General features: G+C 46.8%; 49 protein-coding genes and 1 other annotated feature (2 of these 50 only partly in view). Of the genes, 40 read left to right on the forward strand and 9 right to left on the reverse strand.

Features of this window, described 5'->3' with window-relative positions:
- From dapB to HF638_RS24180, 23 genes are all read left to right on the forward strand, one after another.
- On the forward strand, positions 1 to 164 hold the 3' portion of the coding sequence (dapB, locus tag HF638_RS24070; RefSeq protein WP_169482479.1) for a 4-hydroxy-tetrahydrodipicolinate reductase. The gene continues 640 nt to the left of window position 1, outside the view; only the last 164 of its 804 coding nucleotides appear in the window; its start codon lies beyond the left edge, outside the window; the stop codon is at positions 162 to 164.
- 11 nt (positions 165 to 175) lie between these two features.
- The gene (gene mgsA / locus HF638_RS24075; RefSeq protein ID WP_017687735.1) at positions 176 to 616 is read left to right on the forward strand and encodes a methylglyoxal synthase; all 441 of its coding nucleotides are present in this window, start codon (positions 176 to 178) and stop codon (positions 614 to 616) included.
- Positions 613 to 1,311 (forward strand): bacillithiol biosynthesis deacetylase BshB1, encoded by a 699-nt coding sequence (gene bshB1, locus HF638_RS24080; protein ID WP_169482480.1) that lies wholly within the window; start codon positions 613 to 615, stop codon positions 1,309 to 1,311. Before mgsA ends, bshB1 begins: the two co-directional genes overlap by 4 nt.
- 112 nt (positions 1,312 to 1,423) lie before the next feature.
- Positions 1,424 to 2,584, forward strand: a complete 1,161-nt coding sequence (gene bshA / locus HF638_RS24085) for an N-acetyl-alpha-D-glucosaminyl L-malate synthase BshA (protein ID WP_169482482.1) — start codon at positions 1,424 to 1,426, stop codon at positions 2,582 to 2,584.
- Positions 2,585 to 2,647: 63 nt separating this feature from the next.
- A complete protein-coding gene (locus HF638_RS24090) occupies positions 2,648 to 3,946 on the forward strand; it encodes a CCA tRNA nucleotidyltransferase (RefSeq protein ID WP_348982126.1) in 1,299 nt (432 codons plus the stop codon).
- Positions 3,933 to 4,910, forward strand: coding sequence for a biotin--[acetyl-CoA-carboxylase] ligase (locus HF638_RS24095; protein ID WP_169482483.1), 978 nt, complete (start codon positions 3,933 to 3,935; stop codon positions 4,908 to 4,910). Before HF638_RS24090 ends, HF638_RS24095 begins: the two co-directional genes overlap by 14 nt.
- 347 nt (positions 4,911 to 5,257) lie before the next feature.
- Positions 5,258 to 6,136: a 3-methyl-2-oxobutanoate hydroxymethyltransferase gene (gene panB / locus HF638_RS24100; protein ID WP_169482484.1), complete on the forward strand. Its 879-nt coding sequence runs from the start codon at positions 5,258 to 5,260 to the stop codon at positions 6,134 to 6,136.
- On the forward strand, positions 6,133 to 7,029 hold the full coding sequence (gene panC / locus HF638_RS24105; RefSeq protein ID WP_169482485.1) for a pantoate--beta-alanine ligase: 897 nt from the start codon (positions 6,133 to 6,135) through the stop codon (positions 7,027 to 7,029). Before panB ends, panC begins: the two co-directional genes overlap by 4 nt.
- The gene (gene panD / locus HF638_RS24110) at positions 7,022 to 7,405 is read left to right on the forward strand and encodes an aspartate 1-decarboxylase (RefSeq protein ID WP_017687742.1); all 384 of its coding nucleotides are present in this window, start codon (positions 7,022 to 7,024) and stop codon (positions 7,403 to 7,405) included. The genes panC and panD overlap by 8 nt, the downstream gene beginning before the upstream one ends.
- Positions 7,406 to 7,498: 93 nt before the next feature.
- A complete protein-coding gene (locus HF638_RS24115; RefSeq protein ID WP_169482487.1) occupies positions 7,499 to 8,146 on the forward strand; it encodes a tetratricopeptide repeat protein in 648 nt (215 codons plus the stop codon).
- A 142-nt stretch (positions 8,147 to 8,288) separates the two neighbouring features.
- Entirely contained in the window at positions 8,289 to 11,150 is a 2,862-nt protein-coding gene (dinG, locus tag HF638_RS24120; RefSeq protein ID WP_169482488.1) for an ATP-dependent DNA helicase DinG, read from the forward strand.
- Positions 11,151 to 11,368: 218 nt separating this feature from the next.
- The gene (locus HF638_RS24125) at positions 11,369 to 12,022 is read left to right on the forward strand and encodes a redox-sensing transcriptional repressor Rex (RefSeq protein WP_062835163.1); all 654 of its coding nucleotides are present in this window, start codon (positions 11,369 to 11,371) and stop codon (positions 12,020 to 12,022) included.
- The gene (locus HF638_RS24130; protein ID WP_169482489.1) at positions 12,009 to 13,313 is read left to right on the forward strand and encodes an amidohydrolase; all 1,305 of its coding nucleotides are present in this window, start codon (positions 12,009 to 12,011) and stop codon (positions 13,311 to 13,313) included. Before HF638_RS24125 ends, HF638_RS24130 begins: the two co-directional genes overlap by 14 nt.
- A 39-nt stretch (positions 13,314 to 13,352) precedes the next feature.
- Complete coding sequence (locus tag HF638_RS24135) at positions 13,353 to 13,883, forward strand: DUF5590 domain-containing protein (RefSeq protein WP_169482490.1); 531 nt, start codon at positions 13,353 to 13,355, stop codon at positions 13,881 to 13,883.
- Between the two features lie 395 nt (positions 13,884 to 14,278).
- The gene (locus HF638_RS24140) at positions 14,279 to 14,806 is read left to right on the forward strand and encodes a hypothetical protein (protein ID WP_062835160.1); all 528 of its coding nucleotides are present in this window, start codon (positions 14,279 to 14,281) and stop codon (positions 14,804 to 14,806) included.
- Entirely contained in the window at positions 14,799 to 16,301 is a 1,503-nt protein-coding gene (locus HF638_RS24145; RefSeq protein ID WP_076331410.1) for an AAA family ATPase, read from the forward strand. The genes HF638_RS24140 and HF638_RS24145 overlap by 8 nt, the downstream gene beginning before the upstream one ends.
- A 133-nt stretch (positions 16,302 to 16,434) precedes the next feature.
- The gene (locus HF638_RS24150) at positions 16,435 to 17,307 is read left to right on the forward strand and encodes a 3-hydroxyacyl-CoA dehydrogenase family protein (RefSeq protein WP_145322417.1); all 873 of its coding nucleotides are present in this window, start codon (positions 16,435 to 16,437) and stop codon (positions 17,305 to 17,307) included.
- Entirely contained in the window at positions 17,304 to 18,509 is a 1,206-nt protein-coding gene (locus HF638_RS24155; RefSeq protein ID WP_169482491.1) for an acetate/propionate family kinase, read from the forward strand. The genes HF638_RS24150 and HF638_RS24155 overlap by 4 nt, the downstream gene beginning before the upstream one ends.
- A 101-nt stretch (positions 18,510 to 18,610) precedes the next feature.
- Complete coding sequence (gene asnS / locus HF638_RS24160; RefSeq protein WP_017687752.1) at positions 18,611 to 19,906, forward strand: asparagine--tRNA ligase; 1,296 nt, start codon at positions 18,611 to 18,613, stop codon at positions 19,904 to 19,906.
- 20 nt (positions 19,907 to 19,926) lie between these two features.
- Positions 19,927 to 20,631, forward strand: coding sequence for a DnaD domain-containing protein (locus HF638_RS24165; protein ID WP_082762797.1), 705 nt, complete (start codon positions 19,927 to 19,929; stop codon positions 20,629 to 20,631).
- 244 nt (positions 20,632 to 20,875) lie between these two features.
- Complete coding sequence (locus HF638_RS24170; protein ID WP_248278253.1) at positions 20,876 to 21,376, forward strand: RNA polymerase sigma factor; 501 nt, start codon at positions 20,876 to 20,878, stop codon at positions 21,374 to 21,376.
- On the forward strand, positions 21,369 to 21,821 hold the full coding sequence (locus HF638_RS24175; protein ID WP_169482493.1) for a hypothetical protein: 453 nt from the start codon (positions 21,369 to 21,371) through the stop codon (positions 21,819 to 21,821). Before HF638_RS24170 ends, HF638_RS24175 begins: the two co-directional genes overlap by 8 nt.
- A 28-nt stretch (positions 21,822 to 21,849) precedes the next feature.
- On the forward strand, positions 21,850 to 23,148 hold the full coding sequence (locus HF638_RS24180; RefSeq protein ID WP_169482495.1) for a multi-tm2 domain protein: 1,299 nt from the start codon (positions 21,850 to 21,852) through the stop codon (positions 23,146 to 23,148).
- A gap of 302 nt (positions 23,149 to 23,450) precedes the next feature.
- Here HF638_RS24180 and HF638_RS24185 read toward each other — a convergent pair whose 3' ends face one another.
- The 7 genes from HF638_RS24185 to HF638_RS24215 form a co-directional block, all read right to left on the reverse strand.
- Positions 23,451 to 24,104 (reverse strand): methylthioribulose 1-phosphate dehydratase, encoded by a 654-nt coding sequence (locus HF638_RS24185; RefSeq protein ID WP_076331415.1) that lies wholly within the window; start codon positions 24,102 to 24,104, stop codon positions 23,451 to 23,453.
- A 3-nt stretch (positions 24,105 to 24,107) separates the two neighbouring features.
- The gene (locus HF638_RS24190) at positions 24,108 to 24,785 is read right to left on the reverse strand and encodes a 2-hydroxy-3-keto-5-methylthiopentenyl-1-phosphate phosphatase (RefSeq protein WP_169482497.1); all 678 of its coding nucleotides are present in this window, start codon (positions 24,783 to 24,785) and stop codon (positions 24,108 to 24,110) included.
- Positions 24,782 to 26,005, reverse strand: coding sequence for a 2,3-diketo-5-methylthiopentyl-1-phosphate enolase (locus HF638_RS24195; protein WP_211175768.1), 1,224 nt, complete (start codon positions 26,003 to 26,005; stop codon positions 24,782 to 24,784). Before HF638_RS24195 ends, HF638_RS24190 begins: the two co-directional genes overlap by 4 nt.
- Positions 26,002 to 26,862, reverse strand: coding sequence for a pyrroline-5-carboxylate reductase (gene proC / locus HF638_RS24200; protein WP_169482499.1), 861 nt, complete (start codon positions 26,860 to 26,862; stop codon positions 26,002 to 26,004). The genes HF638_RS24195 and proC overlap by 4 nt, the downstream gene beginning before the upstream one ends.
- 36 nt (positions 26,863 to 26,898) lie before the next feature.
- Complete coding sequence (locus HF638_RS24205) at positions 26,899 to 28,146, reverse strand: glutamate-5-semialdehyde dehydrogenase (protein WP_169482500.1); 1,248 nt, start codon at positions 28,144 to 28,146, stop codon at positions 26,899 to 26,901.
- A gap of 58 nt (positions 28,147 to 28,204) precedes the next feature.
- Positions 28,205 to 29,308, reverse strand: coding sequence for a glutamate 5-kinase (proB, locus tag HF638_RS24210; protein WP_169482502.1), 1,104 nt, complete (start codon positions 29,306 to 29,308; stop codon positions 28,205 to 28,207).
- Positions 29,309 to 29,390: 82 nt separating this feature from the next.
- Positions 29,391 to 29,605, reverse strand: a binding site (T-box leader).
- A 64-nt stretch (positions 29,606 to 29,669) separates the two neighbouring features.
- Positions 29,670 to 30,878: a pyridoxal phosphate-dependent aminotransferase gene (locus HF638_RS24215; protein WP_169482504.1), complete on the reverse strand. Its 1,209-nt coding sequence runs from the start codon at positions 30,876 to 30,878 to the stop codon at positions 29,670 to 29,672.
- Positions 30,879 to 31,138: 260 nt separating this feature from the next.
- Between HF638_RS24215 and HF638_RS24220 the strand changes: the two genes are divergently transcribed.
- The 4 genes from HF638_RS24220 to HF638_RS24235 all read left to right on the forward strand — a co-directional run bounded on the left by HF638_RS24220 (position 31,139) and on the right by HF638_RS24235 (position 35,130).
- Complete coding sequence (locus HF638_RS24220; RefSeq protein ID WP_169482505.1) at positions 31,139 to 32,134, forward strand: ABC transporter substrate-binding protein; 996 nt, start codon at positions 31,139 to 31,141, stop codon at positions 32,132 to 32,134.
- 202 nt (positions 32,135 to 32,336) lie between these two features.
- Complete coding sequence (locus HF638_RS24225) at positions 32,337 to 33,959, forward strand: AraC family transcriptional regulator (RefSeq protein ID WP_169482507.1); 1,623 nt, start codon at positions 32,337 to 32,339, stop codon at positions 33,957 to 33,959.
- A gap of 73 nt (positions 33,960 to 34,032) precedes the next feature.
- A complete protein-coding gene (locus HF638_RS24230) occupies positions 34,033 to 34,854 on the forward strand; it encodes a carbon-nitrogen family hydrolase (protein WP_169482509.1) in 822 nt (273 codons plus the stop codon).
- A gap of 90 nt (positions 34,855 to 34,944) precedes the next feature.
- Positions 34,945 to 35,130: a hypothetical protein gene (locus HF638_RS24235; protein WP_017687767.1), complete on the forward strand. Its 186-nt coding sequence runs from the start codon at positions 34,945 to 34,947 to the stop codon at positions 35,128 to 35,130.
- A 246-nt stretch (positions 35,131 to 35,376) separates the two neighbouring features.
- On the opposite strand, the gene HF638_RS24240 is transcribed toward HF638_RS24235, so the two are convergent.
- Positions 35,377 to 36,297 (reverse strand): LysR family transcriptional regulator, encoded by a 921-nt coding sequence (locus HF638_RS24240; RefSeq protein ID WP_169482511.1) that lies wholly within the window; start codon positions 36,295 to 36,297, stop codon positions 35,377 to 35,379.
- A gap of 380 nt (positions 36,298 to 36,677) precedes the next feature.
- On the opposite strand from HF638_RS24240, the gene leuC reads away from it, so the two are divergent.
- Positions 36,678 to 38,099 carry a 3-isopropylmalate dehydratase large subunit gene (leuC, locus tag HF638_RS24245; RefSeq protein WP_169482513.1) on the forward strand — a complete coding sequence of 474 codons (1,422 nt, stop codon included), beginning with the start codon at positions 36,678 to 36,680 and terminating at the stop codon, positions 38,097 to 38,099.
- Between the two features lie 31 nt (positions 38,100 to 38,130).
- Positions 38,131 to 38,733 carry a 3-isopropylmalate dehydratase small subunit gene (gene leuD, locus HF638_RS24250; RefSeq protein WP_169482515.1) on the forward strand — a complete coding sequence of 201 codons (603 nt, stop codon included), beginning with the start codon at positions 38,131 to 38,133 and terminating at the stop codon, positions 38,731 to 38,733.
- Between the two features lie 114 nt (positions 38,734 to 38,847).
- Here the strand turns inward: leuD and HF638_RS28465 are convergent, their stop codons facing one another.
- Entirely contained in the window at positions 38,848 to 39,417 is a 570-nt protein-coding gene (locus HF638_RS28465; protein WP_211175769.1) for a hypothetical protein, read from the reverse strand.
- A 349-nt stretch (positions 39,418 to 39,766) separates the two neighbouring features.
- On the opposite strand from HF638_RS28465, the gene HF638_RS24260 reads away from it, so the two are divergent.
- The 11 genes from HF638_RS24260 to HF638_RS24310 all read left to right on the forward strand — a co-directional run.
- On the forward strand, positions 39,767 to 41,173 hold the full coding sequence (locus tag HF638_RS24260) for an N-acetylmuramoyl-L-alanine amidase family protein (protein ID WP_169482517.1): 1,407 nt from the start codon (positions 39,767 to 39,769) through the stop codon (positions 41,171 to 41,173).
- Positions 41,174 to 41,431: 258 nt separating this feature from the next.
- Positions 41,432 to 42,841 (forward strand): N-acetylmuramoyl-L-alanine amidase family protein, encoded by a 1,410-nt coding sequence (locus HF638_RS24265; RefSeq protein WP_169482519.1) that lies wholly within the window; start codon positions 41,432 to 41,434, stop codon positions 42,839 to 42,841.
- Between the two features lie 35 nt (positions 42,842 to 42,876).
- On the forward strand, positions 42,877 to 43,548 hold the full coding sequence (locus tag HF638_RS24270) for a GerMN domain-containing protein (RefSeq protein WP_169482521.1): 672 nt from the start codon (positions 42,877 to 42,879) through the stop codon (positions 43,546 to 43,548).
- A gap of 72 nt (positions 43,549 to 43,620) precedes the next feature.
- Positions 43,621 to 46,359 carry an S-layer homology domain-containing protein gene (locus tag HF638_RS24275; RefSeq protein ID WP_169482523.1) on the forward strand — a complete coding sequence of 913 codons (2,739 nt, stop codon included), beginning with the start codon at positions 43,621 to 43,623 and terminating at the stop codon, positions 46,357 to 46,359.
- A gap of 163 nt (positions 46,360 to 46,522) precedes the next feature.
- On the forward strand, positions 46,523 to 47,218 hold the full coding sequence (nth, locus tag HF638_RS24280) for an endonuclease III (RefSeq protein ID WP_169482525.1): 696 nt from the start codon (positions 46,523 to 46,525) through the stop codon (positions 47,216 to 47,218).
- Positions 47,219 to 47,241: 23 nt separating this feature from the next.
- Positions 47,242 to 47,514 carry a hypothetical protein gene (locus HF638_RS24285; protein ID WP_017687779.1) on the forward strand — a complete coding sequence of 91 codons (273 nt, stop codon included), beginning with the start codon at positions 47,242 to 47,244 and terminating at the stop codon, positions 47,512 to 47,514.
- 311 nt (positions 47,515 to 47,825) lie between these two features.
- Positions 47,826 to 51,509, forward strand: coding sequence for a dynamin family protein (locus tag HF638_RS24290; RefSeq protein ID WP_169482527.1), 3,684 nt, complete (start codon positions 47,826 to 47,828; stop codon positions 51,507 to 51,509).
- 324 nt (positions 51,510 to 51,833) lie between these two features.
- Entirely contained in the window at positions 51,834 to 53,606 is a 1,773-nt protein-coding gene (locus HF638_RS24295) for an ABC transporter ATP-binding protein (RefSeq protein ID WP_169482529.1), read from the forward strand.
- Positions 53,603 to 55,453 carry an ABC transporter ATP-binding protein gene (locus tag HF638_RS24300; protein ID WP_169482531.1) on the forward strand — a complete coding sequence of 617 codons (1,851 nt, stop codon included), beginning with the start codon at positions 53,603 to 53,605 and terminating at the stop codon, positions 55,451 to 55,453. The genes HF638_RS24295 and HF638_RS24300 overlap by 4 nt, the downstream gene beginning before the upstream one ends.
- 211 nt (positions 55,454 to 55,664) lie before the next feature.
- On the forward strand, positions 55,665 to 57,305 hold the full coding sequence (locus tag HF638_RS24305) for an AraC family transcriptional regulator (RefSeq protein ID WP_169482532.1): 1,641 nt from the start codon (positions 55,665 to 55,667) through the stop codon (positions 57,303 to 57,305).
- A gap of 129 nt (positions 57,306 to 57,434) precedes the next feature.
- Positions 57,435 to 57,671: the 5' portion of an ABC transporter substrate-binding protein gene (locus HF638_RS24310; protein WP_169482534.1), read on the forward strand. 753 nt of this gene lie beyond the right edge of the window; only the first 237 of its 990 coding nucleotides appear in the window; it begins with the start codon at positions 57,435 to 57,437; its stop codon lies off the right edge, out of view.

The following is a 57,671-nucleotide window of genomic DNA, read 5'->3' on the forward strand; positions in this document are numbered from 1 at the left end:
TATTCGCGCAGCAGGAAGTTGTTTTCGGAGACTATGGACAGTCGCTCAAAATTCGGCATGACTCCTATGAACGCGCAGGTTATATGCCTGGTGTTAAGATTGGCGTACAAAAGGTTATGGAATACACAGGACTCATCTACGGATTTGATCACTTTATCGACTAAAGGAGATTGTCATGTTGAAAATAGCATTTATCGCCCATGATCGCAAAAAAGAAGAGATGGTTAACTTTGTGACGGCATATGAGCCTGTATTTACGGACCATCAATTGTACTCGACCGGAACAACAGGGCTACGTATTATGGAAGGGACTTCTCTCAAGATTCATCGATTCGAATCAGGGCCATTGGGTGGAGATCAGCAGATCGGAGCTTTGGTTGCGCAAAATGAGATGGATCTGATTATTTTTCTACGCGATCCACTGATGGCACAACCTCACGAGCCGGATATTAATGCGTTGCTGCGTCTTTGTGATGTACAGGGAATTCCACTTGCCACGAATATCGCAACCGCTGAGATTCTGGTTAAGGCTCTGGATCGTGGTGATTTTGCCTGGAGAGAGCTGGTACATAAATACAAGCCGGAGGCTGGATTGAATTCAGGTGATTCCGAATGAGTCTGGATATTCTCATCTTTGGAGCACATGCGGACGATACGGAGATTGGTATGGCTGGAACGATCGCCAAACATACCGCTGCCGGCCTGAAAGTAGGCGTGTGCGATCTGACTCGTGCTGAGATGTCTTCCAACGGAACAGTAGAGCGCAGAACCGAGGAAGCGGAGCAAGCCTCCCGCGTCCTCGGTCTTTCGTGTCGAACGAATCTGGGTCTTCCTGACCGCGGGTTGTACCTTACTCCTGAACATGTACAGGCGGTAACGGCTGAGATACGGCGTCATGCTCCTCGGATGGTGTTTGCACCCTATTGGGAAGATCGTCATCCGGATCATGTCAATTGCAGTAAGCTGGTGCAGGAAGCTGTATTTAACGCCAAGCTTCGGAACTACATGCCGGATATGCCTGCTGTACAAGTGAAGGAACTTTATTTTTACTTTATTAATGACATTGGACCTACGGATTTGATTGTGGATATTTCGGAACACTATGAGCAAAAAGAAACTTCTTTACGCTGTTATCGTTCCCAATTCGAACTCGGGGAGGGCGTGGTCTCGACTCCATTGAATCAAGGGTATATTGAACGTGTAAGAGCCCGGGATTCCTTGCTCGGACAACGCAGTCTCATCCCGTTTGCAGAAGGTTTTGCTACAATTACACCTTTCGTGGTTCATCAATTTGGCTCGGGTGCCCAATAAACGATTTCAAATTTTTTACGTTTTTTTTACGTTTAATGAAACGAAGGGTTTCATTATTCCATTGTATTATATCAACCTGCATGAAGCGGGAGATCAAAGGAGCGTCCACAGGATGGATAAAAAGCTAAAAATCGGCATCACCTGTTATCCGTCCCTTGGCGGGTCTGGTGTTGTCGCAACGGAGTTGGGCAAATTGCTTGCCGAACAGGGACATCAGGTTCATTTTATTGCCAACAGTATCCCGTTCAGACTGGGTACGTTCCAGAAAAATATTTTTTATCACGAAGTTGAAGTAAATGATTATTATGTTTTCCGTTATCCTCCGTATGACCTGTCACTGGCAACGAAGATGGCGCAGGTGGCTAAGTCACAGCAGCTGGATCTGCTGCATGTTCACTACGCCGTGCCACACGCAGTATGTGCCTTTCTGGCGAAACAGATGGTAGGGGACGGCCTGAAAGTGGTTACCACGTTACATGGAACGGATATTACAGTTCTGGCTCAGGATGAATCTCTGAAGGATCTGATCCGTCTTGCCATTAATGAAAGTGACGCGGTTACGGCCGTATCACAAGATTTGATTCGTGAAACGGTTGAACTGCTGGATATTCAGCGTCCAATCGATCTAACCTATAATTTTATTGATAAACGAATATATTATCCGCGGGATGCTGCCAGTCTGCGAAGAGACTTTGCTGCGCCCGAAGAAAAAATATTAATGCACATTTCCAACTTCCGACCGGTGAAGAGAACTCAGGATGTGGTAGAGGTCTTCCGTCATGTACAGGAGCAGGTGCCAGCCAAACTGCTATTTGTTGGTGAAGGACCTGATTTGCCGAAGATGCAATGGAAAATTAATGATCTCGGCTTGAATGATAAGGTTCATTTCCTTGGCAAACAGGATGACATTGCTCAGGTCATCTCCATGGCTGACGTATTGATGCTTCCATCGGAGAAGGAAAGTTTCGGACTTGTGGCGCTCGAAGCAATGGCTTGTGGTGTACCTACGATTGGTTCACAAGCCGGCGGAATTCCGGAACTGGTCTTGCATGGTAAGACAGGTTTCTTATCCGCAATCGGGGATACACAATCCATGGCCGAGAACACGATCCGTTTGTTGACGGACGATCGTTTGGCTGCAGAGTTCAGGGAAGCATGTCTCCAGCGCGCACATCATGACTTTTGCAATGATGCCATTCGGCATGAATATGAACAGATTTATTACCGGGTGCTGGGAAGAGAAGTTCCGAATCTGAAGCCGGTTTGCGGATAATCGTTTTGCTTGGCGAAATCATACTGTGCATACCACAACAGGCAAGAGAAGAGGTGATATGTGGTGGTTCAATGGACACAGGTAGATCGTGAAATGGCAATTCAAAGTGAGAATGTACTCACAAAATTAAATGAACATGGCTACAAGGCATATTGGGTAGGCGGTTGTGTCCGTGATGAATTGCTGGAACGAGTTGTAGACGATATGGATATCACGACATCTGCTTCTCCTCAGCAAGTCATGGAACTGTTCGACGACTGCATTCCTACAGGCTTGCAACACGGGACGGTTACCGTGCGTTCAGGTGGTTATTACTTTGAAGTTACCACGTTTCGAACAGAATCCGAGTATCAGGATAATCGTAGACCCGCTGCAGTTCAATTTGTTCAGGATATCAAGGAAGACTTGCAGCGGCGTGACTTCACGATGAACGCTCTTGCCATGGACGTCACTGGGACAATCGTTGATCCGTTCGGTGGACAGGCAGATATTAAGGAAGAGCGCGTCAGATGTGTGGGCTCTGCGATGGAACGATTTGGTGAAGATGCACTGCGGATGCTCCGTTGTGTTCGATTTGCTTCGGTGTTTGATTTCAAAATCGCTCATAATACATGGAGGGGTCTTGTAAGGCAGAAAGACCTGCTTCAACATATAGCGATGGAACGGGTACGGACCGAGATGGTAAAAATGATGTCGGGACCGCATCCATTAAGAGGGTTGGAGCTGTTATACAGAAGTAATGCGCTTGCGCATATTAAAGCGCCGGTTAGCTCGGCTCGATTCAACAAGATGTTGTTATCCAATCTGGAACAATTGTCAGACGAGCATGTATTGCTTAGGTGGTCACTAATCCTGATCGCTGGTGGTTATAGCAAGGATGAAGCAGACGTTCTATTACGTCAGTGGACATTCTCCAATGAACATCGTTCCCGTATAACAGGGGTGCTTCAGGTAGAGCAGTTGATTCATACTTCCGTTCAGGAGCAGAAGGATACGCTAAGCCTGCGTTCCGATTGGATCGTTACAGTTCTGGCTTGTGGCGTTCAGGCTGCGGATGATTGGCTTCGGATACAGTCGCTGTTGCCAGCAGGCTGGCGGAATCAGCCTGACCAGGCAGAATTGCAGGTCGTTTTGGTACAAGAACTTGCATCCGAATGGAGTCACTCAATCCCTGTGCATGACTTGAAAGAGCTCGATATCACAGGCGAACAAGTGTTGCAGATGGTGCAGCGCAAAGGCGGACCTTGGCTGGGTCAACTGATGAAACATTTGTTAAAAGAGACGGCGATTGGAACGATAGCGAATCAGCATGAAGCGCTAAGTGCAGAAGTGAAGCGGGTGGTTACAGATGACCAAGCATGAAGATCTGTTACATATGTTATTGAATGCAGAAGGACGATTCGTATCGGGTGAAGAGATCAGCCGTAATCTGTCCATCAGTCGAACCGCTGTGTGGAAACATGTGAACAAATTGCGTGACATGGGTTATGAGTTTGAAGCTGTCTCTCGTAAAGGGTATCGTCTTGTAACGAAGCCGGACAGCATTGACGCTACTGCCCTTCAATTGGCGTTGGACACAACCGTATTTGGCCGTAAGGCGATTCTATTGACCTCGACCTTGTCTACCCAAGGGGATGTTCTGAAGTTAGCTGAGCAGGGGCAGGCCGAAGGTGCTGTAGTCATTGCGGAAGAGCAAACGGGTGGAAGAGGACGTTTCGGTCGAAAGTGGTTCTCTCCTCCGGGTAAAGGAATCTGGATGAGTGTTCTGTTGCGCCCTGATTTACCACTTCAGCACACGCCTCAGTTAACTCTGTTAGCAGGTGTGGCTGTATGTCGTGCCGTTCGAGCTTGCACAGGAGCTGATGCAGGCATCAAATGGCCAAATGATCTGTTGATTGATGGACGCAAGGTGTGCGGCATATTGCTTGAATCCACGGTAGAAGATCATGAAGTCAGATACTGCATTGCGGGTATAGGTGTGGACGTGAATTTTGATTCCGAGGATTATCCGGAAGATCTGACTACAATCGCTACTTCGCTCAAAATGGAGACCGGTAAACCTGTTGATCGCACCCAGCTAACGGCTGCCATTTTGACAGAGCTGGAACAGTTGTATTTTTTGTATCAAAAAGAAGGATTCGGTGTCATCTCAGCTCTTTGGGAGGCCCTGTCCGTATCGATGAATCGCGAGATTACAGTAACGAATCCTCATGGTGTCATTGAAGGGAATGCAATCGGTCTAGACCCTTCGGGAGCACTTATCGTAGAGAAACGCGATGGAGAGCGTGCACTAGTCATATCTGGTGAGATTTCCTGGAAATCGTAAACAATTTGTCGAATTTTCACTGGTAAAATGAACATAAGACGTGAAGTTTGAGCAGAACTTTGGTATACTGTGTTCGTGAGGCGATATCGGCTGATACAGACCGAATTGCACTCCGGAAAAAGTAACCTTTGTTCTGCTTTGACGTGTTTTACACAGGCAGACAGACAGCAGTAAAAGTATGAAACAAGTAAAGTGAGTTGTTGGATTCTGCTCTGAGCCGAAGAGGACCGAGACAGAAGGGACGATCGCAAGTGACTCTTTTTTGACTTTTCGGGACTTTTTAGTGGGAAACTAAAAGGTTTTTTTGTTGTGTTTATTTGAAAAGAAGAAAGGAGCCATGACAGAAAATGGCGAACAAACAACCGATGAATATTGTGAAAATGAAAAAATACAAGCAGGATGGCGTGCCGCTCAGTATGATTACGGCTTACGATTATCCAACAGCACTTCTTGCAGAGGAAGCAGGTATCGATCTAATCCTCGTTGGCGATTCACTTGGCAATGTAGTGCTCGGTTATAACTCGACGCTTCCGGTGACTATCGACGACATGGTGTACCATACACGTTCCGTAGTGCGCGGGGCAGAGAAGACATTTATTGTGGCTGACATGCCTTTTATGACGTATCATGGCAGCGTGGATGAGACGCTTAAGGGTGTACGTAGACTGATGCAAGAGGGGCATGCCCATGCGGTTAAAATGGAAGGCGGAGTCGAAATAGCAGACACCGTCAGAGCAGTCGTACAAGCAGGCGTGCCTGTTCTTGGACATATCGGACTGACACCTCAATCGGTTAATCAAATTGGCGGTTACCGTATTCAGGGCAAGGATGCAGCAGATGCGAAACGTCTGATGGACGAAGCCAAAGCCTTGGAAGCTGCAGGCGCGTTCGGCATTGTGCTTGAACTGGTTACGGAAGAAGTCGCGCGGGCGATTTCGGAGGAACTGTCTATCCCTACCATCGGGATTGGAGCAGGACGAGGCTGTGACGGTCAGGTACTGGTGTTCCACGATGTGGTTCAGTATGCTTCTCCGTATACGCCCAAACGTTTTGTCAAAACCTATGGAGATGTGGGTGCATTAATCAGAACCAGCATTGAAGCCTACGTGAAGGAAGTTAAAGATCGTTCTTTCCCCGCCCAAGAGCACGTGTTCAATGCTACGGATGCTGGCGTTCTGGATCAACTGTATGGACAACGCAAGGAAAAGGTGGGAAGTAATTCATGAAAGTATTACGGACAATCGCAGAGTTAAGACAGGAGCTAAGCTTGATGCGTCAAGCGATTCGGTCCGATGCGTCCGTTGTAGGTCTGGTACCGACAATGGGTTATCTTCATCAAGGTCATGCAAGCTTGATGCAAGCAGCTAAACAACAAAGCGATATCGTGGTTTTGAGCATATTCGTTAATCCGATTCAATTTGGACCCAATGAAGATTTTGACAGCTATCCACGGGATGAAGCCAGGGATGTGGAAACAGCACGCTCACAAGGGGTAGATATTGTATTTATTCCCTCTGTTGAAGAGATGTATCCACAGGCAACGCAAACGACAGTATCTGTCTCACAACTGACGGAGCGCTTATGTGGCGCTTCCCGTCCGGGCCATTTTGACGGAGTAACGACCGTAGTCTCCAAGCTGTTTAACATCGTACAGCCACAGCGTGCATTTTTTGGGATGAAAGACGCTCAGCAGGTTGCGGTCATTCAACAGATGGTGAATGATTTGAATATGCCTGTAGAGATTGTACCTTGTCCGATTGTTCGCGAAGAGGATGGCCTTGCCCTTAGTTCACGTAATGTCTATCTCAGCGCTGAACAGCGTACACAGGCGTTGGTTCTGTCGAAGGCGCTACGTGTAGCTCAAGAAGCCGCGGATACAGGTATAGTAATAACTGCCGCAGATATTCGTCGTATCTTGCGCGAGCAGATTACGATCTCACCGCTTGCAGTTATCGACTACGCCGAGATTCAGGCTTTTCCAAGTCTGGAGCCGCTCGCAGATCAGGAAGAAGTTCAAGGACGTGACGATCTGCTCATCGCACTTGCGGTGAAATTCGGAAAAACAAGATTGATTGACAATATAAGGTTGCAAAAATTGGAGGTGCTGTCCTATGTTTAGAACACTCATGAAATCCAAAATTCACCGGGCTACAGTAACGGAAGCCAACTTGAACTATGTGGGTAGCATTACCATAGATGAAGATCTAATGGAAACATCCGATCTGATGGAAAACGAGAAAGTACAAATTGTGAACAATAACAATGGTGCACGTCTGGAAACTTATGTGATTCCAGGACCGCGCGGTAGCGGGGTCATCTGCCTTAACGGCGCAGCTGCACGTCTGGTGCAGCCCGGAGATAACGTCATTATCATTTCTTACGCCATGATGTCTCAAGAAGAGGCAAATACTCACAAACCAACGGTTGTCTTTGTAGATGGACAGAATAAACCTGTACAAACGATGAAGCAGGAAGTCCACGCAACGATTATGTAATCGACTGGTAAGGAGAATGAAATCGGTCCTTGAAGCAAAAAATGAGTACAGGTCACTGCACTAATCCATTTTTTCAAGGGTGGGGATGCATCGATGTTCCAGCATGTTTTCGCAGAAATGAACGACATGTTAGATGAAATTATCAAGAGCTATCCTTCCGCTGAAGGCCTGAACAAACAGGAATTGCAGCAAAAGTGGAACTTGCTTAAGCGGATGAGTGACGGAATGCTGGATGAATGGCTGATGTTTGAAGAAAAGATGAGCCAAGTGCGGGAGCGGGAGATGGATAAGCCCGCTTCCCTTGAACCGGAACAGGAAGCTGTTACCGCTCTGCCTGAACTCCATCTGGAATATTTCAGTCGGGGTCAGGGTTATTTCAAATTACAGATGTATCCGCAGGCGATCATGCAGTTCTCCCAGGTTGTGACCGACCATCCGGAGAGTGCATTGACTCGTTTTTACCTGGCGCTCGCGTATCTGAATCTGGAACAAATGGCGGAAGCCGGGACACATTTGCAGCAGATCATGTACCTTAAGGGTTCACCTCGCTTAAAGGGGCTTGTATGTAACGCTCTGGGCTGTATTCAAGCCAAGCTTGCGAATCCGGAAGCTGCATGTTCACTCTTTGCACAGGCCCTTCAGTATGACCCGACATTGACCGAACCACTGTACAACATGGAAGCTTGCAGGTTGAACAGGGGAAAATTGCAATATGCAAATCAGCTGACGACCCTTCATTAAGCGGGAATTCGGCGACCAAAAAACGGTGTTCCCTCCTCTGGCATAGCGGCGGGAACACCGCTTTTTTGTCAGTTAATTTTCAAATCCCCTTTTTTTTGCTATGCTGTAACATAGACTGGAATGGAAGGGACCGTACATTGCAATGAAATTTGCCGTATTGGATTTCGAAACAACCGGCACGCAGTCCGACGGTGAGATTATACAGGCCGGACTTGCCATCATAGATCATGACTACAGCATAACTCAAATATATAGTTCTTATGTGAACCCTGGTGTCCCGATTCCCCCGTTTATTTCGGGGTTAACGGGTATTACCGATGAAGATGTGGCGGGCGCTCCTTCACTCGAAGAGATGATGATGGAGATGGTTCCGCTACTTAACGACGTCGTTCTTGTTGGACACAACGTTGCTTTTGATTTTCACTTTTTGCAGAATGCTCTGGACCGTTGCGGTTATTTACCGTTCACTGGCCGTATTCTGGACACGATTGATTTTCTGAAGATTACGTTCCCATCACTTGGTTCTTATCAACTTGGTTATGTGTCTTCGGAATTTGGCTTTCAGCATGATCGCCCTCATCAGGCAGACAGTGATGCACTCGCGACAGCCTATGTGCTGCTCAAATGTCTGGATGAGTTAAAGGAATTACCGCTCATAACGATTCAGCGGCTCAGTGACCTGTTTGCACCAGAAGACAGTGATTTGGGTTGGTTCTTGGACGGGATGCGCAGTGAGAAGGAAGCAGAGCCGATTCAGGATCTGGACGGACATACCTATTATCGTCAGCTTGCTCTTAATGTGAGTGATTGGACCGATATTGGTGCACCACGTGATGAGCGGGAGGGTAATCCCCTTGACGGTGTAAGCTTCGAACAGTTTATGGATCAGGTTCGGGAGAACCTGAAGGATACGCTGGATCATTATGAAGAGCGCGAAGCGCAGACTCAGATGTTCAGCAGTGTAAGGCAGGCTTTGGATGAAGAGAAACACCTCTTGATCGAGGCTGGAACAGGCACAGGGAAATCTCTGGGTTATCTGTTGCCTGCTATTTACGAAAGTGTGAAGCAAGAACAGAAAGTCATGGTCAGCACGCATACGATCAACCTGCAGGAACAATTGAGAGAGCGGGACATTCCGATGCTGACCCAAGTGGTTCCGTTTCCGTTTAAGGCTGCTGTATTCAAAGGACGTGGACATTACTTGTGCCTGCGCAAATTTGAACACAAAATCAATAAACGTGAATTCGCCACACCGAAAGAGGATTATTTCACAGCCGCTCAGATGATCGTCTGGCTTACGCAGACTGAAACCGGAGATGATGAGGAACTTAACCTTAGCGGGCGCGGTGGGGACTTCTGGGAGACCGTACAGAGCGAATCCGAGTCTTGTCTGGGAAGATCCTGCCCATGGTTCCGCAAATGTTTCTACCATCGCGCCAAACATGAGGCAGGGTTGTCTGACATCGTAATTACGAATCACTCCAAATTATTTACGGATGTCAAAGCAGCACATCAGTTGCTACCAGCCTATGAGAGTCTTGTGATCGATGAGGCACATCATCTTGAAGACGTGGCTGGTAAGCATCTAGGAATGCATATGAAATATTTCACCTTGGTTCATACACTGACCCGTCTGTTTAAAGACAGTCGTAATGGTCAGCTACCTATGCTTCGTTCGCAATTATCCGGGCATGAAAATTCGGTGCAATGGGGCTCCATGGTGGATCAGATGTTCCCGCTCGCTCTTGAGGTCAAGGAGCTATGGGATCGCATGAGTGATGCCCTGTTCGGTCTGTTGCCTGAACGAAGTGATGCTTCACCAGGAGAAACAGGACAATTTTCCCTGCGTCTGAAGGCATCTCAGAAACCGGCCAAATGGCAGGAGTTGCAGGATTTGGAGAACCAAATTCATGTGACACTGGGCGATTTGGTTCGCAAAGGGGACAAATTGCTGCTTGAGGTGAAAGAAGATCAGGATGATTATCAATCGGATAGCCTGATCACGGATATTACAGGATTGCTGAAAGATCTGACCACGTTGAAGGAGAATCTACGTTTCTTCATGCGTATGGATGATGCCAAAACGGTGTACTGGATGGAAGCCAGCGGCCAGTTCCGCAGCAAATCTCTCCAGCTGTATGCCGTACCTGTAGATGTCAGTGCACAACTTAAGGATTTGTTTTTTGATAAAAAGAAAAGTGTTGTGCTTACATCGGCTACGCTCTCTGTGGATAAGTCATTCCAGTTCATGATCGAGCAGCTTGGATTGCAGGAAGCCGCCGAGAATAATCGGCTATTAACGTCGATGCTGCCATCACCTTTCAACTATCGCGATCAGGCACTTCTGGTGATTCCACGTGATTTCCCGAGTGTGAAGGGCAGTGTGGGTGATGCGCACTTTGTCAATATGCTGGTGCAATCACTGGCAGAGACCGCAATTGCCACGCGTGGACGCATGATGGTTCTGTTTACTTCATACAAGATGTTGCGACAGGTCTATGATCCGCTAAAAGAAGCTCTGTCTGGTAACGACATCTCGTTGCTAGGGCAAGGTGTGGACAGTGGAAGCCGCTCCAAGTTGACTCGCAGGTTCCAGGACGCCAAAGCTACGGTGCTTCTGGGCACAAGCAGCTTCTGGGAGGGTGTAGATATCCCTGGTGATGCGCTGACGTGTCTAGCTATTGTGCGATTGCCTTTCCAGCCGCCGAATCATCCGTTGGTGGAAGCCAAGAGTGAGTTGCTCCAGGAGCAGAAGAAAAATCCATTCCTGAAGCTGTCTGTGCCGCAAGCGGTCATTCGTTTCAAGCAAGGATTTGGCCGATTGGTGCGTACCGCGAAGGACAGAGGAATTGTGATTGTCTATGATACACGTGTGATTGAAGCGTACTATGGCAAATTCTTTTTATATTCATTACCTGGTCCCAAAATGGAGCACATGCTCACAGAGCAAATGGTTCCACGAATTACCGAATGGTTGGAAAAACCTGCTAAAGAACAAGAATAATCGTTGTTTGGTTCGTTATATCATTGCATGACGCTACAGTTTGGCGTTAAACTTTATGAGATCTTTCCGTTTGCGAATAAAGAAGTTGCACGTAAGAACTTATAACCTAAATTACAAGGAGCATTCTGTATAAAAAGTCACTTCTATCTTTGAATTTATACAGAATGCTCATCTTTTCATCTATTATTTTATCGTGGGCTTGGTAAGGGGGAGCAAGAATGAAATCGGATAAAATTTCGGAAGCGGTGGTACGACGTCTGCCTGTATACTTGCGTTATTTGAGCGAGTTGCATCAGCGTGAGGTGGCTACGGTGTCTTCTCAAGAGCTTGGACAGAGGCTGGATCTGAATCCGGCCCAAATTCGTAAAGACCTGGCTTACTTCGGTGATTTTGGTCGTAAAGGGATCGGGTATGATGTATCCTATTTGATCGAGAAAATTCGTCACATTCTCAAAATCGATCAGCAAATTAATGTAGCTCTGGTAGGCGCGGGTAACCTCGGACAGGCCTTGTCCAACTACAACGCATATCTGAAAGACAACATGAAGATTGTTGCTGTATTTGATGCATATGGACCGAAGATTGGTAGTCAAATCAACAGTTTGACGGTAAAACCAATGAATGAATTGACGGAAGCAGTGAAAACGGATAACATCCGCATCGGCATTATCACGGTTCCGGATACGGAAGCCCAAAATGTAGCCGATCAACTTATCGAATCGGGAATTGAAGCGATCCTCAATTTTGCACCAACAATTCTAAAAACACCGCCGCATATCCGCATTCATCATGCTGACTTTACGACGGATCTGCTTAGTTTGGCCTATTACTTGGAGACTGGAAAGGACGACGAGGAAGATGACAACAAATAGATGGGTAATTCACAATGGGAAATTTGCCGTTAATGAAGGTGCAACATGGAATGTGGTTCAAGGTTACATGGTTGTTGAGAATGACAAGATTGTGCATATTGGTGAGACATTGCCGGATGGAGACGAAAATTGTACCAAAGTGGATGGAAAAGGACTGTTCTTCCTGCCGGGTCTGATCAATACGCATGGTCATGCAGCGATGTCGCTGCTCAGAGGTCATGGAGACGATCTTGCGCTGCAAGTATGGTTACAGGAAAAAATGTGGCCAATGGAAGCGAAAATGACTTCACAAGATGTATATTGGGGAACTTCGCTATCGGTGCTTGAAATGTTGAAAGGCGGAACCACCGCTTTCCTGGACATGTATGATCACATGGATCAGGTTGCCAAAGTGGTGGAACAATCCGGCGTTAGAGCAGCACTGGCACGTGGTGTAATCGGGCTGTGCTCGGAAGAAGAGCAATTGCGGAAGCTGGAGGAGTCGGCTGCATTTGCGCGTGAGTGGAATGGACAGGCAGATGGTCGCATTACAACCGTAATCTCGCCACACGCACCATATACATGCCCTCCAGACTACATAGAGAAGCTTGTACAGGTCGCGAACGACCTAAACCTTCCCCTTCACACACATATGTCGGAAACGCTTCGTGAAGTCGAGCAGAACGTGGCTGATTATGGACTGCGTCCTGTGGCACATCTGGAGAAACTGGGCTTTTTCTCCCGTCCATCTCTGGTTGCACATGCGGTGCATCTGAATGACGAAGAGATCGAGATTCTGGCCCGTCATGATGTGGCTGTGTCCCATAACCCGGGAAGTAACCTGAAACTGGCTTCCGGTGTTGCTCGTGTACCCGCTTTGCTGAAAGCAGGAGTTACCGTGTCACTCGGAACAGACGGACCGGCAAGCAACAACAATCTGGATATGTTCGAGGAAATGAGACTCGCTGCATTGATCCACAAAGGCGTGTCTGGTGACCCGACGGCAGTACCAGCAGGCGAAGCGTTATTACTTGGAACTTCATATGGCGCCAAATCCATCTTCTTGAACAATACGGGAGTGCTTCAGGTTGGCATGAAGGCTGACTTTATCGCCCTGGACATTGAACAGGCACATTTCTATCCACATACAGACCTGATCTCACATACGATCTACTCGGCTTCTGCCAAAGATGTGGAGCATGTATGGGTGGATGGAAAACAAGTGGTGAAAAATGGCGAATGTCTGACGCTGGATGAAGAGCGCATTTTGCGTGAGTCTCAATTGGCATTTGATGGTCTGCTTGCTCGTTAATTGCAGGACAGCGCATCATAGGGAAAGGAAGTTCGGCTTTTGAAGAAAAAAAAGAAGTGGATATGGATTTCGCTCCTTGCACTGGTTCTGATTCTGTTTGGACTTCAGCGTTATTACGTCTATGTCACGCAGGACCAGCGCAAAGAAGAAGCGCTTGCCATACTGGCAGCACAGGAGCAACTGGGCATTACATCCTATGATGAATTGCGAAAGTACATCTGGGGAGATAAAGAAGGCTCTGACAACATCTACTGGACCCTGATCGGCAAAAATAAGGATAACCAGGATGTCATGGTCTGGGTTAAATTCGATGCAAACAATCAACCTGCCACAGGGGCAAATGCTATACACAGCGAACTGCTGCAGAATGGTATGACCGAAGCGCAGATCCGCAATCGTTTCAGTTCTGAAGTTCCTGCGGGTGAGATTAAGCGAATCATGCCCGGAGTTGTGAATGGGATATATGTGTGGCAAGTGTATTATAAGGACGGCACTCATAACCACTATCGCTTTTATCGTTTTAGCAACGGAGAACAGGTGGACCTGGTCTACACTCTCCCGAACAGCTAGAAACAATTACAAAGAACCGGCAGACGGATATCCGACTGAACCGGTTCTTTGTGTTGTCTGTAAACATATTTGATTTAAATAAATCAATTTCATAATACCTTTAGCTGCTTCAATCAAGGGTAGATATAGATCAAAACGATTCAATTTGTCTATATCTAGTTACAAAAATCTATTTTTAGTGAGTTATGAAAATGATTTAAATAGTTAAAATTAATAATTTATTCATATTTTCGCCTTCGAAATTGTATATACGATGTGATATACTCAGATATGTACTCAAAGTTACATTGCAAACAAATAATCCTGTCAAAATTTTCGCAGGAGTCTATGTGCACATATTCGTATTATACCAAAAAGCCAGTAGGTTAGGCCAATATCTGGGAGGGGTAATTCACTTGAAGCTAAAAGTATTGCCTATTGCTTTAACTGCCGTCATTTCAGCCGTTGTGTTGTTTGGAGGTTGGTTTGTGTATCGTCAGGTGGCTATGCAGAATCCGATTGAAAAGATGGTTACCCAGTACGATGGAGTCAATGACGTTCAATTAACTATTAACCGCAATGACGTACAATTGAAACTGGATCTGCAACCCGATGTTGATTTGGGCAGACTGGTACAATACATTCACAAAGAAGGACAGACCCTGATTGGAACACGTTCACTAAAGTTGGATGTTGTGGATCATTCCAGTGAAGCACTGGAAAGTTGGTGGGGTGATGCGATGTTTACCGTAGCTCAGGCGATGGAGAACAAACAGTACACCGAGATTACACCAACGTTGTCCAAGATGGCGACCAATGGAATTAAGGTAAATACAGCGATGGATGACAACAATGTATATGTTAGTCTCAGAGACGGAGATGCCAGCAAGTTTATTATTCTGCCGCGTGTGCCCGGTCAGATAGGAGTGTGGCCTAATGCCTAAGTGGACAAAAGAAGTTGCCATTGGATTTTTTCCTGTGTTGATTATTTTCCTTGCTTTTACTGGTGTTAATATTGTTCCGATTCTGATTGCAGCGGTGCTTGTCGGAGCTTTGCTGTTCATGATGCAAATGCGCGGCGGGATAACCGTAGGCGCAGCACAGGAACGTAAACGGAAGAAAAAAGGACCTTCCAAACTTACTTTTGAAGAAATTGGAGGTCAGGACAGTGCCAAGCAGGAATTGCGTGAAGCACTCGACTTTCTCATCAAACACGAAGAAATTCGGAAGTTCGGGATTCGTCCGTTAAAAGGCATCTTGCTGACGGGCCCTCCAGGGACAGGGAAAACGTTGATGGCCAAGGCTGCTGCCCATTACACGGATTCTGTTTTCGTAGCAGCATCGGGTAGTGAGTTTGTGGAAATGTATGTTGGTGTGGGTGCCAGCAGAATTCGGGATTTGTTCAAGGACGCGAGAACCCGTGCGACCAAGGAAAATAAGGAAAACGCCATTATATTTATCGATGAGATCGATGTTATCGGGGGGAAACGTGAAGGCGGTCAACAGCGTGAGTATGATCAGACGCTGAATCAACTCTTGACGGAAATGGATGGAATCTATTCTTCTGACACACCGAGAATTCTGGTTATCGCTGCAACGAACCGCAAAGAAATGCTGGATAGCGCTCTGACGCGTCCGGGACGTTTTGACCGTCATATTCAAGTGGATTTGCCGGACAAGAAGGGTAGAAAGCATATCCTGGAACTGCATGCGGTGAATAAACCTCTGATGGAGGAAGTGAATCTGGAGAAGACTGCGGAAGAATCGTATGGTTTCTCCGGTGCACAGCTTGAGAGTGTTATGAACGAAGCGGCAATATACGCCATGCGGGACGGGTTGTTAAACATTGAACAGCGGCACTTGTCCCTGGCTATTGATAAAGTCATGATGGGTGAGAAGACAGACCGTGAATCCAGTGTAGAAGAGAAGAAAAGGGTCGCCATCCATGAGTTGGGACATGCCATTATGGCTGAACTCGTTCGTCCAGGAAGTGTAAGCCAGGTGGCTCTCAGTCCGCGTGGGCAGGCACTGGGATACGTACGTCATAACCCTCAACAGGAACAGTTCCTTTATACGAAGCGCTTTCTGGAGGAGCAGATCATGATTGCACTCGGAGGGGCAGCTGCGGAGGAAATGTATTACGGTGGACGTTCCACTGGGTCACGTAATGACTTTGATCAGGCGACCAATGTGGTGCAGACGATGATGGCTTCCGGGTTGACTTCACTTGGTATTGTGAACATGGATATGGTTACAACCGAGGAGCTCATGCGGGAGAATAAATTGATTTTGCAAGAACTTATGGAGCAGACGAAACGGTTGCTTGAAGAACAACGGACAATATTCGACAATTCCCTCGACATCCTGATTCGGGAGGAAGTATTGTCTGGGGAGCAATTTCGTTGTCAATTTCGTGACAGTGCCCTTTTACCAGCATAATTTATTTATGCTGGTTATTTTTTTTTACATTTCACTCGTGCTAAGATATTATTATATGTTGGGTCGAAATTTGTAATTTTCGGCGAACAGGGTACAATAGAGAAATAGAGAACCGAAAGGATGGAGCAGAACCATGTTTTTCAAAAAAATAGGAGTTGTCGGTGGCGGTACGATGGGACAAGGTATTTCCCAGATGCTCGCAGCCAAAGGACTTGATGTGCTTCTCGTGGAGCATACAACACAAAAGCTGGATCATGCATATGACATGATCGAAACAAACTTGGATAAACAATTAGAGAAATGGGCGATTACAAAAGCGGAGAAGAAATTGATCCTTTCCCGTATTACCAAGGTAGCTCATTTAGCTGAACTTGGAACTTGTGATATGGTCATTGAGACGATCTCAGAGGATCTGGATGCGAAAAAAGCAGTATTCAGCCAACTGGACCAAGTTTGCCCAAGCAATGTCATTCTGGCAAGTAATACATCCACGCTGAGTTTGACCGAGCTTGCAAGCTCGACCAAATACCCAGAGCGTGTTATTGGTATGCACTTTATTCACCCGGTATCCCGGGTTGATCTTGTAGAGATTATTCGTGGACTGAAAACTTCGGATACGACATTCGAAGAGACCAGACGTTTTGTAGAAGAAGTAGCGGACAAAAAAGGGGTTATGATCTATGAATCCCCTGGATTCGTAACTTCCCGTCTGATCTGCCTGCTGATTAACGAAGCATTGCATGTATTACAAGAAGGTGTTGCATCTGCTGAAGATATCGATGATGCAATGCGTATCGGATACAACTTCCAACATGGACCACTCGAAATGGCTGACCGTTTCGGATTGGATTCTGTTGAAGCTGCACTCGAAAGAATGTTCCGTGAATTCGGAGAATTGAAATATCGTCCTTCCACAGTCCTGAAGAAAATGGTGCGTGCAGGACACCTGGGTGTTAAATCAGGCGAAGGATTCTTCAAGTACGACAAGGATGGTGACCGACTGTGAAAGTACTCGTAATTAATGCGGGGAGTTCCTCGCTCAAATATCAACTGTATAATATGACTGACGAATCTGTACTGGCTAAAGGTCTGGTAGAGCGGATCGGAATGGATTCTTCCATTCTGACGCACAAACCGACAGGCCGTGAGGATGTTACAGAAGTTAGCGAAATTCTGGAACATACAACAGCGATCCGTAAAGTCATCGATATTTTGACTGACAAAGAAAACGGTGTGTTAGGTTCCGTAAGTGAAATTCAAGCTGTTGGACACCGTGTTGTTCACGGTGGTGAAGCATTTAAGGAATCTGCATTGGTAGATGATGCTGCCAAAGCTGAAATTCGCCGTCTGTTCGATCTGGCTCCACTTCATAACCCGGCAGCCATGATGGGTATCCGCGCGGCAGAGTCAAATATGCCAGGTGTGCCTCAGGTTATGGTCTTCGATACGGCTTTCCATCAAACGATGCCGGAAAAAGCATATCTGTACGCTATTCCGCGTGTACTTTACAAAAAATATAAAGTACGTCGCTACGGCGCACATGGTACTTCCCATGATTTCGTAAGCAAAGCAGCTGCTGAGTATTTGGATCGTCCAGTAGAAGATCTGAAAATCATCACTTGTCACGTGGGTAACGGTGGTAGTGTAACAGCAGTTAAAGGTGGCGTATCCGTGGATACTTCGATGGGTATGACTCCGCTTGAAGGTCTGATGATGGGAACGCGTTCTGGTGACCTTGACCCAGCCATCGTACCTTATGTAATGAACAAGGAAGAACTGAGCGTAAGCGAAGTGAACTCCATGTTGAACAAACACAGTGGATTGCTTGCAATCTCCGGAATCAGCAGTGACATGCGTGAGATTACGGAAGGTATGGAGAATGGCGATGCCAACTCCACGCTTGCTTTTGAAATGTACGAATATCGTCTGCGTAAATACATCGGTTCATATGCAGCTGCAATGAACGGTGTAGACGTGATCGTATTCACGGCTGGTGTAGGTGAGAACTCCGTTGTTCTTCGCCAAAAAGTATGTGAGCAGCTTACTTATCTGGGTGTTGAACTGGATGAAGCGCTGAATGCCATTCGTTCTGGCGAACCACGCCGGATCACAACAGCGAATTCCAAAGTGGAAGTTCTCGTTGTGCCAACAAACGAAGAATTGGTCATTGCACGCGATACACACCGAATCGTATTGAATTCTCAGTAATCTAACTGTAAAGTAAATATAGAATGACAAGGAAGTGCAGAGGACAGGCATAAGCCTGCCCGCTGCATTTTCAAATTCAGGAACCAAGGGGAGATATGGGCATGAATACGAATTGTGTAATTCGTAATGTGAACGAGCATGTGGGCGAAACCGTAACAATCGGTGCCTGGATTAACAACAAACGTTCCAGCGGTAAAATTCAGTTTTTGCAGCTACGTGATGGAACCGGATATATCCAAGGGGTTGTTGTGAAAAGTGAAGTTAGTGAAGAGATCTGGAACAATGCCAAGAGCCTGACACAAGAAAGCTCTTTGTATGTTACAGGTATTATTCGTGAAGAGCCTCGCAGTGCGTCCGGTTATGAGATGACAGTTACTGGGGTGGAAATCATTCACCTGACTGAAAACTATCCAATTACGCCTAAAGAACATGGTGTTGATTTCTTGATGGACCATCGTCATCTGTGGCTCCGTTCTACGAAGCAACGTGCAGTTATGGTGATTCGTGCAGAGATCATTCGTGCTGTTCAGCAGTTCTTTGATGGTAACGGATTCACGCAAGTTGACCCTCCGATTTTGACACCATCGTCTGCGGAAGGAACAACGAACCTGTTCCACATCAAATACTTTGACGAAGATGCTTATCTGACGCAAAGTGGTCAATTGTATATGGAAGCAGCAGCTATGGCGCTGGGCAAAGTATATTCCTTTGGTCCAACATTCCGCGCTGAGAAGTCCAAAACACGTCGTCACTTGATTGAGTTCTGGATGATTGAGCCGGAAATGGCATTTGTAGATCACGAGGAAAGTCTGCGAGTGCAAGAGAAGTTTATCGCTCATGTCGTTCAATCCGTGGTGAAAAACTGCCGTGCAGAATTGGAATCCATCGGTCGTGACGTATCCAAACTCGAAGGCATCGTAGCTCCATTCCCGCGTATTACGTATGATGAAGCGATTGAATTCCTGCATGGACAAGGCTTTGATATTCCTTGGGGAGAAGACTTTGGTGCACCACACGAAACAGCGATTGCTGAGAAGTACAATACACCTGTCTTTATCACACATTACCCTGCTGGAATCAAAGCTTTCTATATGAAACCAGATCCGAATCGTCCTGAAGTTGTTCTCTGTGCGGATATGATCGCACCAGAAGGCTACGGAGAGATTATTGGTGGTTCGCAGCGTATCGATGATCCGGAATTGATGCAACAACGCTTTGAGGAGCACAACCTTTCGGATGAAGCTTACCAATGGTATCTGGATCTACGTAAATACGGATCGGTTCCTCACTCCGGTTTCGGTCTGGGATTGGAGCGGACGGTAGCATGGATCTGTGGATTGGATCATGTACGTGAAACAATCGCATTCCCACGTATGCTCTATCGTCTGTACCCTTAATGCTTAACCGAGGAGCGTCTATGGAAGACACCACATCCAAAGCATGGTTGGATGGAGCAGCTTATGGCATGACTTCGGGTACAGCCCATCTGCCGTATGCCTTGTTACGTTATTATCACCAGCTTGGCCTATCAGATGCAGAAGTGCTTCTTCTGATTCAACTGTTAGGGTTTCGTCAGGCAGAGTTCAATGAGTTTCCCACGCTTGAAGAGCTTGCGGGACGCATGGGACTTGCACCTGAAGGCATTGCCAGAATGTTGCAACGTCTGATGAGGGATGGTTATATCGCGATAGACGAGCACCGTGATGAGGAACGTGACATCCAGTATGAGCGATATGATTTACATGGATTATATGCCAAGCTCGCAGCGTGCACTGCCGAAGAAGTAGCCGCATACCGTGCGGAGCAGCTGAGCAGCAGTACAGCACGTCAAGATTCGAACAGTGTTCAAAAAGAAGAGGAAGAACGGAACATGTTCTCCATCTTCGAAAAAGAATTCGGACGTCCTCTCTCTCCAATGGAGTGCGAGACGATATCCAGCTGGTTGGATCAGGATCGTTATCAAGAAGAGTTGATTCTCATGGCTCTGAAGGAAGCGGTTTTTGCAGGCAAAGTACACTTCCGGTATATCGATCGAATTCTGCTTGAGTGGAGTCGCAATCGTGTCAAGACCGTTCAAGACGCGAAGGCGTACACGCAACGGTTTCGTAATGGTGGACGTTAATTTAAGTGTAGGCAGGAATAAGAAACAGGCCAGAAGTCATTCTGTGCCTGTTTTTTTTGGATTATAGATTGGATGAGTTATCAGCGGCACCAACCTTTCAGGCAATGAATTCACTTTTTAAAATAATTTGATGGATCACGCAGGGGTTAACACACAAGCTGTCGTCTATTGTATTGGAGAGGAGGGGAGAGTTATTGATGAAGCGCGCGTAATCGAACAAATCCGTCAAGGAGATACATCCCAGATGCGTACTCTGATTGATAAGTATAGCCAGCATGTATATCATGTGGCCTATTCCGTACTCAGGAACGATCAGGAAGCACAGGATGCAGCTCAGGAGGCGTTCATTCAGATGTATAAGTCTCTCCCCGACTATCGTTCCGAAGGTTTCAAAACGTGGTTAACTCGAATCGCCTTTCACAAAGCGATTGATGCCAAACGCAAGCTGGGCAGACGAACTGCTGAGGATCTGGGTGGAGAAGAAAAAATAATCAATATGCCCGGACGGGATGAAGACGTTCTTGCCCGTCTCGTTCGTGAAGAACGTCAGGATAAACTTCGCGAACGAATTAATCAGTTGCCTGCTCAGCATCGTGACATTATTACTGCGTATTATTTAGGTGAAAAAAATTATGAGCAGATTGCCAGTGAGGCACAGGTGGCTGTGAAGACCGTGGAATCCCGCTTGTATCGTGCCCGGCAGTGGATTCGGAATCATTGGAAGGAGGATGAATGGCGTGAGTAAACAGGAGAAGTATACCACTGCACAATGGGCTGATTATATTGAAGGCCATATGAGTGAAACTCAAGCGAACCGAATGGAACAGCTTCTGATGGAAGACCCGGATGCGATGGACAGCTATCTGGAAGCGCTCGGTATCCATGGGGAGCTGCCTCCGTTACATGACCCGACAGGGTTTGCGGATTCAGTTATGCATCGGATTGAGGGTATTCAACCAACCAAATCACAACGAAAATCCCGCGCTGGACGAAACCGACGCTGGCTTGAACATAAAGTGTTTCATTATGCAGTAGCGGCCTGTTTGACATTGATCTTCCTCTCGTCTGGACTTTTTGACAAGGTAGCCCCTTATCACAAGTTCCAGGATGGCGACCACAGAGGGTCTTTTACGGAGAAATGGACGGAGGCAGCCACTTCATGGCTGGATAACTTCAAGCCTAAACCATAAATGGTTTCGCATTGCCTGAAAAGAAAGGATGACGACTGTGCACTCAGATCGTAACAAATTACTCGCATTTCTATTAAACCTGATACCCGGTCTTGGTTTTATGTATTGGGGTCGAGCTGCAAGAGCCGTGATCTATCCATTGCTTTTCTTTGGAACAGCTGTAGGTTCTTTTATGCTAGCCATGGTCATTAATGAACAAGATTTAATGATTTTCGGTGCACTTTGTGCGGCTTTCTTCTGGGGGATCAGTATGCTGGACATGATTATTGTTCTACTCCGTGCGCCTTCTGCACGAGATGCTCATTACAGGGGATACGGAGCACATTACGGACCACAACATCCAGGAGCAGCCTATCAGGGAGCACACATGGGTCAGCAAGGGCCCATGGAGCATATGCATGAAGATGAGCTGCATCAGCATCCCGGTAATGAATATGGTGAACCTGAGGCTCCCTATGGTCAACCGATGTATCGAAAAGGCAGTGAGGGTGAACGATTCTTCACTATTTTGCTCTCATTTGTTCCGGGATTGGGACATCTTCATCTGGGATTGTTACATCGCGGGTTGTCGTTCCTAATGGCGTTCTTTGGTTCATTTGCCATGATGGTTTTTGTGGCTTCGATCACCAATGAATCGGTATTTCTGATGTTCTTACTCATTCTGCCTGTAATATGGGTATACTGCATGTTTGATGCGGTGCAGCACGTCCACCGTAAGCAGGCTGGTGAGGTGTTACAGGATCGGACATTATTCGAGGAATTGGAGATGGGCAGAGTAGCCGGACGACGTAGCAAAGTGCTTGCAACGCTGCTATCTGCTTTTCCAGGTGCAGGTCATCTATATCTGGGATTGCAAAAAAGAGGCATGCAATTGATGTTCCTGTTCCTGGGCAGCATCTATGTTCTTGATCTGCTGCACTTATCGGTGTTTCTGTTCATGATTCCACTGGTCTGGTTCTACAGCTTCTTTGACGGGCTCCAGTGCTCCAGTCGATATGGACGCGAACCATTGGTTGATCAGCCGATCTTCAAGGATTGGGCCCGCCATCAGCGACTGATTGGATTCGGGATTGCGGCGCTGGGTCTATATTATCTGACGATCAGGCTTGTCATTCCACAGCTGAATGAGCTGTTCCCTGATGCATTTATGACATACGAGATCCGTTCCTATTTGAACACTGTCATTGTATCCTTTCTGCTCATTTTTGGCGGCTTGAAGCTGCTGTTTGGTAAGCAGCGGGGAGCCGGCACCAATCCTGCGGTTCATCGGAGTGACGAAGAAGCAGATAGCCTCTTTTTATTCAAGGATCGGGATGATCGACTGTAGAGTGACCTAAAGAAAAGTTACACTGACACTACGATGACAGAGCAACCTTCTAATCGCTGTTATCCCCAGATTTTATCGATTTACTTTTCCAAAGGTTAAAATCCGGGGATAAAGGCGAACGCTTCGCTTTTTCAGGTTTTCTCTGTCCTCTCCGTTATCGTGTAAATGATTAGTTCATCTTATGTAGCACATACATGTGTGCAAAGAAATCATCCCTCAACATAAAAACACGCCAAGGGCTATGTATATCAGCCTCTGGCGTGTTTTTATGTTATGCAGCTTTGATTTCGGACAAATGATTGCTATTTCGTAGCACCCTTCAGCAGAAGTTGACGATACATCACTTCGAACAGGAACTCGAACGCTTCCAGATGACGTTTCGCTTCAAAAGCATCTTTACCCCAGGCATAAATACCGTGGTTCCGAAGCAAGATCCCTGGTACGTTGGCATCAAGTACACCTGGCACCAATTCAGCGATAGATGGAATATCTGCAAAGTTAGGCAGGACGGGTACACGAATCTCTGCATTTTCTTCCCAGATGTTGAAAGCCTTAATCAACTCAATGCCTTGAATCGGTACCTGACCCTCAGCGCCAAAGAATTCGCTAATCAGGTTGTTAAACACGGTGTGCACGTGGAATACAGCGCCACAACCAGTCAAACGATAGATTTCACAGTGAATCAACGTTTCGGCACTTGGTTTCAACGTTGTTGTCTCAATCGCTTTACCATGTTTGTCCACAAAAAGAAAGTCTTCCGGTGTGCGAAGAGATTTGTCTTTGCCTGAGGCGGTAACCGCAAAATAAAATTGCTCTGGATCAAAGTCTCCTACACGCATCGACAGATTGCCACTTGTTCCAGGGAACCAGTTACGACTGGCGAACAACGCTTTAATATCAGCCAGTTCTTCAAGGACCTGACGTTTGTGTTCCAATGTAATCTTTTCAAAGCCCATCGTTTACAGCACTCCTTGTGTTTGCTTCTGTTTCATATCTTCGATGATATCGTAAAAGGTAACGAATGGCACATGGTCTACACCCAGCTCAATACATTTGTCCGTTAAAATAGAGCGGGAGTAGACGAGATCGGCAATCTTTGCACCTTCAAAATCCGTCAAACTGTCTCCAATGAGGATTCGGTTGTATTGTTCTTCCGGGAAGGTACGAATCACGGTTGTTTTGCACATGCCGCAGCCGTTCTCACAAGGAGGTTGGCAAGGGTTGGGCCATTCAATCCGAATGGTTTCACCCGAGAAGTCAGCTCCATTGCAATAGACATGATCCTGCGGGATATGGAATGGTGCGAGTAACGGCTCGATAAAGAAGTCCATACCACCGCTGGTCACATTGAATTCGATCCCTTCGCTGCGAACGTAGTCAAGAAACTCGCTGAATCCTTCACGGATCCCCGCTTGTCCAAGCACAAATTCCAGAATTTCATCTTTCTGCGATGCAGGCAACAGAGCAAACATGGCTCCAACGCCTTCACGCAGCGAGATTTTTTGCTCAATCGTATCTTTCATAATCGCTTCAATGCCCTCAGGTTTGAAATGTTTCATGATCGCTACGATGTTGTCCGAGAACGTAATCGTTCCGTCAAAGTCACAGAAAATGACTGTTTTCTTATCACTTCTCATCGTTCGCCACCCCACAGATCCAATGCGCTTTTCAGCTCCGGATGCTCGGTTGCATATTGCGCGAGTGGAATGGAACGCTGAGCTGCCTCAATGGCTTGCAGGAATGCACGTCCACCTGCCTCAGTGCCCATAGGATGCCCGTGAATACCGCCACCAGCATTAACGATGACATCTGTGCCAAAGTCGCGCAAAATAAGCGGTACAAGGCCTGGATGAATTCCAGCTGAAGGCACTGGCATACTGGTTCGTACAGGCAAATCAGCTGTCAGCAATTGCTCCGTGATCGCCATATTTTCTTCCTTAGGCATCGTTACTGATCCGTAAGGGGAAGGGAAGAGTACCAGATCGGCACCAGCAAGACGCATCAACTGGCCAAGTACAACCGAAGCCGACATGCCATAATGTGGTGAAGGATACAGTGCTCCTGCAAGAGCAGGGTGAGCCATAATCGGCACATTGATATCTGGATCACTGCTAAGTTCATGCAGGACATCATATCCGTAGGACAATACGTTGAACAGCAGGGCATTGGCTCCTGCACCAATAGCGCGTTCAGCTTGTTGCTTCAGACGAGATGTAGGTCCTGTAAGATTGGTTGCATACAGAAGTTTCTTGCCGGTCTCCTGGCGTGCCTGTTCGGCAGCTTTCATGCAGACCTCGACTCTTTTTTCGATAGGTGTCAATTTATTCTCAAACAGAATCTCATCGTCCTTGATCAGATCAACGCCCCCAAGGGCCTGACGAATAAATTGTTCACGCAGTTCATCTGCATCCAGTCCGATAACTGACTTGAAGATACTCATTAAAAGTGGACGATCATCCACACCAAGCAGATCACGAACACCATTCAGTCCAAACTTGGGTCCTGGGAATGCACTGAGGAAGCCATCCGAGAAACCAAGCTTTGTAAGTTTAATTCGGCCATCCATTGAGATTTTGCCAAAGACCGTCACGAGCAGGGCAGGGATATCACGGCTGAAGTTAACATCAGGATATCCGATGGTAATATCGGCGTAACGCTCACCCGCAGCTATTCCTTCAGCTTCATGTACTTCTACGCTGATGACTTCCCCCAGATGCTTTTGCATCGCTTCACGTTGGGCTTGCGGTAACTCCGTCCAGCTACCCACGGTCATGCCAATCGCGATGGATTGAGCCTTCTTGCGAAAGTCTGCATGATCATCATGCAGACGATATGTGGCTGTGCACATGTTATTCATTTTAAATCCCCTTCCAAAGCAGCTCCCATCTCCCGTGAGCGCTCTGCACAGCGGTTGACGGCTGCGATTACAGTTTCAAAGAAATCTCCTTCGTCCAGCGTTTTCAGTGCTGCTTGCGTTGCCCCTCCTGGGGACGTCACATCACTACGAAGCTTCATCGGTTCCAAACCGGTTTGTTGTACCATACGTGACGCGCCCAGCACGGTCTGAACAGTGAGATCACGAGATTGCTGGCTGGATAAACCACCACGAATACCTGCGGCAATCATGGCCTCCATTAAATAGTATACATAAGCAGGGCCGCTTCCGGAAATCCCTGTGAGCACTTCGAGTTTATCTTCAGGTACGATGGTCACGATACCAACCGCTTCAAACATGGTCATCACCGTACTGCGCTGCTCATCCGTAATCTCCGCAGAGAAGGCAAGCCCTGTTGCACCAAGCCCAATGGTACTGGATGTATTCGGCATGGTTCTGGCGATCGGCTGTTTACGACCGAGCAAGGACTGCATCGTGCGGATTGACAATCCGGCAATGACAGACACGATCAGTTGATCAGGTGATAACAGCGGACCAAGCTCGCGCAGCGCTGCGGCAGCATCTTTGGGTTTCATACAGAGTACAATGACCGGAGTGGAGGCAAGGTGATCCAAGGATTGCGAGGCAGTTCCGGTATGTACAGCATAACGGGTGCTGAGCTCCTCCTGACGTTTCTGGTTGCTGCGGTTCAGCATCGTAATATCCTGAGGACGAACGACTAGGCGGGAGATCAGTCCGCGCACGATGGCTTCAGCCATCGCGCCTGCTCCGTGGAAAGTAATCTTCTGTTGTAGTAACGTCTGTTGCTCTTGACTCATATTTATCGTTCCTCCTATATAACTGGTGCTGGGATATTATTGACGAATCTGTCCATTGCCTGTAATCCGATATTTGGTTGATGTCAGTGCTGGTAGTCCCATCGGTCCACGAGCATGCAGTTTCTGAGTACTGATTCCGATTTCGGCTCCATAGCCAAATTCAAATCCGTCGGTGAAACGTGTGGATGCATTGTGATAGACGGCTGCTGCATCCACATCATGCATGAAGCGCTCTGCATGGGCTGTATCCCGGGTTACGATACACTCGGAATGTTTGGTTCCGTAATGTGCGATGTGCTGCATCGCTTCATCCAGGTTCTCGACCACCCGGATATTTAAAATATAGTCGTTGTACTCGGTCGCATAGTCTTCCTCGGTTGCCTCAAGGGCAGAAGGAACAAGACGGCGCACCGTGTCGCAACCTTTCAAGACCACATTGGCCTCACGGAATTGCTCGGCAAGAGCAGGCAGATGCTCTTCCGCATATGCGGAATGCAGCAGCAACGTTTCCATGGAGTTACATACGGATGGACGTTGTGCCTTGGCATTGATGGCGATTTCGGCTGCCATGACCGGATCAGCTGATTCATCTACATAGGTATGACAGATGCCGGCCCCGGTTTCAATGACAGGTACGGTTGCATTGGCAACCACATTACGAATGAGCGAAGCCCCGCCGCGTGGAATGATGACGTCTAGCAGTCCGTTCAACTTGAGCATTTCATCCACGGAAGCACGATCCGCATCCTCAACCAGTTGCAACGCATCAGCAGGCATGTCTGTTGTTGCCAGTGCCTGATGCAGCACTTCCACAATTTTACGGTTGGAGGACAGGGCAGAGGAGCCGCCGCGCAGAAGTACTGCATTGCCTGTTTTGAGACATAGTCCAGCTGCGTCTACAGTTACATTAGGACGCGCTTCGTAGATGATGCCAATCAGGCCAATCGGCACTCTTAATTTTTCAACATGCAATCCGTTTGGACGGGTGAATGTCTCCAATACTTCACCGACTGGATCAGGCAGATTCGCAATCTGACGTAATCCTTCAGCGATGCCAGCAATGCGCTCCTTATTGAGGGCGAGCCGATCCAGCATGGATTCCGGCGTGCCTTGTTCTCTGCCTCGTGCCAGATCTTCGACGTTTGCCGTAATGATGGCATCCGTCTCCGCAATCAATGCATTTGCCATGACACGCAGGGCCGTATTTTTCTGTTCTGTATTCAATCGGTTCAGCTGTGGAACCGTAGCTTGAGCTTTGCTGGCTTTTTCTCTGACTTCACTCATCGTAATTCCTCCTCATATATATAAAGTTGAAAATTTCGACCACTATATAGCTTCATGTTTATTTTAACGTAATCCACTCGTCTCTATGAATAACCTCGAGTCTGTGGATGCTAGCAAGTTGTTTCATCACTTCGCCGCTGGGGAGTCCGGCAATGAGTCGAAGCTGGTCATCATCATAATTGACAATACCGCGACCGAGCAAGGTTTCATCCATGGCAATGACCTCAACGACGTCTCCGGCGTGGAAGGTTCCCAGTACCCGCTTGACGCCTACAGGCAGAAGACTGTGCCCCCCATGAACAAGTGCCTCTTCAGCACCATCATCGACAACGACTGTACCCAGCGGAGTAGACATGAAGCCGAGCCACTGCTTTTTACGGGATAGCGAAGCGAGTCGTGTCTCAAAGTAAGTTCCTTTGCCCGTGCCATCAACCGCCTGCTGCATATCTCCAGGTTCTTTCACACTTCCCACAAATACGGGTACGCCTCCACGTGTAGCAACCTTGGCCGCATCGACTTTGGATCGCATGCCACCTGTGCCAACCGATGATCCTGAACCACCGGCAAAAGCGTAGATCTCAGCCGTGATTTCGGGGATACGGTCGTAACGTACGGCAGACGGATCTTTACGCGGATCTGCGGTGTACAGCCCGTTGGTATCGGTAAGAATGATCAAATGCTGTGCCTTCACCAGGTTCGCAACCAATGCGGACAACAGATCGTTATCACCAAACTTCAATTCATCCACCGATACCGTATCATTCTCATTAAAAATCGGAATCACTCGCTGTTTAAGCAGCTCTTCTACGGTCATACCTGCATTCCCCATACGTTTACGACTGTGAAAGTCTGTTCGGGTTAACAGAATTTGCGCCGTAGTAACGCGGTGCGCTGCAAAAGCCTGTTGATATGCCTGCATCAGTAATGCCTGCCCAACGGCCGCTGCGGCTTGTTTCTCATGTAGCAGTTTGGGGCGCTGAGGATAACCGATCTCCCGGAATCCGGCCGCTACTGCTCCAGAGGTGACCAAGAGTACTTCATGACCCTGATCAGCCAATGCTGCGATTTCTCCGGCAAAAAAAGTGATCGAACTGCGATCCAGACCGCCTTCTTCCGTTGTAAGCGAGCTGCTTCCAATCTTAACTACAATACGTGAAGTCATGGTTTCACTTCCTTAAACATGATTAATAAGTGCTTCTGGAGCAGGCTTTAGCGGGTACAAAAAAAACTCCCGCCCTTTAGTTAAAAAGGACGAAAGTTCGTTACTTCCGCGGTACCACCTTTATTGATGATTAGATCATCCGGCTTCATGCCCTGTAACAGAAGGCACTGTCCTGTACGTAACAGGCCGCTCAGGGGTAGGTTTCAGAGAAGAGTCGCGGTAAATTCTTTCAGCAGGGTGGAATTTACTCTCTGGGCGCGACTGATATTCTCTTACTGGTCCCGTCATCACGTTTCGTTCAATATTTCTTATAACATACCATGGAAACTTGGCATATGCAAAGGGGTTATGGTCCTGTAAATTACTTGAATAAATTCAGCTTGCCAATCCGCTCTACAGCTTCGCGTAATCGGTTTTCATCACTTAGCAGTCCTGCGCGCACATAGCCTTCACCATGCGAACCAAAACCAATACCTGGGGCTACGGCCACCTTGGCTTCTCGCAGTAACAAGTCTGCAAATGAAGCGGAGGTAAAACCGGCAGGTACAGGCAACCAGCTGAAGAATGAACCCGCTGGTTTCGAAGCTAGCCAACCAATGGAGGAAAGAGCGTCATAAAACGCATTGCGTCGGGATTCGTAACGTGAAACGAGTGAAGTAACACATTCCTGAGAGCCGGTAAGTGCTTCTGTTGCCGCAGCTTGAATTCCACCGAAAAGACTGACATAAATATGATCCTGAAGCAGATTGATTTTAGAGACAATCTCTGCATTACCAAGCGCGAATCCAACACGCCATCCAGCCATATTGTATGTTTTGGATAACGTATAGAACTCAATACCAACTTCTTTGGCACCAGGGGCTTGCAGGAAACTTACGGGACGATGTCCGTCAAATCCAATCGCACCGTAAGCAAAGTCGCTGGCAACGACAATTTGATTTTGAATGGCAAATTCAACCGTATCTTCGTAGAACGAAAGGGGTGCCGTTGCTGACGTTGGATTGTTAGGATAGTTCAGGAACATCAGCTTGGCCTTCTCCCGATCTTCGGCTGTAACAGCTTCGTAATCCGGCAGGAATGCATTGGACTCGAGCAAAGGCATAAATGACATGTTTGCTTTGGCGAGTGCAACACCAGACCAGTAATCCGGGTAGCCCGGATCGGGAACAAGAACGGTGTCGCCGGGGTTAAGCAGTATCTGTGGTAACTGAACCAGACCTGTTTTGCCCCCGAACAAAATGGCAACTTCAGTCTCTGGATCCAGATCAACGTTGTAATCTTCCTTATAACGTTTGGCGACAGCTTCCTTCAGGAAAGAGTATCCTCTAAAGGGTGAATATTTGTGGTAGAGGGGATTTTCAGCCGACTCTTGCAGTGTTTTCACAATATGAGGTGGTGTAGGTGTATCTGGGTTCCCCTGACCCAGGTTAATCACGTCATGTCCACTTGCGATTTCGCGATTTACATTTTGAACAAGGGTAGCAAAAAATTGCGTTGGCAGCTGTGTCATCACATCAGAAGTCGGTATCGTAAAAGCTGAACGAGCAGATGTATGGTCTGAATGGGTCATTATATTCATCACTCCGGTTATTAATAATGGCAAATAGTTCTCATTAATTTATCACGTCAATCCCGAGCTGTATAGAGGGAAATCCACTTGGTTATGCAGTAAATGGCAGTCAAGAGCGGTGTATTGTACAAAACTGAAAGTGCTCATTTAGTTTTGTCCATTGAGATGGGAGAGACCCTGATTTATGATAATATCCGATAATGATAATCAATATCATTAATTCATTGCACAACGCACATGATATAGGGGGAGAAATAGAAATGAAAAAGGGCATTCGAAATACGGCAGTATTATTTACGGTTACGTGGTTATCCATTTTGCTACTGGCTTGTGGAAATCAGGCTACAACACCTGCTGCTGGCGCAGATGATTCCAAAGCAGCCACAAAAACCACAGAGACCCAAACTGCAACGGAAGAGACGAACGAGGGCGAGACCCGCGTATTCAAAGATTGGACAGGCCATGAGGTTGAGGTTCCTGTAAATCCGAAGCGAGTTATCTATCATGGAGAAGTTACAGGGGATCTGCTTGCGCTTGGTGTTGTTCCTGTCGGCATACTTCGTCAAGAGGGAACCGTATTCGATGATCAGGTTGCTCAGTCAGAAGATGTAGGATTTCCGATCAGTGTGGAAAAGGCGCTAGGCCTGAATCCCGATCTGATCATTTTCTCCAACAGTGACGAGGCTCAATATGATCAGATCGCGAAGGTTGCACCCACGGTTACATTTGATTCGTTCGGTTTAATAGAAGATCGCATGCGTATCCTTGGCGACTTGTTGAACAAGAAGCAAGAGGCAGAGGACTGGATCACGGCTCATCAAAAAGCGACGGAAGAGATGTGGACGCAACTTCATGAGAACGGATTAAAAGAAGGGGAGACGGCTTCGGTATTCACCATGTATCCCGGGAATCGTCTGTTTGTCATGGCGGGTGCAGGATTGCCACAGCTGTTATATGGAAAAGACGGGCTGAAGCCAACCGCGGAAATTCAGAAAGTATTGGATGCAGACATGGGATTCGTAGAAATTTCAACTGAAAAATTATCTGAATTTGCCGGTGATCGGATATTTATTCTGGATCCTGTGACTGACGATGCCAAGCAATCCACGAAGGAATTGCTGGATAGTTCAATTTGGAAGAACCTGCCTGCGGTGAAAGAAGGAAAAGTATATCGTTTTAATATCGTAAAAGCTTCTAGTGATGCTCTTTCCAGGGAGTGGCTGCTGCAAGAGCTGCCGAAACAGATGATCCAATAATTGGTGATGAGCTAGTAAGGCAACAGTAACACCTTTGAGGAATGCAGTTTTATAAAAGTAAAAGGAGCCTTCAACATTTCGTTGAACGCTCTTTTTTGCTGATTAAACTCATATCTGGATTATTAACAATTGCTCGCTTATAATCAGATCATACAGAATGATTGATAATTATTCTCATTTTAGAAAAACGAGGTGAACCGACATGCAGGCTTTGGATGCCGATGGGGGAACGTTGTTCTTTTCAGCATTCATGTTTCGGCTGGATCATCTGGTACGACGAATTGAACCACCTGAACAGGTGATGCTGGAAGTTGCTTGCGAGAAACATGCGTTCCTGATCTGCGAAGAAGGGGATGGGCGTTTATATATTGGACATGAACAGTTTCCGTTTACTACGGGATGTGTTTATCCGCTTTCTCCGGGAGAGGGGTACCAGATTGAACATCGTAATCACTCGGAATTGAAATATATCATGATGGATTTTGATGTTATTCATGTGTTGACGGGTGATCCGGAGCTCTTTACACGCCCTGTATTTGAGCACAGAAACCAATTGAATGGTTATCCCTATGCTCCGTTAAGTGGGCTGCTGGAGCAGATGTATGTAATTCGGAATTATAAAACAGATGCAGAATACAGTCATCTGAATGCACAGTTCCAAAAATGGATGGAGATGATAATTACCCGGTACACGTCTCCAAAGACGGAGCAGAGCATGGAAGCAAGGCTACAAAGTACGATTCAGTATGTGGACGATCATTATGCTGAAGAAATCACTGTACAGAAACTGGCACGTCTTGCGGAAATCAGACCTGTACAGTATACGACCCTGTTCAGACAACTCACGGGTCACAAGCCGCTCGATTATGTGAATCATGTGCGCATTAAACATGCCAAGGAATGGCTTCGCAAATCGGATGAACCGCTTCGGGATATAGCAAGCCGCGTGGGCTTTAAGGACGAGTATTATTTCAGCAGGCGTTTTCGCCAAATGACCGGATTGTCTCCTCGTCAATATGACAGATCTATTCAGCAGCAGACGTTGGTACAAGATTGGTTAGGTCATGATGTGAATATTCCAGTAAATCCGGAGCGAATTATGTATTATGGAGATTCCGCCGGAGATCTGCTGATGCTGGGCATTCAGTTGCTGGGAGATCAGACCTATGACGCGGTTGCTCCGGTTAATGTGGAAGCCGCTGTTATCATGAAGCCGGACTTGATTATTTTTGATAGCAGCAATGAACAGCAGTATGAACAACTTTCTCGGATTGCACCTACACTTGCTTACAATTCACATGCCATGTTGGACGAGCGAATGCGCTGTTTGGGCAATTGGTTTGGGAGACAATCTCAGGTTGAACAATGGCTAACCTCCTATGGGAAGCGTACTGAGCAGATGTGGGCGAAGATCCATACGGCGATTGAAGCAGGGGAAACGGCATCCGTATTTACATACCATCGGGGTGCACGATTATTTGTTATGGGCAATATCGGTCTGGCGCCTATGTTATATCATCCGATGGGATTCAGGCCAGTTACCAAAGTGAAGGAAGCACTTACGGCTGGCAGAGCCTATAAGGAAATTTCGGCTGAAGCAGTACGTCAGTATGCGGGAGATCATGTATTTGTCATGCTGCCTGAGGAAATCGTAGCCCGGCAGGCTACAGAGATGCTGATGAAAAGTCCCAGTTGGAATGCTCTTCCGGCTGTGCAGAATGGACGGGTATACCCTGTGGAGGAGTCGATCTGGAATGTGGGTGACGCGCTCACGAGTGATCGATTGCTGACCCTGCTGCCTGAGTTATTATGTGGAAGTTCATAACGAAAACAGGCTTGCAGTCCTCAGGAGGATCAAGCTATGATAGCAGGTATTACGGTTCAGAGGAGTGCTTGTCATGACAGAAAAACAACAGGGAGAAATGCGTGTAGCCCTGATTCAGGGCGATATTCAGCTCGGAGACCCTGAGGCCAATCATAAACATATGCAGTCGTTGCTTGAACGTGCGGTAGAACAATATCCGGATCTAGGGCTGGCTGTGCTACCTGAGATGTGGAATACCGGATACGCTTTGACGCAAATTCATGAACTCGCTGACCCGGAAGGCCAGAAATCACGGGAGTGGCTGTCTGCGTTTGCTCAAAAACATCAAATTTCCATCGTTGGCGGTTCAATCGCCGAGAAGCGGGATGGTCAAATATACAATACAATGTACGCTTATAATCGTGAAGGAAAACAGGTAACAAGATACGATAAATTACATTTGTTCCGTCTGATGGATGAGGAGAAATATCTACAGCCTGGTGCGGAACCTGAAATTTTTGAGTTGGAGAACGGTCTTACAGCTGGTGCTTCGATCTGTTATGATATCCGGTTTCCGGAACTTGCCCGCACACTTGCTTTGAACGGTGCCAAGGCATTGATTGTACCGGCCGAATGGCCGAACCCTCGTCTACACCACTGGCGTACGTTGCTTACGGCACGAGCGATTGAGAACCAGATGTATGTGATCGCCTGTAACCGCGTAGGTAAAGGGGGGGAGACCGAATTTTTCGGACACTCTCTCATCATTGATCCTTGGGGTGAGATTGTAGCTGAAGGTGGCGAAGGGGAAGAGATCGTGACCGGAATTATTCGTCCATCTCTGGTAGATGAGGTTCGCGGACGGATTCCCGTATTTGAAGACCGTCGACCTGGCGTTTATTTTGGCGAAAAATAAAAAAGCGGAATAAAATTTTCATCGGAGCGTTTATTCTTCCATGAGGCGGGTAATGATAACTATCCCGTCACCAAGGAGGATGATCAATCAATGGACAACCATGTGAAAGATACGCTCAGGAGACTGGAACAGGATAACACAAGGGAAGATCACTTAAGGGCATTCTTAGAGAATGGAGCAGGAGGGCTATCACCCCCTGATTCAACTGTTCAGGACGAAGGCCGTGTCATGAATCAGCAAAACAGGCTGACAAGCGATCGTAATTTACGTAAATAAACCGCCAAACATGAAGTTTTCTTATGTACGTTTCTACGTTAACATTATAAATTAGCATTGAAGCTAAACGATTTAACAAGCAACATTGTACTGTAACCAGATACTGTGATTGCAAGGTAAGAACTCTATCCTGCGGATGCGGGAAACGAGTATATGACAAAGGCTTGGCCCATTTGGGTCAAGCCTTTGTTTTGGTTCAGTATGAAATGTACCTAGAGAAATGTACCTATACCATAGAGCAATTTCTTAGTCTCCTTGAGACAGTTCGGCCACAGTCTGTTGAAACGTATGGATGAATGCCTCGGCTGCCTTCGACAGTACTCTGCCTTGACGATAAGCCACAACAAGAGTTCTGCTGGGTGTTGGCTCAGCGAGTGGGACGTATACAGGCACGAATTCACTGCGCGGGGCACGGGCGATAAAGCGTGGAACCAGTGTAATGCCCATACCAGTGGCGACCAGCGACTGAACGGTTTCAATATTTGTGCTTTCAAACACAACTTGGGGATCAAAACCAGCCTGCTCACAGAGATCAAATGTAAGTTTGCGGAAGCCCTGTCCTTTTTTCAATACAACAAAGGGTTCATCCCGAAGTTCTTCAATTCGCACAGGAAGCGGATGTTCCGGATCTGCCCTGCGTGCCAAAGGGTGATTCGGGGGAACTGCCAGATCAATCTTTTCCTCTCCAATGGCAACGTAGGCGAGACTTGGCTCTTGTAAAGGAAGAGATAACAGACTGAGATCTGCTTTGCCGCTTGCTGTCAATTTCTCAAGCGTAAGCCCGGAGTCTTCTAACAAGGTAACCTCAATCTCGGGATAAGCTTGTTGGAACGCAGGAAGCACATGTGGGAGCAGGTGTGATCCCGTGATCGGCATGCTGCCCACAACGACTTTACCTTTGCGAAGCTGGGAGATATCGGACATTTCTTGACGCAATAGCTCCACGGCATCTACGATCTTCTGGGCTTGCTCGACAAACGTAACACCCGCATGGGTTAACTCCACGGTACTTGTATTACGCTGAAACAGCAGCACACCCAATTCTTTTTCCAATTTGGATAATTGCTGGCTTAATGAAGGCTGGGCAATATGCAGCTTCTCTGCTGCTCGTGAGAAATTGCGTTCAGCCGCAATTTGCAACGTATATTGAAGTTGTCTGAATTCCATCGTTATTGGTCATTCCTTTCGTTATGCCACCATTATATCACTACAGATGAAGAAATCATTCTCTATGCAGGAACTATACTGGTAAAGTCAAGTTCCAAGAAGGTGCTTCTTTATTTTGTATAAAAGCATTGACAGCGAAGAGGCGGGAACGTAGTATAAGACTTATATGATAATGATAATTGTTATCAATTGAAACCTCTGCGATGAGCAGTGGTTTATTTGTCTTTCCCTCATTATAGGTTAAACCTATTACATCTATAGATATTATATCTTGGAACAATGAAGGACAGGGTGATATATTTATGTCATTCAAGAGCTTCACTTTTTAGAGGAAAACACGAGGCTCTTCCAAGGACCGAACTTATGATGAGGTGAAAATGATGAGTAAAAAAACGATGTTTGAGAAAATTTGGGAAAATCACGTAATTCATCAAGAAGAAGGCAAACCAAGCATTCTGTATATCGATCTGCATCTGGTGCACGAAGTAACTTCTCCGCAGGCATTTGAAGGCCTTCGTCTGAGTGGACGTAAAGTTCGTCGCCCTGAGCTGACATTTGCAACAATGGACCACAACGTTCCAACGAAAGACCGTTTCAACATTACAGATCCAATCTCCAAACAACAAATTGATACACTTTCGCAAAACTGTCGTGATTTCGGCGTGAAATTGTATGATCTGGATACGATTGATCAAGGCGTTGTTCACGTTATGGGACCTGAATTGGGTCTGACTCACCCGGGCAAAACGATTGTATGTGGTGACAGTCATACGTCCACACACGGTGCGTTTGGCGCACTGGCATTCGGAATCGGAACCAGTGAAGTTGAGCACGTTATGGCAACCCAATGTTTGCAACAAGCGAAAGCCAAAACAATGGAAGTTCGTTTTGTCGGCAAACGTAACCCGGGTGTAACCGCAAAAGACATGATCCTCGCAGTCATCGCTAAATACGGTACAGACTTTGCAACAGGTTATGTTATTGAGTACACAGGCGAATCCATCCGTGAGTTGAGCATGGAAGAGCGTATGACGGTCTGCAACATGTCCATCGAAGGTGGAGCAAGAGCAGGATTGATCGCGCCGGATGAAACAACATTTGAATATCTGCGTGGACGTGAGTATGTACCGGCGGATGCCAAGTTCGATGAAGCTGTAGCGGGTTGGAAACAGCTTGTAACAGATGAAGGTGCGGAGTTCGACCATATAGTTGAAATCGATGTGGAAACATTGATTCCGCAAGTAACTTGGGGAACAAGCCCAGGTATGGGAACCGACATTTCTTCGAAAGTTCCTGTTCCGGCTGAACTGCCTACTGAAAATGAACGTAAAGCGGCTGAAAAAGCGCTTGAATATATGGGACTTGAACCGGGAACACCAATCGCTGAGATTCCAATTGACTATGTATTTATCGGTTCTTGCACCAATGGACGGATCGAAGATCTGCGTGCAGCAGCACAAGTGGCTAAAGGTCACACGGTATCCAGTCAGGTTACAGCAATTGTTGTACCAGGTTCAGGACGAGTTAAAATCCAAGCAGAACAAGAAGGTTTGGATAAAATCTTTACGGAAGCTGGATTTGAATGGCGTGATGCGGGATGCAGCATGTGTCTGGCGATGAACCCGGATGTATTGAAGCCAGGACAACGTTGTGCTTCAACGTCCAACCGTAACTTTGAAGGACGCCAAGGACGCGGAGGACGTACGCATCTGGTATCTCCGGCAATGGCAGCAGCAGCGGCGGTTAAAGGTCACTTTGTGGATGTACGGGACTGGAATTTCAAAACGGAAGCAGCGATCTAATTTATAACAGACAGAAGGGAGAACGTTTAATATGGAAGAATTCAAGACATTACAAGGCATCGTTGCACCGGTAGACCGGGTCAATGTAGATACAGATGCAATCATTCCGAAACAGTTTTTGAAACGGATTGAACGTACCGGATTTGGACAATTTTTGTTCTATGAATGGCGTTTCGATGAAGAGGGCAACAACATTCCTTCTTTTGAAATGAACAAACCTCGTTACGAAGGGGCATCCATCCTGATCTCACGTGCCAACTTTGGCTGTGGATCTTCCCGTGAGCATGCGCCATGGGCGATTATGGATTACGGATTCCGTTGTGTCATCGCTCCATCTTATGCGGACATCTTCTATAATAACTGCTTTAAGAACGGAATCTTGCCAATCAAGCTGTCAGAAGAGCAAGTTGAAGACTTGTTCCAACGTACAGCAACACATGAAGGCTATGAGATGAATGTGAATCTGGAAAACAAAACAATTACTGATGCATACGGACTGCATATCGATTTTGATCTAGATGAGCATCGTCGTCAATTCCTGTTGCAAGGTCTGGACGATATCGGTCTCACCCTTCAACATGATGATGAGATCGCTGCGTATGAACAACGCCACGCGGCAAAACTGTTCGGTTAATCGTTAAAGTATCAGACAAGTAAAAAGCTTCTGTCTCCCCAAAGGAACCGTGTTCCTATCGGTGAGACAGAAGCTTTTTTTAATTTCAGAAGCTAATTTATATTAATGAGTCATCTATACGTAGAACTCCTGATCCTTCTTGGCCGAATACTTCAAAACATACTCCCCGTCATTCTCCAGTTCTCTGGATGCAATTTTGATTCGTGTGTAGTCCAGTCTCGTCTCTTTAAGCACACGCTTAATTGCTTGAATCCCGAGTTTTTCATCCACAACATAGCAGTATATATTCAACGCAAATGCTGTGACTGGATTTGCTGTCTTGCCCATATCGTGCCCATCGACAACGCCGAGCCCTTTCCAGCCCAGCTCACTGATCAGTGCCTCACTAGCTTTATCCTTGAGCCACAAATCACGTTTACTTCCTGCCATACTCTTCATGGGATATTGGATAAGCAATATGTAACCGTACTGATTGGCCGCTTCCTCATAGCCCTGATCTGTGAAGCGCGTTAGAAAATCATTTCTGTATTCGGCCTCATCACGATACAAACCGGGCAAGTCTGTTCTGGTCGTTGTGCCATAAGTTCCAACTGTACCGATGTGTTCCACAACCTGTGCTTCTTCAATCCAGTATTCCGCATAAAGTATCTTGCCATCTGATTCTTTCTTATATAGGGTGAGCATTCATTTCCCTCCTAGTCGTATGTTTTATCTAATAAATCACTTGTTTGCTGCAATTCCTGTGCCAGTATATGTATACTTTAAAGTTACATTAATAGAGGTAATATCGTCAATATATGACATCCTTGAAACGAAATCGATATACATTCATGTGAAAAGTGAACTGTGCTTGAAAAGCCATCTCCTTTTATAACCTTATTTCCGACTGAATATGACAACGTTGTAACCGGATGAAGGGGGAATATCTGATAAACTGATTAGTAGATTATGGAAGGTTACATAGCGTCATTGATGTTACGCTACAGAGAATCAGGCCGGATGTTCAAATGACAAAAAGAATGGTGGATGAGGTATGAAAAAATGGTCGACAGCAGTCGTTTTTCTTCTGTTCCTATGTTTATTTCCAATCATGGCCCATGCAGACACCACGCCCTCAATTGTGCTCGACGGTGTAACCATTAATCAGCAGACGGGAGCACCTGCAGAAAATATCGGAAAGACGGTTATGGTTCCGATCCGAATTGTATCTGAGAACCTGGGTTATGAGGTGAAGTGGGAGAAGGCAACCCAGTCAGTCCAGGTTCAAAAAGGAAACAGCACGATTCGAATGACGGCCGGCAAAGATGCAGCTACAGTGAATGGAAACGTGGTGAACCTGGATTCGCCTCCACTGATCAAACAAGGAACAACGCTTGTTCCGTTACGTTTTGTCGGGGAAGGCATGGGTCTGCGTGTGGGCTGGGACAATGGAACCAAGACAGTAAGCCTATTTAGTATTCCACCCGTAGTTGGAACAGAAGGTGACAGTGACCCCGTCGAGACGCCTGTCCCGGACGGTCTGACAGAACTTCAAGGCATTAGCTTCAGCGGAGATCGCTTAATTGTAGCGACAAACGGCAATATTAGCCCCAAAGTGTCCAGTCTTGGTGGGCCAGACCGCATTATTGTTGATCTGCCTGCAGCCACATTTTCTCAGGAATTCATTCAGGGACAAGCCTCTAACGCGGATGGTAGCGGACAGATTCTCGTTACGGATTCATCCCTGGTTTCCAAAGTTCGGTATGCTATGTTCAGCAAGACGCCTTCCACCGTACGTGTTGTTCTGGATTTGACTCAGACGGCCACCGCCAAATGGTCTGTTGGAGATAACAATGTCTTGCTCGTTGACCTGACAGCCACGAGTGGAGAACCCACAAGCCAACCGGCAGTACCTACGAATGATGGCAAAACGATTGTGGTCATTGATCCGGGACATGGTGGTCGTCAATCTGGGGCAGTGAGTTTGTCAGGAGCTTATGAGAAAGATTTCAATCTGGCCGTAGGGCTGAAGGTGCAGGCAATTCTTCAACAATACGAAGATATTCAGACGGTCGTTACACGCCAGGATGATACAGAGCTTTCGCTTAAACAACGCGTAGATATTGCTGAATTGAATAAGGCAGATGTTTTTGTGTCCATTCATGGAAACAAATTCACCACACCAGTACCAAACGGCATTGAAACGCTATACAGTCGCAAAGAAAGCAAGACTTTGGCTGACACCCTTCACAAACATGTATTGCCGATAACAGGCCTCAAGGATCGTGGCGTTAAAACGGCGAGTCTGCATGTGACTCGGGAAACAACCATGCCTGCTGTGTTACTTGAACTTGGTTTTTTAAGTAACCCAACAGATGAAGCAGTCATGCTCACCGAAGAATACCAGGATAAATGTGCACAGGCGATTGTGGACGGAATTGTTGAATTTTTGGGACTGTAAAGTAGATTGTGCGCAAATATGAAGGTTAGGGTAGTACGTTGTTTAGAGATGTATATTTGATAAATAAGGAAAAAAACAGACATTAAAATGTAAAAAAAGCTTGATCTGACAACGTTTTTTTTCTGTTATGTTGGAATATATTCGCAACTTTTGAGAGCGAAGGGCGTCTAATAGGTGTCTGGTAATGCCCAAGCGGTCAGTCGGAGTTGGAAAATGACAACATGCGGCAAAAAAATATGAGAATGGTAGGGGTGAAGGATGAAGAAGTTCGGTTTTTTGGTACTGTTATTTGTCTTTGGGCTCGTTTTCCCGGGCTATAGTCATGCAGCAACAGACACGAAAATTATCCTAGACGGAAAAGAAATCGTACAGCCATCGGATACGAAGGCGGAAATTATCAACAGCAAGGTGATGGTTCCGATCCGGGTTGTGTCTGAGAATCTTGGGTATAGCGTGGAGTGGAAGCAACAAACACAAACGGTGACTATTAGCAAAGACAACACTGCCATGCAGATGATTGTTGGACAGAAGACGGCAACGGTGAACGGCAGTAACGTAAACCTGGATGCCCCGCCACTCGTGAAAAATGGTACTACACTCGTGCCTCTCCGATTTATAGGTGAGGAAATGGGTCTTAAGGTGGGTTGGAACAATACCACGAAGACGGTAACATTAGTTACCCAGAATTCAGGTTCCGGAAACGGGACAACCACACCTCCGAACTCTGGCAATGAAGGCGGAGGATCGGATCAGGAAGGTCTTGTACTGGTGAACGGCATCAGCTTCAGCGACAACCGCTTCATGATTGCAACAAGCGGAAGTACGAAGCCGAACGTCTTCACGATGACAGGACCGGATCGAATCGTAATAGACTTGCCGAATACCGCATTTGCTGATTCATTCAGTGAAGGACAGGCTCTAGACAGCAACCAGAATGGACAACTCGTCGTTAGCGGTTATCCGGATGTGTCTAAGATTCGTTACTCGTTATACAGCAACAGTCCATCTACACTTCGTTTTGTGATCGATCTGTCCAGTTCAAAAGGGTACAGTGTGCAAAATGATTCCGGACTGATCATGGTTGACCTCAACAATCAAAGTGGTACGCCTGCCCCTCCAGTTGGTGATAATGGCAAAAAAATTGTCGTTATCGATGCAGGTCACGGAGATCAGGATCCTGGGGCAATCGGTATATCAGGCAAACGTGAAAAGGACTTCAATCTGGCAGTGACTCTGAAAGTGGAAGCCTTGTTGAAAAAAGAATCCAAAATTGACGTTGTGTTAACGCGCAGCGATGATACATTTTTGGCATTAAAAGAACGTGTGAAGATTGCACAGGACTTAAAAGCAGATATCTTCATCTCTATTCATTCTAACAGTGGTCCTGCTGCTGCGAATGGTGTAGAGACATTCTATACACGCTCCAACAGCAAAGCACTTGCTACAGTGATGCACAAGTATCTTTTGCAGTCTTCCGGACTGAAAGATCGTGGAGTGAAAACGGCAAGTCTCCATGTAACCCGTGAAACGACAATGCCAGCAGTTCTGCTGGAAGGAGGATTCCTTAGCAACAAGAGCGACGAGGCAGTAATGTTCACTGAAAGTTTCCAGAACAGCGTTGCCAAAGGCATTGTTGCAGGAATCAAGGAGTATCTGGGAATTAAATAAGGGACAAGCCCTTATGTTGAGGAGGCGGAGTTAGAATGAACAAGAAAATATGGATTGCAGCTTTGCTGGTAACGGTTATGGCAGTTGCTGCTGGATGTGGAAGCAAGCCAACAGCTGCTCCGAATCAGACGCAAGGCGCAGGAACCGAGACCAATGTGACCGAGGTTGAAGGCGAAACCATTACCGAACCGGTAACCGCTGAACCTGAAGAGAACACAACACCTTCAGAATCCACGGAAGGCAGCTCAGAAGAGACGACTACTCCGCCTAGCGGAACGTCCACGGAGACGCCAGCAACTTCCGAAGGTAATGAAAAGAAAACGATCACTGTATTCTATACGGATGAAGAAGAACTGGAGTTGCACAAAGCTTCGGCAGAGATTTCATATGCATCGGATGATGCCAAATACAAGGCTGCCTTTGAATCATTGCAACAGAGCAAAGACGCTAAACTTGTGCCACTGTGGGCGAAAGAAATTGAATTGAAATCTGTTCAATTCAAGGATGGAGCCCTTACGTTGGATATTCATATGCCAGATACGGCACGTCTTGGTGCAGGTGGAGAATCTTATGCGCTGGATGCTCTGAAACAAACATTTTTCCAGTTTGATGAAGTTAAATCACTTGACTTACTGGTGGACGGTCAGCAGTCCGAGAGTCTGATGGGCCATGTGGATCTTGAACATCCAATGACAAGATCCGAATAGGCTGTACAGCATGCTGGCGTACCGTGAAGCCACGGAATATAGGTCGTTTTACATGAGAGAGGGGAATCATAGGTGACTTTTAAATATAACCATCCATCACACTCTAAAAAAGTAGTATCAGCCGTGCTTGCAGGCATGATGGCCCTTAGCGCCGGCGGAGCTGCCATGGCAGCAGAATCAACAGAAACGGGGCAGGGTCAGACTGCGGCAATAACGAATACGGCTGCACCAACTGGTTTGTTCAGTGACATCAAGGTCGGATACTGGGCTGAGAAACATGTGTACAAACTGGCATATCAAGGGATTCTTCTCGGTAATAATGGCCTGTTCCGTCCAGGAGACGCGGTTACACAGCAAGAAGCTGTAACGATGGCAATCCGTTTTATGAATCAAGAGGGCCAGTTGAATACCGACACGGCTGCGGCATTACCGACAAACATGGAAGTGGGAAATTATTTCAAGCCATATGTCGCGCTGGCACTTCAACTGGGACTGGTTGACAAGACGGAAGAATCAACGGTGGATGTATCCAAGACATCTTGGGGTCAAAAACCGGCTTCACGGGAATGGATTACGAAACTGTTAATCCGTTCATTGGACAAGGATGCTGAAGCCAAGGCTCAAAACAATCAATCCACGGGATTTGCTGATAATGCAGATATTTCCGAAAGTGGTAAAGGTTATGTCAATCTGGCTGTTAGCCTGGATCTGGCCAAAGGTGTAGAAGGCAACAAATTCAATCCAACCGGTTCCGTAACCCGTGCTCAGCTCGCTACCTTCTTCAGTCGTGGCGAATCGTTAACGGATACAACGTATCCCAACACATCCACGGGTTATGTGACTGGATTGAAAGATGGGCAGATCACGCTGGTTGTGGACGGTAAAGCCGTTAACTTCGCAGTGAACAGCAGTACGCCTTACTTTACGAAAGATAGTGAAACTCGTGCTTCATCCACCGATGTGAAACTATATACGAAAGTTATGATTGTAGGTTCTACAGGTGTGGCTTCCTATGTGGAAGTTGTTGATGCTACACCGCAGGTGGAAAGCGTTGAGGGGACTTTTGCACGTTCATTATCAGGAAATAAAATTGGTATCTTTGTAGGCGAAAATTACGAAACGTACAGTTATGATGAAGCAACTGCATTCATCGATCAGAATGGTAATGCAATCAAACTGTCCGATATTACAGCAGATAGCATCATCGAAGTACAGCGGGAGACGTTCTCGGCTGACAAAAAAACAGTCGTTATTCGTGTGAAATCCGGCATTGTGAACAAGAGTGACAATGGCGTCATTGCTGAAGTGTCTACCTCTGGCAAAACGATCAAACTTGTCAATGCAGCGGGTGCTACAGAACAGTTTGCATACAATGACAATCTACTTATCACATATCAAAACCGTATCCTGTCAGTAGCTGATCTGAAAGCCGGCAGTGCCGTGAAATATACTGTGAAAGACAGCATCGTGCAAACGATCGAGTTGTCTCAAGGTGTGGAACAGTCTGTGCGCGGAACATTGGTTGAGATCGGTGGCAACCAATCCACGTTAACGTTCAAACGTGAAGGGGGTTCTCTTGAGGCGAAATTGCTCACTGAAAAGCCGGAAGTCATCATCAATGGCATTCAGGATGCAACGTTGAATGATCTGATCACGGATGCAACGAACGGGGATCAGGTGGAGCTGACATTGAACTCTGACGATCAGGTAACGCGTATTCAGGTTATTGGACGTCAGATGGAGCCAATGAACGGGGTAACGGTTGTATCGTACAACAGTAAAACCAAGGTACTTACTGTGTTGGACAACAACAAGAAGCCGTTTGTATTTACATTGGATGAGAAAACTAAACTGGATTACAATACGACCAAACCTACACTCGCTGGTCTGGAGTCGCTCTTAAATGATGGTCGCAAATTGGATCTGACCTATGTGGGAACACGTGCGTTGTCCGTTAAGGTGATTTATAAGTACGAAGGTACGATCAGCAGCATTGACACTTCTGGCAAAAAAATCAGTTTATTGTCTGGTAATCAGACGATCACAGTGCCTTATACTACCGCTCCTACAGTTGAAATCTATAACAAATCCGGCGCAAGTCTGGGAGATTTGAAAATCGGTGACAACGTTACCGTAACGCTTGGAGCAAATCAGGATGTGGTGCAGAAGGTTGCACTGAACACTGTGGCTCAATTTGAAGTGGTTGCCTTGGAAGCGAATGGTCGTATTCGAGTGAAATCGGATCTGTTGACAAGTCAGTTCTACGTGGATCAAGCGGTACTGACAGGAGAAAGTGGTCAGACGATCACGCCTTCACAACTGACAGCAGGCAACCTGATTAATGTAACGTTTGAAGGAGCTACGCCAAAAGCGGTTCAAGTCGTGAAGCGTACGCTGGCTGAAGTTACAGCGGTGGATGCTTCATCCGTAACGCTTAAGCAGTTTAATGGCCAGACTGAAACCGTGCCTGTTAGCGGTTCGGTTAAAGTCGTGAAATCTGGCTCTACATTAACTTCACTGACGAGTCTTACGGTTGGAGATCGTGTCGAAATGACAAAAGATACGGATAATTCCACACGCTTCAGAGTGCTGACTGTCATGAGCAAACAGTTCTGGTCTTATGATGGCGTTGGTAACCAGATTCTGGTTAAACGGGAATCGACAGCAGACACGAACTATCGTTTTGCACTCGGATCAAGTGTATTTGTTCACCAGGGTGACAATACTTTAAGCGTGCAATCTCTCAGAGATAATGATAATATTGTATTGTATCTCCTGAACAATGTAATTCTGGAGATTCAAAAACAGTAATCGTTTCTTTTCGAGGATCAAAAGAATGACCGTCTTGATACGGGATCTTTCCCGCATCAAGACGTTTTTTTTGCAAGCTTTTTGAGGTCCCCGCAAAGTACTTGGATGAAGCTTCGAAGTAAGGCTCCTCAGCATGGAGTCATTTTGTGGGAGGTAGCTCTTCATGAATGCAGCGACGGTTAGACATATACTCGAAACTATGGAAGCAATGTTTCCTGATGCACATTGCGAATTAAATCACAGCAATGCATTTGAATTGACGGTAGCTGTCCTTTTGTCTGCCCAGTGCACCGATGAAACGGTGAACAAGGTAACCGCAGATTTGTTCCAGAAATACAGAAGCCCAGCTGATTATCTGGTGGTTCCTCTCGAAGAGCTGGAACAGGATATTCGGCGAATCGGTTTATATCGGAACAAGGCCAAGCATATTCAGAACATGTGCCGAATTTTAATAGAGCAGTATGGCGGTGATGTACCGCAGGAACATGATCAGCTTGTAACGCTACCAGGTGTCGGTCGGAAAACCGCGAATGTAGTTGTTTCCAATGCGTTTGGAGTACCGGCAATTGCGGTAGATACTCATGTTGAACGAGTATCCAAGCGACTGGCGCTTGCAGGTTGGGATGACTCCGTACTTGAAGTCGAAAAGAAACTAATGAAGCGCGTACCCCGGGATGAGTGGACTTTAACTCACCACCGGTTTATATTTTTTGGACGCTACCATTGCAAGGCACAGAACCCTGCGTGTCATATCTGTCCATTGCTGGACATATGCAGGGAAGGAAAAAAACGTATGAAAACGTCCCAAATCAGGAAAGATAAGGAACGTGTCACCACCCGAAAACGCAAAATAAATTAATGAGCAGAAAAGGATGAATAATCATGAAATGCATTTCCGTGTACACTGACAATTTTGAGGCCTTCTCCGATATTTTTGAACAAATCGTTGAACAGGAAATGGCTGAAAATGAAGAAAAAGAAGTAGAAGGCATCACAGTAAGCCATTCTGGCGACGTGCCTGAACATTATCTGGAGCGTATGTCCGTTAAACCAGAAGTTGTTGTTATGAGAGACAAGGGCAGAGACATTACAATTCTGCAACATGGACAAGTATTTGAAATCTTGCTGCCTTCCATGGAGAACGCAGTTTCATAAGAAGTGATTACACTATTGGTTCTGTTGCATTAATGTCATGAGAGTCATTGTGCTTAAGGTGATCTTATCGATATTCATGCAACAGATACTTGGCGTAAGCATTTTGCTAAATGCCGAATATAAAACGTATTACGAGATAAAACCGACTTGGTCGGTTTTATTTTTTTTAGATTATAGAATTTATACGTTCATTTAGGTATATTCAATTCCAACCGTTCAAATTCAAACTTGATAATGTTAAAATAAATGTTGTAAAAGAGATAGACGTCGAAACGGATGTCAAATTAGAGGAGCCAGGGGGAAGGCCAGTCATGTCCAGAACAGATTACCCAAAAGAAATGGCCAAACCTCTGCTTCCGCTGCGTGAAGCGATGGAGCAGACAGGGGACCATACGGCTGTACAGGCTATAACGGATTTAATCAGCAAGGCGGAAATGAAACATCTGACGATTGCGTTCTGTGGTCATTTCTCTGCAGGCAAATCGAGTCTCATCAACAGTTTGTGCGGTAAGCGGGTGTTGCCTTCAAGTCCGGTGCCAACAAGTGCGAATGTGGTGTCCATACGTAATGGTAAGCCGAGAGCGCTTATTTATACTACTCCAAACGTAAGCGCTGACAATGGAGCAGGAACACTTGAAGTTTCTCCAGAGGAATTGGAGGCGTATTGCAAAAATGGTGGAGCTTACAGTTCAATTGAGGTATGGGATGATATTCCTCTGCTGAAAGATGATGCTGTCCTGCTGGATACACCAGGTGTGGATTCAACAGATCGCGGACATAGTCTCGCGACCCATTCAGCGCTTCATCTTGCGGATGTGGTGTTCTATGTCATGGACTATAATCATGTTCAGTCCGAGACAAACCTTTCATTTGCCAAAAGTCTGTCGGATTGGGGCAAACCGTTGTTTCTGATCGTGAACCAGATCGACAAGCATCGGGAGCGTGAGCTTTCGTTTGACCAATATACCGAAGGTGTGGAAGCTATATTTGCGGCCTGGGAAGTTAGATATGACGGACTGTTGTTTACTTCCCTTCGTGACAAGCAGCATCGTTACAACCAGTGGGATGTGCTTCCGGGACTCATTGGACACATGATGCAAGAGAAGGAAGCATTAATCACGCATAGTTTGGCAAGTTCGGCCAGTCATGTAACGGAGCAACATCTGACAAGGCAAGCGGAGAAACGTGAAGACGAAGAAAGTTCCCTGCTGGATGAGATTGGTGGCAAGGAAGGAATTGAACGCTTGGAACGAGAGCTGGAGCTTCTCGATCAGCAAGCAACAGACATTCGTACTGGGCCTTCGCGAGTGCGTGAGAAGTTCAGGGCAGAGCTTGAACCCCTTCTGGCGAATGCGAATCTTACACCTGCGGATATTCGTGCGTCTGCTGCTACCTATTTGGAGAGTCGCAAACCGGGATTCCGCGTGGGTTTATTGTTCTCAGGTGGCAAAACCGAGCAGGAGAAACAACGCCGTGCTTCTGAACTGGTCAGACTGTTACAGGATCAGGTTTCCGGACAAGTGGAGGTACATATTCGCACAATGCTCAGGCAGTTGGGTGAATCCCATCAGCTATGGGGAGCGGAGTGGGAGCAGGCTCTCAATGCGGAACTGCCTGCTGTAGATGAAGCGCTATTGGAGATGAAGCGCAGTGCCAGTGCGGAAGTGTCTCCAGAGTATGTGATTCAATTCAGCAAAGATCTGCGGGGCGAGATTGAGGCCCGCTATCGCAGGTCGGCCATGATGCTGGCCGACCGCATGCTGGAGGCGCTGGGCGCGCGAGGCGAGGCCGCGCTCCAGGCGCTGGACGCCAGCCGCGCAGCGCTGCTGGCGCAATCCGCGGCGGCGGCGCGCTACACGGCGCTCCAGCGCAGCGCCGCCGCAGAGGCAGCAGGGCTGCGCAGCCTGCTGCCCGATGCGGGCCCCCTCCCCTCCGGGCTATTGCCGGAGGTGAAGGGCCCGCACGTGCCCGCGGTGCCTGAACCGGGCGAAGCTCCCGGTTCGCATGCGGGCACGTCAGCGTCAGTGGCTGCGCAGCCACTGACGCAAGAGGCACCGCCGCAGCAGCGCGCAGTCGCAGCGGCGGTGCCTGGGCCATCGGCGGCTGGCGCTGAACGCCGCCGACGCCTGGACGCAGCAGCGGCACGGCTTGAAGCCGCTGCTGCGCTGGTAGAGCCGTACCCCGCCATGGGGTCGGCGGTACAGGATCTGCGTGCACGCGCGGCTTCGCTTGCGGGCGGCACGTTCACTCTGGCGCTGTTCGGAGCATTCAGCGCCGGCAAATCCTCCTTCGCCAACGCGTTGCTGGGCGAAGCTGTACTACCCGTCTCGCCGCATCCAACGACAGCGGCGATTAATCGGATCATGGCTCCTGCCGGGGGCGCGGAGCATGGTACAGCCCGGGTCCGCATGAAGACCCGGGACGCCTTCCAGGAAGATCTCGGCTATTCCTTCCGATTGCTCGGACTCGGCGAGCCTGGAGCGGAGTGGCAGAAGCGAGTTAAATCGCTCTCTCCACAGGATGTGCATCCGGCGGGGCGCCCGCACTACAGCTTTTTGCAGGCGGCAGCATCCGGTTGGGAAGAGACAGCGGACCAGCTGGGTCAGGATGTGCTGGTGGATCTGGAGGGTTACCGTAACTTTGTCGCAAACGAGAAGAAGTCCTGTTTTGTAGACAGTATCGATCTGTATTACAGTTGCGATGTAACGGAACAAGGCATTGTGTTGGTGGACACGCCAGGAGCAGACTCCGTGAATGCTCGTCATACGGGTGTAACCTTCAATTATATGAAGAATGCGGATGCACTCATTTTCGTAACGTATTACAACCATGCGTTCTCTCAAGGAGATCGTCAGTTCCTGAACCAGTTGGGACGTGTCAAAGACAGTTCTGCCATGGATCAGATGTTCTTTGTTGTGAATGCCAGTGATCTGTCTTCCTCTGAGGAAGAACTGGATCAGGTTCTCGATCATGTGAGTACCCAACTGCGCAGTAATGGAATTCGGGCACCAAGACTTTTCCCGGTATCAAGCATACAGGCGATGGAAGGCAAGATGGCCGGGGATTCGAATCTGCTGGAGCAATCCGGATTTATCCGGTTTGAGGAAGAGTTCAACCAATTTGCTGGCAGAGAATTAGCCGATCTTGCCGTCGGTGGTGCTTCCGAAGAGATGGCACGTGTCATTCAGCGGCTGAAGAAGCGTGCGGAGGATGCAGCTCAGGGTGAGGAAGCATTGCAGCAGCGGCGGGATGAACTGGAGACCATTCAGGGACAGTCACGTCAACGCATACAGCGACTTGCAGAGCGATCCATGAAGGAAGAATTGTCTCAGGAAACAGCAGAATTGCTGTTCCATGTGCGGCAGCGACTTGCCTATCGTCTTGGTCTATTCATGGCAGAAGCATTCCATCCATCCGTACTTCGGGAGGATCGTGGCAATTTGAAGACGGCTTTTGCAGCCTGTGGACGTGAACTGTTACGCATGATTGCCATCGAACTGGAGCAGGAACTGCTCGCCACAACCCTCAGACTCGAACAGGCAGGTCAGACCTGGCTGATGAAGCAAGTTACGGAATGTATAGACGAGGTGAGACAGTTATCTGGGGGTGTAGATGTATCACTGCCACTGAACGAACGTTGGAGTACACCTGTGCTTGAAGAGGTTCGGCTGGAAGAACCGTCCGGATGGAAAAGCTATTTGAATTACTTCCGTAATCCGAAGCAGTTCTTCGAAGGGGATGGGCGTCAGCGGTTACAAGAGGCACTTGATCCTGTCCTCAAACAGATGATCATTGAAGTTCTTCCTGCTGCGCAAGACAAGCTGATTCAGTTTTATGACAACCAGCTTCTTCAATCCTTGCAACACCAATCCCGACAGTTGGAAGAACGTCTGGACGAGGCGGTGAGCGGAATTCAAGATACCCTGGAAAGCGGAATTCCTGCCGAGCAATGGTCGAGCTTGTCTGTACAACTGGAACAGATGGAACGCAGTTAAATTCGCGGTATAACGCGTAATCTCTGGAAGTCTTTGTAAAACAAAATGAATGATACAGCAACAGATTGAAAATGTTGCGTAAATCAACCCAAAAAGGCTCCTGCCGAAAAGGCATACAGGGAGCCTTTTTTTGGTACGAACAACCTGAAATAAAGAGAATATTCAAACATTTGATTGAAAGGTGGGTATTTACCTTCGTTAATGCGTCAATAAGCTGAAAGCAGGCAGAATATGGTCTGTTATTCGCTTTGCCGCGAATGGGGTACGGTGATAAACTTCATAAATGTTCATAGTATTTTTGAACGACATAAGAGGAGGAGAAACATGGATGTTCTTAGGCAACTGCAAACCTTTTTTTGGGAAAAGCGAACGTATTTATTTGTATCAATCTTGTTCCTCGCCTTAGCGACCGCACTTGGGTTAGTGTATCCGTACATGCTGAGGATACTGATTGATGACATTATTGTTCCGCGAACTTTTGAAGACGTTCCCATAATTGCCTTGACTGTGTTAGGTGTAGTTATTTTGAAAGCGGGAATGCAGTTTTTACATGGGTTTTTTGGAGGGCGCTTGGGTAACTTCCTGGCGTACAGACTTCGTAACGCATGTTACGAAAAGCTTCAATTTTTATCCTTCCGTTATTATGATACGGCCAAGACAGGTGATCTGATGTCCCGCCTCACGGGAGATTTGGAAGCCATCCGTAACTTTATCGGATTTGGTTTCGCCCAGATTCTTAACATGATTTTCATGGTCGTATTCGGCGCAATCATGATGATGACCATGAGTTGGCAGCTTACGCTGTTCACGCTCATATGCATCCCATTACTTGCCTTCGTTGCGCTGAGATTCGAATCCAAAATTCACCCTGCGTTTCAGGAGATGCGGCTGGCGCTCAGTTCACTGACGACAGCGGTACAGGAGAATATCACTGGCGTACGTACGGTAAAATCCTTTGCACGTGAGCCATATGAAGTGGAGAAATTCTCCACACGTAATGAACGTTACAAGACGAATCAGATTCATGCCGCAACATTGTGGAGTCGCTATTTTCCGATCATGGAGATTCTTGCTTCGGTAAGCATCGTGCTGTTGCTGGTGATCGGTGGAAGAATGGTTATACAGAAGACGCTGACACTCGGTGAACTCGTTGCCTTTTTCAGTTTGATCTGGTACATAATCGGTCCAATGTGGAACCTTGGGTTCCATATCAACAACTATACGCAATCCAAAGCTTCAGGTGAACGGGTGCTCGAACTGCTGAATACGCCAGTGGATGTTGAAGAAACGCAAGATCCGGTCATTGTGGAGGCAGACCAGGTGAACGGCCATGTGACATTTGAATCCGTTACCTTTGCCTACGGCAACAAAATGCCAGCGGTAACTGATATTAATTTTGATGCTGCACCCGGTTCTGTAATCGGTTTCCTCGGGGGAACAGGTTCAGGTAAATCGACCATCATTCAGCTTCTGATGCGTGCATATAACGTCAACTCGGGTTCGATCAAGCTGGATGGCAAAAATATCAAAGACATAGGCATCCGCAGTTTGCGGAGTCAGATCGCTTCTGTTTTCCAGGAAACATTCCTGTTCTCATCCAGTATTCGTAATAATATTTCCTACGGACTTAAGAACGTCACCACGGATGAGATTATCCGTGCAGCCAAGCTGGCCAAGGCTCATGACTTCATTATGGAGTTCCCGGATGGATATGACACGGTGGTTGGTGAACGCGGCATGGGATTATCGGGTGGACAGAAACAGCGGATTGCGATCGCAAGGGCTTTGCTGAAAAATCCGAAAATTCTGGTACTTGATGATGCAACCAGCGCCGTGGATATGGAGACGGAACATGAGATTCAATCCGGTTTCCAGGAAGTTATGCGCGGCAGAACGACATTTATTATTGCACACCGGATATCTTCACTACGACATGCAGATGAGATTCTGGTGCTTGATGAAGGTCGCGTGGTACAACGTGGTAAACATACCGAACTCATTGAAGTGCCTGGACCATACCAGGATGTTTATAAAATTCAATATGCAGATTATATTGCCCGCGGTAAGCGGGAGGCTGGGGAGCAGGTGAATTCATGAGTGCCGAAACGATAGCAGACAGGCGCGAGGCCAAAGGCGCCTCTGAGAAGAAACTGAATGAACGATTTGTGTATCAGGACGATGAAATTATTGAAAAGCCGTTTAACTGGAAAGAATTCGGACGTTTGTTTGCATACATGAAACCATATGCGAAACAACTGCTACCACTCGTTATTCTAATGATGATCTTGGGTACCATTACGAAATTGTCCGTACCATTTCTGATCAGTCTGGCGATTGACCGGGCCATCGCACCGGCAACAGGGTTGCCAAGTATGACTATGCTTTATTGGATAGCAGGCTCTATATTATTCTTGTATCTCGTTCAATGGGCTGCCAATACGTACCGGATCAAACTGACCAATATTATTGGACAGCGCGTTATTTATGATCTTCGCTCGGATCTGTTCAAGCATATCCAGAAGCTGTCCTTTAACTTTTTTGACAAAAGACCGGCAGGTTCGGTACTGGTACGTGTTACGAATGATATTAACTCCCTTCAGGATCTGTTTACCAACGGTGCAGTTAACGTCATGATCGACTGCGTACAGCTCCTAGGGATCATTGTGATCCTGCTGTTGATTAACTGGAAACTGGGTCTTGCCGTAATTATTACGGTACCGATCATGTTTATCATCTCGACCAAACTGCGGGTGCTGATCCGTCGTGCCTGGCAGGATGTGCGCATGAAAAACTCTCGGATTAACTCCCACTTGAATGAATCCATTCAGGGGATTCGAGTGACTCAGGCTTACACACAGGAAAAAGAGAACATGAAGTATTTTGACAACATGAATCTGTCCAGCAAAAAGTCATGGGATAGAGCATCAGCGATGAACCAGGGCTTCGGACCACTGATTGAGATTACTGGTGGATTCGGTACATTAATCCTCTTCTGGTTTGGTGCTTACCTGATTCAGGAAGGTCAATTGACTGTGGGATTACTTGTTGCTTTTGCCAACTATGTCGGCAACTTCTGGGACCCAATCAACCGTCTGGGACAGATGTATAATCAGCTGTTGGTTGCGATGGCATCATCGGAGCGTATCTTCGAATTCATGGATGAAAAGCCAAGTATCGCAGATAAACCAGGTGCCAAGCCACTTCCTTCTATTAAAGGAGATATCGCATTCGAAAATGTGGTGTTCGAATACGAGAAGGGCAGACAGGCGCTGAAAGGAATCAGTTTCTCTGCGGCTGCTGGCCAATCGATTGCACTTGTCGGTCATACGGGCTCAGGTAAAAGTACGATCATCAATCTGATCAGTCGTTTCTATGATATATCTGGCGGACGTCTCACCATTGACGGACAGGATGTGCGGGATGTAACGGTAGAGAGTTTACGCAGCCAGATCAGTATTGTATTGCAGGATACGTTCATCTTCTCGGGCACCATTCGTGACAATATTCGATTTGGACGATTGGATGCAACCAATGAAGAAGTGGAGGACGCGGCAAAAGCAGTCAATGCACATGAGTTCATCATGAAGCTGCCTGGCGGATATGATACCGAAGTAGAGGAACGCGGTAACGTATTGTCCATGGGACAACGGCAATTGTTATCCTTTGCCCGTGCGCTCCTCGCTAATCCGCGCATATTGATTCTGGATGAAGCTACAGCCAGCATCGACACCGAAACAGAGCTGAAAATTCAGGAAGCGTTGAAGGTACTGTTACAGGGAAGAACGTCCTTTATGGTCGCTCACCGTCTCTCCACTATCCGGAATGCAGATAACATTATCGTCTTGGATCATGGTGAAATTAAAGAAGAAGGAAACCATGAGCAGCTTATTCAAAAACAAGGCATCTATAATGGATTAATAGAAGCTCAATACAGATTTTTGTGATGAACTTTTTGGACGCCCATTAAGCGTCTGATCACCTATGAACTTATAACACTCTGGCGTTCTTTAGCCTGATCCTTCAATAATAAGTACATCTTATTCATTGAAGACAGGCATAGAGGATAGCCGGAGTGTTTTTTTTAATCGGTAGTGTGGTATGTTATATTTTTGAAGAATGAAATGTATACAATCGTTCATGGCTGGAGGGAGATCAATGCAAATGCACAACAACGAAATAAAATCAGAGCATTTTGATCACCTGGATCATATGAACTTTAGGCTCATTAATGTCAATTATACGAGTGGTCCTGCGACGGAGTGGCTTCTGAGGAAACACTTCATTGAAACATACATGTTATTATTTGTAGCCAGTGGACAAGGCTGGTTAAAGATCGATGGGAGTTTCATCGAATTAAAGGCTGGTGGACTGTACATAGGCTTCCCAGGGCAGCTGGTTGAGGCGAATGTGCGTTCGTTGGATGAACGAGGCGTGTATCACATGAACTTTGATGTCATGTACGCACTGGAGCAGGAGGGTGAAACAGCCCTGGATATGATGAAACAACTTTTGCGTAATGAAGTGAATGGTGAGGTCACCTCATCTTCACCCGTTGCTGTTGGCGTGATCTGCCAGATGATTTACCACCATACATTGAAGAAGGATGGCTTGCAACGGTACTATGGTCAGATCCGTTTTCAGGAACTGCTGTATACCATGTTTTACGACGGAGCCTATGCAGAAAAGACGGATCTGACTTCACCGATTGAACATGTTAAAGCCTATATGGAGCAGAATTACGCGAAGAGATTAACCATCGAGGAATTAGCAAATGTTGCACGAATGAGCCCGCGACACTTCATGCGTTTATTCAAAAAAAGATATGGCTACAGTCCAGTGGATTATTTGACCTTTTATCGAATCAAACAAGCCCAGATCTTAATGAGAAATGATCACAGTTATCGACTCAAGGATGTGGCATCGTACGTGGGTTATCAGGATGAGACGTATTTCCGTCGTAAATTTAAACAAATCTCCGGTATTCCACCGGCAGCATTTATACGTAATAGCAAACAAAAAATTGCTGCGGTTCATTCTGTGAGCATTGGCATACTGCTTGCATTGCAGATCATTCCCTGTGCTGCGCGGGCAAGTCATCCGTGGACATACTATTACAGACGTAAATATGAAACGGACAAAGTTATGCCACTCGCAGAGGAGGAGACCATCTGGCTGGAACAGCTTCGATTAGTTAAACCTGATTATATTATTACCGCTGGCACGGAGTCTGCGGCTCTGCAAAGTCAGCTTCACTCCATTGCTCCTGTGTGTGACCTACCGTGGGAAAAAGGCGATTGGAGAGAACATTTGAGATATGTTGCAAGCTTTTTGGACAGATCGGATATTGCAGAGGTATGGCTTCAAAGATATGAAGAGAAGGCAACAATTATTAAGAATCAGCTTGCAGATTTCATACGTAAAGACAGGCTGGTTGTGCTCAAAGTATATGGCGAAAAATTGCAGATGTTAGGCCAAAGGAGCATTGCTTCCGTTTTTTACGTTGATATGCAAATGGAGGGTCCCGAAGGAATTGAGACTTATTGGGAACGGGGCACAGTGAGCATTAAGGAGCTGTCTGTTCTCAACGTTGAAAGAATATTACTGATTGTGGGTGATGATGAGACATCCAGGCAGACATGGACTGATGTACGGAAGTCTGAAGAATGGCTTGCGTTGTTGGCGGTGCAGAATGGCAGAGTGGACATCCTTTTGTCGAGCGTCCTGCTGGACTACACTGCGTTTACCCATGAGCTTATGTTGGATGAAATATTAAAACTATGGCAAGATCGTCCATAGCAAAAAGTCTGAATAGTCAATATCATGCCAGAAGATATTTTATTATACTACTCCTATATCTTAGTGATAATGATAATTATTATTGATTAAACATTGTCATATTAATGACTTATAGGGGGTACATAGAGAATGAGATTCAGATGGTTAACTGTAATATGCACAATGATGTTGATGCTCGTTATTTCGGCTTGCGGGGCAGCAGGCAAAGAAGCATCTACGAGCGAGGGACAAGAAGCGGGTACCGCTAATTCTTCAACAACAGACGCAAGTCAGGTGAAGAAAGTGAACACGGAAATGGGAGAAGTTGAAATTCCGGTAAATCCGCAAAAAGTAGTGGGTTTGTCCGTTGTATATCCAGAATTTTTA

It is taken from the genome of Paenibacillus sp. SZ31 (assembly GCF_012912005.1).
In the GTDB taxonomy this organism is placed as follows: Bacteria; Bacillota; Bacilli; order Paenibacillales; family Paenibacillaceae; genus Paenibacillus.

What these genes read in the sequence shown, in the direction of transcription:
- mgsA (WP_017687735.1), top strand. Translation starts at nt 176, where the DNA reads ATGTTGAAAATAGCATTTATCGCCCATGATCGCAAAAAAGAAGAGATG.
- bshB1 (WP_169482480.1), top strand. Translation starts at nt 613, where the DNA reads ATGAGTCTGGATATTCTCATCTTTGGAGCACATGCGGACGATACGGAG.
- bshA (WP_169482482.1), top strand. Translation starts at nt 1,424, where the DNA reads ATGGATAAAAAGCTAAAAATCGGCATCACCTGTTATCCGTCCCTTGGC.
- HF638_RS24095 (WP_169482483.1), top strand. Translation starts at nt 3,933, where the DNA reads ATGACCAAGCATGAAGATCTGTTACATATGTTATTGAATGCAGAAGGA.
- panB (WP_169482484.1), top strand. Translation starts at nt 5,258, where the DNA reads ATGGCGAACAAACAACCGATGAATATTGTGAAAATGAAAAAATACAAG.
- panC (WP_169482485.1), top strand. Translation starts at nt 6,133, where the DNA reads ATGAAAGTATTACGGACAATCGCAGAGTTAAGACAGGAGCTAAGCTTG.
- panD (WP_017687742.1), top strand. Translation starts at nt 7,022, where the DNA reads ATGTTTAGAACACTCATGAAATCCAAAATTCACCGGGCTACAGTAACG.
- HF638_RS24115 (WP_169482487.1), top strand. Translation starts at nt 7,499, where the DNA reads ATGTTCCAGCATGTTTTCGCAGAAATGAACGACATGTTAGATGAAATT.
- dinG (WP_169482488.1), top strand. Translation starts at nt 8,289, where the DNA reads ATGAAATTTGCCGTATTGGATTTCGAAACAACCGGCACGCAGTCCGAC.
- HF638_RS24125 (WP_062835163.1), top strand. Translation starts at nt 11,369, where the DNA reads ATGAAATCGGATAAAATTTCGGAAGCGGTGGTACGACGTCTGCCTGTA.
- HF638_RS24130 (WP_169482489.1), top strand. Translation starts at nt 12,009, where the DNA reads ATGACAACAAATAGATGGGTAATTCACAATGGGAAATTTGCCGTTAAT.
- HF638_RS24145 (WP_076331410.1), top strand. Translation starts at nt 14,799, where the DNA reads ATGCCTAAGTGGACAAAAGAAGTTGCCATTGGATTTTTTCCTGTGTTG.
- HF638_RS24150 (WP_145322417.1), top strand. Translation starts at nt 16,435, where the DNA reads ATGTTTTTCAAAAAAATAGGAGTTGTCGGTGGCGGTACGATGGGACAA.
- asnS (WP_017687752.1), top strand. Translation starts at nt 18,611, where the DNA reads ATGAATACGAATTGTGTAATTCGTAATGTGAACGAGCATGTGGGCGAA.
- HF638_RS24165 (WP_082762797.1), top strand. Translation starts at nt 19,927, where the DNA reads ATGGAAGACACCACATCCAAAGCATGGTTGGATGGAGCAGCTTATGGC.
- HF638_RS24170 (WP_248278253.1), top strand. Translation starts at nt 20,876, where the DNA reads ATGCGTACTCTGATTGATAAGTATAGCCAGCATGTATATCATGTGGCC.
- HF638_RS24180 (WP_169482495.1), top strand. Translation starts at nt 21,850, where the DNA reads ATGACGACTGTGCACTCAGATCGTAACAAATTACTCGCATTTCTATTA.
- HF638_RS24185 (WP_076331415.1), bottom strand. Translation starts at nt 24,104, where the DNA reads ATGGGCTTTGAAAAGATTACATTGGAACACAAACGTCAGGTCCTTGAA.
- HF638_RS24190 (WP_169482497.1), bottom strand. Translation starts at nt 24,785, where the DNA reads ATGAGAAGTGATAAGAAAACAGTCATTTTCTGTGACTTTGACGGAACG.
- HF638_RS24195 (WP_211175768.1), bottom strand. Translation starts at nt 26,005, where the DNA reads ATGAATAACATGTGCACAGCCACATATCGTCTGCATGATGATCATGCA.
- proC (WP_169482499.1), bottom strand. Translation starts at nt 26,862, where the DNA reads ATGAGTCAAGAGCAACAGACGTTACTACAACAGAAGATTACTTTCCAC.
- HF638_RS24205 (WP_169482500.1), bottom strand. Translation starts at nt 28,146, where the DNA reads ATGAGTGAAGTCAGAGAAAAAGCCAGCAAAGCTCAAGCTACGGTTCCA.
- proB (WP_169482502.1), bottom strand. Translation starts at nt 29,308, where the DNA reads ATGACTTCACGTATTGTAGTTAAGATTGGAAGCAGCTCGCTTACAACG.
- HF638_RS24215 (WP_169482504.1), bottom strand. Translation starts at nt 30,878, where the DNA reads ATGACCCATTCAGACCATACATCTGCTCGTTCAGCTTTTACGATACCG.
- HF638_RS24220 (WP_169482505.1), top strand. Translation starts at nt 31,139, where the DNA reads ATGAAAAAGGGCATTCGAAATACGGCAGTATTATTTACGGTTACGTGG.
- HF638_RS24225 (WP_169482507.1), top strand. Translation starts at nt 32,337, where the DNA reads ATGCAGGCTTTGGATGCCGATGGGGGAACGTTGTTCTTTTCAGCATTC.
- HF638_RS24230 (WP_169482509.1), top strand. Translation starts at nt 34,033, where the DNA reads ATGACAGAAAAACAACAGGGAGAAATGCGTGTAGCCCTGATTCAGGGC.
- HF638_RS24235 (WP_017687767.1), top strand. Translation starts at nt 34,945, where the DNA reads ATGGACAACCATGTGAAAGATACGCTCAGGAGACTGGAACAGGATAAC.
- HF638_RS24240 (WP_169482511.1), bottom strand. Translation starts at nt 36,297, where the DNA reads ATGGAATTCAGACAACTTCAATATACGTTGCAAATTGCGGCTGAACGC.
- leuC (WP_169482513.1), top strand. Translation starts at nt 36,678, where the DNA reads ATGAGTAAAAAAACGATGTTTGAGAAAATTTGGGAAAATCACGTAATT.
- leuD (WP_169482515.1), top strand. Translation starts at nt 38,131, where the DNA reads ATGGAAGAATTCAAGACATTACAAGGCATCGTTGCACCGGTAGACCGG.
- HF638_RS28465 (WP_211175769.1), bottom strand. Translation starts at nt 39,417, where the DNA reads ATGCTCACCCTATATAAGAAAGAATCAGATGGCAAGATACTTTATGCG.
- HF638_RS24260 (WP_169482517.1), top strand. Translation starts at nt 39,767, where the DNA reads ATGAAAAAATGGTCGACAGCAGTCGTTTTTCTTCTGTTCCTATGTTTA.
- HF638_RS24265 (WP_169482519.1), top strand. Translation starts at nt 41,432, where the DNA reads ATGAAGAAGTTCGGTTTTTTGGTACTGTTATTTGTCTTTGGGCTCGTT.
- HF638_RS24270 (WP_169482521.1), top strand. Translation starts at nt 42,877, where the DNA reads ATGAACAAGAAAATATGGATTGCAGCTTTGCTGGTAACGGTTATGGCA.
- nth (WP_169482525.1), top strand. Translation starts at nt 46,523, where the DNA reads ATGAATGCAGCGACGGTTAGACATATACTCGAAACTATGGAAGCAATG.
- HF638_RS24285 (WP_017687779.1), top strand. Translation starts at nt 47,242, where the DNA reads ATGAAATGCATTTCCGTGTACACTGACAATTTTGAGGCCTTCTCCGAT.
- HF638_RS24290 (WP_169482527.1), top strand. Translation starts at nt 47,826, where the DNA reads ATGTCCAGAACAGATTACCCAAAAGAAATGGCCAAACCTCTGCTTCCG.
- HF638_RS24295 (WP_169482529.1), top strand. Translation starts at nt 51,834, where the DNA reads ATGGATGTTCTTAGGCAACTGCAAACCTTTTTTTGGGAAAAGCGAACG.
- HF638_RS24300 (WP_169482531.1), top strand. Translation starts at nt 53,603, where the DNA reads ATGAGTGCCGAAACGATAGCAGACAGGCGCGAGGCCAAAGGCGCCTCT.
- HF638_RS24305 (WP_169482532.1), top strand. Translation starts at nt 55,665, where the DNA reads ATGCAAATGCACAACAACGAAATAAAATCAGAGCATTTTGATCACCTG.